Raw genomic sequence first — 44,754 nt, forward strand, 5'->3', positions numbered from 1 at the left:
AAGAGACAGCCTCGAAGACGCCCATAACCTCGAAGAAATCGGCTGCTCCCTCGACACCGACGGCGGCCCCGGCATGCTCTACGACAGCGCATTCACCGACCCCGGTGACCGCCCCGTCCCCGTCTCAGCCGGCTCCTACGCCAACGCCGCCCGCGCCGACGGCAAGGTCGACATCTTCATGTGGGACGGCAAAACCCGCCCCGACTCCCTCTTCCCCGATACCTCCGGAAGCAAGAAGGTCTAGCCGTGGCAGGATTCTTCTCCAAACTCCTCAAACGCAACGAGAACGAAGTAGAACCAGCCACTCCACCCTCGGGCGACCCCTTCGACATGGACTGGGGGAGCGGCCAACCCACCGACGCCGTGGTCTACCAGCTCACCAGCGTCCTCATGCGCTACCCCACCGAAGAAACCCGCGCCCTGCTACCGGAGCTCACCGCGCTCGCTCACGAGACCGGCAACGACTACCTGGTGCGCGGAGTCGCCCGCGTGAGCAGCTGGTACGAAACAAGCGAGCTAGATGCCATGCAGGCCGAATACGTGCAGGAATACGACCTGTCACGCCGGCACGCCTTCCACCTGTCCTACTGGACCGAAGGTGATACCCGCCGCCGCGGCGAGGCCCTAGCCCGCTTCAAGCAGATGTACCGAGACTCCGGCATGGTCACCACCCTGCACGGGGAACTACCCGACTACCTGCCCATGGTGCTGGAGTTCACCGCCCTGGTGGACGCCCGCGCCGGCCGCGCTGCCCTGCAGGCCTACCGCCCCTCCCTGGAGCTGCTACGCCTGGCCCTACGGGACGACAACCTGCCCTACTACGAGCTCATCGAAGCGGTCTGCCAGACCCTGCCCGGAGTTTCCCCCGAAACCCAGGCAGACGTGCAGAAACTCGTCACAGCAGGCCCACCCGCTGAAGCCGTCGGCCTAGCCCTGGCTCCCGGCGACCCCCGCCTACTACCCCTGCTGCTGCCCCACGAACAGACACCCGGCGCCACCGTCGGCGCCGACCACAAGAACGGAGCCCACCTGTGACCACCACAGTCAACGCCCTCGACTTCTTCCTCTGGGGCATCTTCCCCTACATCACCCTCGCCATCGTCATCGGCGGTACCATCTGGCGCTACAAGACCGACCAGTTCGGCTGGACCACCCGCTCCTCCCAGATATACGAATCTCGCCTGCTACGCATTGCCTCGCCCATGTTCCACTACGGCATCCTGGTCGTGCTCGTAGGCCACATCGTAGGCCTCGTCATCCCCAAATCCTGGACCGACGCCGTTGGCATCTCGGAGCACTTCTACCACCTCAACGCCCTGGTACTGGGCTCTATCGCAGCGGTCGCCACCCTCATTGGCCTCTTCGCCATGATCTACCGCCGCCGCACCTCTGCCACCGTATTCCGCGCCACCACCTGGAACGACAAGATGATGTACGTGGCCCTCACCAGTGCCATCGTCCTCGGCTCGGTAGCAACCCTCTTCAACGCCATGGAAATTGAAGGGCACCACAACTACCGCGAAACCGTCTCGGTCTGGTTCCGTTCCCTCTTCTACTTCCAGCCCAACATCGAGGCCATGGCGAGCGCCACCACCTCCTTCCATATCCACGTTATCGTGGCCATGATTCTCTTCTGCCTCTGGCCCTTCACCCGCCTGGTCCACGCCTTCACCGCACCCCTGCACTACATCTTCCGGCCCTACATCGTCTACCGCTCGCGGGGCAAGCGTAACCACGCCCGCGGCTGGTCGCCGGTAGGCACCGCAGACTCCGTGAATAAGGACGCCCGCACGGTCGAGCGCCAGCACCACCACTAAGGAAAATACCATGTCTACTACGGCTGTTGCTGCGAAAGATCCGCAGCTTGCTGGCCAGTTCAAGTACGTCATTATGGCGGCCCTGGCCTCCATGATTGGCTTCTGGGGCTGGACCATGATTGGCCCCCTGGCTAAGTACTACACCGAAACCTACGTCCTGACCGAGGGGCAGCGCTCCCTGCTAATTGCTACCCCGGTGATTGTTGGGTCCCTGGCCCGTATTCCGGTGGGTGCGCTGACTGACCGCTTCGGTGGCCGCATCATGTTCACCATCATGCTGACCCTGACCGGTTCAATGGTGCTCATTACCGGCCTGGTGGGGCAGATGGGTAACTTCTCCCTGCTCCTGCTGGCAGCTTTCTTCCTAGGTATCGGTGGTTCTATCTTCGCGGTGGGCATCCCCTTCGCCGCGGCCTGGTTTGAACCCCACCGCAAGGGCCTAGCCACCGGTATTTTCGGCATGGGCATGGTCGGTACCGCCTGCGCTGCCTTCTTCAACCCCCGCATGCTGGCTGCCTTCGGCTACTTTCCCACCCACGTCATTATGAGCTGCGTAGCCCTGACCTACGCCGTCATCGTCTGGCTTTTCATCCGTGACTCACCCGTTATGAAGGCCCGCACCCCCGAGCCGGTTCTACCCAAGATTCTGGCTGTGTCTAAAAAGCTGGTTACCTGGCAGCTCTGCTTCATCTACGCTGTGGTCTTCGGTGCCTTCGTAGCTTTCTCGAACTTCCTCTCTACCTATATGCAGAACATCTACGGCTACGAGGCCGTTGCCGGCGGTACTTTTGCGGCCATGTTCGCGGCCTGCGCCGTGCTGGCCCGCCCCTTCGGCGGGGTCGCAGCCGATAAGTTCGGCGGCAAGCTCACCACTCTCATCGTTTTCGTTGCTATGACCGTGCTGGCCATCTGCATCGCCTTTGAGCCTGAGAGCACCGCCGTGAATACCCTGATTCACGTGGTCATGGCCCTCTTTGTGGGCTTCGGTACCGGCACCATCTACGGCTGGCTGGGCAAGGTCGTTCGCCCGCAGGACACCGGCACCGTATCGGGCCTGGTCTCAGCAGCCGGTGGTCTAGGCGGCTACTTCCCACCCCTGATTATGGGCGCTGCCTACACCGCCTTCGGCAACTACTTCTGGGGCGTTCTGGCCCTGGGCGCCACCTGCGTCATCTCTATCCTGGTCTCTCTCTGGATGGCCTCAGATAAGAAGGCCGCCCGCCCCGCCTAATCTCATATTCCCTCAGTTATGGGGGAGAGATGCACTCCGAGGACGCCCGCGCCCCGCTTTCCTGCCTACGGGCAGGGGCGGGGCGCGGTGGCGTCCGCCTCCTGATGCTGCCTGCCTTGAAGCGCGAAAGCCGCTCATCTGGTGCTCTAGGTGTAAGGTGTGGCACAATAAGGGTTGATAAAACTAAAATGCCGTTACAACTGATGCGGGAGAGACCGTACACACCCGAGGTTGAGGGACCACGGGCACCGGCGCCGAAGGAGCAAACCCTCCCCGGGAAACTCTCAGGCAAATGTACCGCTCAGTTAGGCAACTCTGGAGAGGGGCGTTAAACCCCCACCGAAGGGGCAAAATTCGCGCTCGCTACCAAGCGTGATGGGTAGCTGCGAACCAAAACTCTCAGGTTTTAACAGAGCGGGGAGGGCACCACCACAGGGCACCCCTGTGGGCAGGTTTACCCTCTACCCCTGGAGAGTTTCATGTCATTCATCGACCGTCACCTTGGCCCCCGTTCAAACGACCAAGAAACCATGCTCTCGGTGCTGGGCTACGACAGCCTCGGCGCCCTCATCAACGAGGTCATCCCTTCCAATATTCGCCTAGAGGGCGACCTCAACCTGCCCGCCCCCCTGTCGGAGCTTGAGGCCCAGAACAAGATTGCCTCCTACGCCGCCCAGAACCAGGTCAAGCACCAGATGATCGGTGCAGGATACTACGACGCCATCACCCCGGCCGTAATCCGCCGCAACATCCTCGAAAACCCGGGCTGGTACACCTCCTATACCCCCTACCAGCCCGAAATCTCCCAGGGCCGCCTCGAAGCTCTGCTGAACTTCCAGAACACCGTGATGGAGCTGACCGGCCTACCCATCGCCAACGCCTCCCTGCTCGATGAGGCAACCGCTGTTGCCGAGGCCGCCGTCATGATGCACCGCGCCAACCGCAAGGTCAAGAACGGCTTCTTCGCTCTCGACGCCCGTGCCCTGCCCCAGACCCTCTCGGTTGTCCGCGGCCGTGCCGAAGCCCTGGGCATTCCCTTCGTAATTACCGACTTCGCTGACGGCCTGCCCGAAGGCGACCTTTACGGTGTCATTATCTCCAACCCCGGTCACGACGGTGAAGTACGCGATATCGAACCGCTCATCAAGGCCGCCAAGGACCGCGGCGCCCTGGTCACCGTCATCGCCGACCTGCTGGCCCAGACCCTGCTGACCGCCCCCGGCCACCAGGGTGCCGACATCGCTGTTGGCTCATCCCAGCGATTTGGCCTGCCCTTCTGGTACGGCGGCCCCCATGCGGCCTTCATGACCGTCTCTAAGGGCATGGAACGCAACCTGCCCGGCCGCCTGGTCGGTGTCTCAAAGGACGCCTTCGGAAAGCCCGCCTACCGCCTGGCCCTACAGACCCGCGAGCAGCACATCCGCCGCGAAAAGGCCACCTCTAATATCTGTACCGCCCAGGCCCTGCTAGCTATCGCTGCCGGTGCCTACGCGGTCTACCACGGCCCCGAAGGCCTGCGCGCCATCGCCAACAGCCTGCACGACAAGGCCTCCCGCATTGCCGCTGCCGGTACCGCAGCCGGCCTGAAGCTGGTCCACGAGACCTTCTTCGACACCGTCGCTTTTGAAGCTGAGGGCCGCGCCGACGAGCTGGTCGTCAAGGCCCTGGAAGCTGGCATCAACATCCGCCGCCTCTCAGCCGACCGTATCTCTATCTCGGTAGGCGAATCCCACACCGAGCAGGTACTCGAAGACCTGGTTACTGCCCTGGGTGGGGAACTGGGGGAGACCGATGCCTACGAGCTGCCTGAGGCCCTGCTGCGTACTGACGACTACATGACCCACCCGGTCTTCCACCTCTACCGCTCTGAGACCTCCATGATGCGCTACCTGTGCTCCCTCTCAGACAAGGACCTGGCCCTGGACCGCACCATGATTCCCCTGGGGTCCTGCACCATGAAGCTGAACGCAGCAGCCGAGATGGAACCTATCTCCTGGCCCGAGTTCGCCTCTATCCACCCCAACGTGCCTGCCGATCAGGCTACCGGTTGGAAGGCTCTGATTGACGAGCTCTCTGCCTGGCTGGTTGAAATCACCGGCTACGACGCCATCTCCCTACAGCCCAACTCCGGTGCGTCCGGTGAATACGCGGGCCTGCGCGCTATCCGCGCCTACCACGAGGCCAACGGCGACACCCAGCGCACCGTCGTCCTAATCCCCATGAGCGCCCACGGCACCAACGCCGCCTCTGCCGCCCTGGCGGGTCTGTCCGTTGCCGGTGTTGCAACCGCCCCCGACGGCTCCATCGACGTCGAAGACCTCAAGGCCAAGATCGAAAAGTACGGCGACACCATCGCCGGCATCATGATTACCTACCCCTCCACTCACGGTGTCTTCGAGGAGCAGGTCGTTGAGGTCTGCCAGCTGGTGCATGACGCCGGTGGCCAGGTCTACGTGGACGGCGCCAACCTCAACGCCCAGATGGGCCTGGCCCAGCCCGGCAAGTTCGGTGGCGACGTCTCCCACCTGAACCTGCACAAGACCTTCGCCATCCCCCACGGTGGTGGCGGCCCCGGCGTCGGCCCCGTCGCTGTTGGCGCCCACCTGGAGAAGTACCTGCCCGGCAACGGCTTTGAAGCGGACGCGGACGGCCAGCTGGCAGATGTACCCCTGCCCATCTCCCAGGCCATGTTCGGCTCAGCCGGCGTGCTGCCCATCTCCTGGATGTACATCGCCATGACCGGTGCTGAGGGCCTGCGCGCTTCTTCGGAGACCGCCATCCTCTCGGCCAACTACATCGCCAAGAAGCTGGGTTCCCTCTACCCCGTGCTGTACACGGGTGAAACCGGCCTGGTGGCCCACGAGTGCATCCTGGATCTGCGCGAGCTGACCGCGGCGTCCGGAATCACCGCCGAGGACGTCTGCAAGCGCCTCATGGACTACGGCTTCCACGCCCCCACCCTGGCCTTCCCCGTGCCCGGCACCCTCATGGTCGAGCCCACCGAGTCAGAGTCCCTGGCTGAGCTGGACCGCTTCATCGAGGCAATGACCAACATCCACGCTGAAATTCAGGAAGTCATCGACGGCAAGGTCAGCGCCGAGGAATCCGTCCTCCGCAACGCCCCGCACACCGCCGAGGTCGTCACCGCCGACGAGTGGATCCGCCCCTACCCCCGCTCCCAGGCAGCCTACCCCGTACACGAGCTGCGCCTGAACAAGTACTTCACCCCCGTGGGCCGTATCGACGGAGCAGGCGGCGACCGCAACTTTGTCTGCGAATGCCCGCCCATGGAAGCCTTCGACCTCGAAGTCCACAGCGCCTAAGGCAAGAAAGGTCTAACCCCTATGTCACCCCAGAAAACTGCCCTCTACCAGGTCCACGCAGACCTGGGCGCCGCCTTCACCGACTTCGGCGGCTGGGACATGCCTCTCAAGTACACCAACGATGTTGAAGAGCACAAGGCCGTGCGCTCAGCTGCCGGTCTCTTCGACCTCTCCCACATGGGCGAATTCCGCGTCACCGGCCCCGACGCCGGCGCCTTCCTGGACTACGCCCTGCTCTCCAACATGTCGATTCTCAAGGTGGGCAAGGCCAAGTACTCCCTGCTTCTGGCCGAGGACGGCGGCGTCATCGACGACCTGATTACCTACCGCCTGGGCGAGGAAGAGTTCCTGGTCATTCCCAACGCCGCTAACGTGGCAGCCGACTACGAGGCCATGAGCGCCCGCACAGCAGGCTTCGACGTGCAGCTGGTGAACGAGACCGCCCAGATCTCCCTGGTTGCGGTACAGGGCCCTGCCTCAGAGGCTATCCTGCTCGACATGGACCCCTCCGACGCTGAAATCATTACCTCCATGGGCTACTATGCAGCTGCCCCCATCCGCTTCGGCGATATTGAGGCCCTGCTAGCCCGTACCGGCTACACCGGTGAGGACGGCTTCGAAATCTATGTCGCTAACGAGGACGCCGCCAAGCTCTGGGCCCTGGCAGCCGAGCGCGGGGAGAAGCATGGGGCTATTCCCGCAGGCCTCGCGGCCCGCGACTCCCTTCGCCTTGAAGCCGGCATGCCCCTCTACGGCCATGAACTGGGCCGCGACATTACCCCCTTCGAGTCGGGTATGGGCAAGCTGGTCGAGATTGCTCTGACCAAGAAGGCCGCCAACTTCGTGGGTAAGGACGCCCTGGTTCAGCTCTCTGAGCAGACCCCGGCTCGCTCCCTGGTCGGCCTCAAGGCCCAGGGCAAGCGCCCCGGCCGGGCAGGCTCCAAGCTGGTAGACGAGAATGGCACCGAGATTGGTGAGATTACCTCGGGTATTCCTTCACCCACCCTGGGCTACCCCGTTGCCATGGCCCTACTGGCCACCGAGCACGCTACCGTAGGTGCGACCGTTAACGTCGATATCCGTGGTAAGGTTACCCCCTTCGACATCGTCGAGCTGCCCTTCTACAAGCGCGAGAAGTAAGCCGCTCAGCGCGCCCCTTTTTAGAACCCTGTGCTACTGCCACCCCGTCACAACCGGCCTTGGACCGGTTGGTAGCACAGGGTTCTTTCTGACCTAGGACCCCTTGACACCCCGCAGGAGCATCACCGATGGACCTCAACGACGCCCCCGATTACCTTTCTGAACCACCCCACTCAGAAGCGCAAACCAAAGCAGAAGCCCTGGACTACGACATCTCCGTCTTCGAGATGTTCTCCATCGGTATCGGCCCCTCCAGCTCCCACACCGTGGGCCCTATGCGGGCCACCAACCGGTTCATCGCCGAACTGATTGACGCCGGCACACTCAAGGACGTCACCCGGGTCCACATCGACCTCTACGGCTCTCTAGCCGCCACCGGCGCCGGGCACGGCACCATGAGCGCAGCCATTAAGGGGCTGGCTGGCTTCGTGCCCGAGACCATCGATATCGCCGCGGCCGAGACCCTCATGGACCGCAACCAGGTGGACGGCACCCTGCCCCTGGCCGGTTACCCCTCAGCTACCTTTGAGTCCGGCGCCCCCGGCCCTGAGGCAACCAAGGTGGGCGGGCCCGTCCTGACCTACAAGGAAGCCGATATCACCCTGCGTCCGCTCACGGTGCTGCCCCGCCACACCAACGGTATTAAGGTCACCGCCTACGCGGGGGAGAGCCTGCTGCTGGAGCGCACCTACTTCTCTATCGGTGGCGGCTTCATCGTTGAAGAACACGAAGAATCTTCAGGTTCCACCGGGCTCTCCAAAGCCCCCTACCCCTTTGGGTCGGGCGAAGAGCTGCTGGACATGGCCAACAGTGCGGGGCTTTCCATCGCCCAGCTCAAGATGGAAAATGAAAAGACCGAGCGGAGCGAGAGCGAAGTGCGCGCCGGAATCCTGCATATTCGGCAGGTCATGAAGGAATGTATCGGCTCCTCCCTGGAACGCATGGGCTACCTGCCTGGCCCCCTCAAGGTGCGCTGCCGTGCTGGCCAGTGGCACCGCGACCTGCTGGCCGAAGACCCCAAGAAATCCTCCGAGTTCGCCATTGACTGGGTCAACCTCATCGCCCTAGCCGTTAACGAAGAAAACGCCTTTGGCGGGCGGATCGTCACCGCCCCCACCAACGGGGCATCCGGCATTATCCCGGCCGTGCTGCACTATGCCCTCAACTACGTGCCCTCGGTGCGCCACCGCGGCCAAAAGGTCATCGATGACGCCGTCGTTGACTTCTTCCTAGCCGCCGCCTCCATCGGGGCCCTCTACAAGAAACGGGCCTCCATCTCTGGTGCTGAGGTGGGCTGCCAGGGTGAGGTGGGCACCGCTTCGTCCATGGCAGCAGCCGGTCTTGCCCAGGTCATGGGCGGTACCAACGAGCAGGTAGAAAACGCCGCCGAAATCGCCATGGAGCACAACCTTGGCCTGACCTGCGACCCCGTCGGTGGCCTGGTGCAGATTCCCTGTATTGAGCGCAACGCTATGGCGGCCTCCAACGCTGTTACCGCCGCCAAGATGGCCCTGCGCGGGGACGGCCAGCACCGGGTCTCCCTGGACCAGGTCATTGAAACCATGCGCCAGACCGGCGAAGATATGTCGCACCGCTACAAGGAAACCTCCATGGGTGGTCTGGCTGTCAACGTGGTGGAGTGCTAGCCGGAGTTTGCAAAAGCCGCAGAGATTGGGTATAGACAGCGCAAATGTTTTGCTGTAGCATGAATATTTGCGCTTCCCTAATCTTCTGTGCCTTCATATAGCGGTGGGCAGGTTGTAACAGGTTTTAAGTACGCCCCAGTACCCCGAACATCAATCTAGCCACTATCCCAGCACGGCACAGGTGCTATAACAGGCTAGTTTGCCTTTTCAACGGGTTCTTGAGTGTACCGCCCCTGGTGGGGGAGCGGGTACGAACAGACATGTCTGTGGAAGGATCCAATCTTGGTCGCCTCGAGCACCTCTAATACTGAAGCCGCTAACGGCGTAGGTTCGCAGCGCCGAATCTCATTCGCAAAAATTGCTGAGCCCCTGCAGGTTCCCAACCTGCTCGCGCTCCAGCTCGACAGCTTTGATCAGCTCGTCGGTAACGAACGCTGGGCAGCTAAAGCAGCTGTAGCAGCAGAAACCGGCGATACCTCCGTCAGCCAGACCTCAGGTCTTGCCGACATCTTCGAAGAAATCTCCCCGATCGAAGACTTCCAGGGCACCATGTCCCTGTCCTTCTCCGATCCCGAATTCGCCGACCCCAAGTACACCATGGAAGAGTGCAAGGATCGCGACGCGACCTACGCAGCTCCCCTGTACGTTAAGGCCGAATTCATGAACAATAACACGGGCGAAATCAAGCAGCAGACCGTGTTCATGGGTGACTTCCCCCTGATGACCGAATCTGGCACCTTCGTGATTAACGGCTCCGAGCGCGTCGTTGTTTCCCAGCTGGTTCGTTCACCCGGCGCCTACTTCGAAAAGACCGCCGACCGCACCTCCGATAAGGACATCTACACCGCGAAGATTATCCCTTCCCGCGGTGCCTGGTTCGAACTCGAAATCGACAAGCGCGACCAGGTCGGCGTCCGTCTGGACCGCCGCCGCAAGCAGTCCGTCACCACCCTGCTCAAGGCCCTGGGCTGGAGCGAAGCCAAGATTCTGGCTGAATTCGGTGAATTCGACTCCATCCGCGCCACCCTCGAGAAGGACACCGTTCAGACTCGCGAAGAGGCCCTGCTTGATATCTACCGCAAGCTGCGCCCGGGCGAACCCCCCACGGTTGATGCTGCCCAGAACCTGCTGGACAACATGTACTTCACCCCCCGCCGCTACGACCTGGCAAAGGTCGGCCGCTACAAGGTGAACCGCAAGCTGGGTATCGACACCCCCGTCAACGACCCCTCAGCTTCCGTGCTATCCCAGGACGACATCGCAGCGATGATCCGCTACCTGGTCACCCTGCACTCTGGTGGCACCAGCATCAAGGGCGTCCGCGACGGCCAGGAAGTCGACATCCTCGTCGACGTTGACGACATCGACCACTTCGGCAACCGCCGCATCCGCGCCGTGGGCGAACTGATCGAAAACCAGATCCGCACCGGTCTGTCCCGTATGGAGCGCGTCGTCCGCGAGCGTATGACCACCCAGGACGTTGAGGCTATCACCCCTCAGACCCTGATCAACATCCGCCCGGTCGTTGCCTCCATCAAGGAATTCTTCGGCACCTCCCAGCTCTCCCAGTTCATGGACCAGAACAACCCGCTGGCAGGTCTGACCCACAAGCGTCGCCTCTCCGCGCTGGGCCCCGGCGGTCTCTCCCGTGACCGTGCAGGCATGGAAGTGCGAGACGTGCACCCCTCCCACTACGGCCGTATGTGCCCCATCGAAACCCCTGAAGGCCCCAACATCGGTCTGATCGGCTCGCTGGCAACCTACGCCCGCATCAACCCCTTCGGTTTCATCGAGACCCCCTACCGTATCGTCAAGAACGGCAAGGTCACCGACGAGGTCAAGTACCTCACCGCCGATGACGAAAAGGGCAACACCATCGCTCAGGCCAATGCACCCCTGAACGCAGACATGACCTTCGCTGAAGAGCAGGTTCTCTGCCGTGCAGGTGACGGCTCAGGCGAAGCAGTGCTGGTAGACGCCGGTGAAATTGAGTTCATGGATGTCTCCCCCCGCCAGATGGTGTCTGTGGCAACCGCCCTGATTCCCTACCTGGAACACGACGACGCTAACCGAGCACTGATGGGTGCTAACATGCAGCGTCAGGCTGTGCCCCTGCTCGAATCAGAGGCACCTGTCGTTGGTACCGGTATGGAACGCTACGCGGCTCTTGATTCCGGTGACTCCGTTGTCGCTAAGAAGGCCGGTGTGGTCTCCGAGGTCTCCGCTGACCTGGTTGTCGTCCGCAACGACGATGGCACCACCACCTCCTACCCCATCCTCAAGTTCCAGCGTTCCAACCCCGGTAACTGCTACAACCACCGTGTTGTTGTTAAGGTGGGCGACCGCGTTGAAGAGCGCAGCCTGATTGCTGACGGCCCCTCAACCGACAAGGGTGAACTGGCACTCGGTAAGAACCTGCTCGTGGCCTACATGTCATGGGAAGGCTTCAACTTCGAGGACGGCATCATCCTGTCCCAGCGCATGATCTCTGACGATGTGCTCACCTCAATCCACATTGAAGAGCACGAAATCGATGCCCGCGACACCAAGCTGGGTGCCGAAGAGATCACCCGCGACATCCCCAACGTCTCCGAAGAGGTGCTCTCAGCCCTCGACGAGCGCGGCATCATCCACATCGGTGCCGAGGTTGAGGCCGGCGATATCCTGGTCGGTAAGGTCACCCCCAAGGGTGAAACCGAACTGACCCCCGAAGAGCGCCTGCTGCGCGCCATCTTCGGTGAGAAGTCCCGCGAAGTCCGTGACACCTCACTCAAGGTTCCCCACGGTGAGTCCGGTACCGTTATCGGCGTCCGTATCTTCGACCGCGAAAACGACGACGAAGACCTGCCCAGCGGCGTCAACCAGCTGGTCCGCGTCTACGTTGCCCAGAAGCGCAAGATCACCGTCGGCGATAAGCTGGCAGGCCGCCACGGTAACAAGGGTGTTATTACCAAGATCCTCCCCATCGAGGACATGCCCTTCATGGAAGACGGCACCCCCGTCGACATCATCCTCAACCCGCTGGGCGTTCCCGGTCGTATGAACATCGGTCAGGTACTCGAAGTTCACACCGGCTGGCTGGCCAAGCAGGGCTGGAAGATCGAAGGCAACCCCGCCTGGCTCGACAAGCTCCACAACTTCCCCAAGGAAACCGGCCCCACCAACGTCGCAACCCCCGTGTTCGACGGTGCCGGTGAAGAGGAACTGTTCGAGCTGCTGGACCACGCTAACCCCAACCGCGACGGCGACCGCCTGATCAACCGCTCAGGTAAGGCCCGCCTGCTCGATGGCCGCTCCGGCGAGCCCTTCCCCGAGCCGGTATCCGTTGGCTACCAGTACATCCTGAAGCTGCACCACCTTGTCGACGACAAGATTCACGCACGCTCCACTGGCCCCTACTCCATGATTACCCAGCAGCCCCTGGGCGGTAAGGCCCAGTTTGGTGGCCAGCGCTTCGGTGAAATGGAAGTGTGGGCACTGGAAGCATACGGTGCCGCCTACACCCTGCAGGAAATCCTGACCGTCAAGTCTGACGACGTTCACGGCCGCGTGAAGGTCTACGAAGCCATCGTTAAGGGCGAGAACATCCCCGAACCCGGTGTGCCCGAGTCCTTCAAGGTCTTGATCAAGGAAATGCAGTCCCTCTGCCTGAACGTTGAGGTTCTCTCAACCGACGGTAAGACCATCGAAATGCGCGATGTAGAAGACGAAGGCTTCCGAGCAGCAGATGACTTGGGCATTGACCTGTCCCACGCAGAGCCCAGCTCTGTCGAAGAGGTCTAAGACCCTCCCATCTGTTCGAACAAGACTTCAAAACACTAGGAAAGAGATAAGGACCAAATGTCCAACGAATCTTCACTTGGTTTGATGCGTATTGGCCTGGCGACCTCCCAGAATATCCTGGACTGGTCGTACGGCGAGGTTAAGAAGCCCGAAACCATCAACTACCGAACCCTGAAGCCCGAGAAGGAAGGCCTCTTCGACGAGCGCATCTTCGGCCCTACCCGCGACTGGGAATGCTACTGCGGTAAGTACAAGCGCGTACGCTTCAAGGGCATCATCTGTGAGCGCTGTGGCGTAGAGGTAACCCGTGCCAAGGTGCGCCGCGAGCGCATGGGCCACATCGAGCTGGCAGCTCCCGTGACCCACATCTGGTACTTCAAGGGCGTGCCCTCACGCCTGGGCTACCTGCTTGACCTGGCCCCCAAGGACCTGGAAAAGATTATCTACTTCGCCGCCTACATGATTACCCATGTGGACGAAGAAGCCCGCCATGAGGACCTGCCCAACCTACAGGCCGCCCACGACCGTGACAAGAAGGTTCTGCAGGACCAGCTCGCAGCCGACATCAACCTGATCGCCCGCGAAACCGAAGAGGAACTTGCCAAGATTGAGGCTGACGGTGGCAAGGCCGCCGAAAAGCGCAAGCTGCGTGACGCAGCCGAGCGCCAGATGGCGTCCGTCCGCAAGAACGCAGAACGCGAAATCGAGCAGCTCGACCGCATCTGGGACCGCTTCAAGAACCTCAAGGTCGCTGACCTTGAAGGCGACGAAGCCCTCTACCGCGGCATGGTCGACAAGTACGGCATGTACTTCGAAGGCTCCATGGGTGCAGAAGCTATCAAGAAGCGTCTTGAGAACTTCGACATGGAAGCTGAAGCAGAATCCCTCAAGGACATCATCCAGACCGGCAAGGGCCAGAAGAAGACCCGCGCCCTCAAGCGTCTGAAGGTTGTCAACGCCTTCCTGACCACCGACAACTCACCGCTCGGTATGGTACTGGACTACGTTCCCGTCATCCCGCCGGAACTGCGCCCCATGGTGCAGCTCGACGGTGGCCGCTTCGCGACCTCCGACTTGAACGACCTCTACCGTCGCGTCATCAACCGCAACAACCGCCTCAAGCGTCTGCTGGAACTCGGTGCCCCCGAGATCATCGTGAACAACGAAAAGCGTATGCTGCAGGAAGCTGTTGACTCCCTGTTCGACAACGGCCGTCGTGGCCGCCCCGTTACCGGCCCCGGTAACCGCCCCCTGAAGTCACTCTCTGACATGCTCAAGGGTAAGCAGGGTCGCTTCCGTCAGAACCTGCTCGGTAAGCGCGTTGACTACTCGGGTCGTTCCGTTATCGTCGGTGGCCCCACCCTGCAGATGCACCAGTGTGGTCTGCCCAAGCAGATGGCTCTGGAGCTCTTCAAGCCCTTCGTTATGAAGCGCCTGGTGGACCTCAACCACGCCCAGAACATCAAGTCTGCTAAGCGCATGGTCGAGCGTTTCCGCCCCCAGGTCTGGGACGTCCTCGAAGAGATCATCACCGAGCACCCCGTGCTGCTGAACCGCGCACCCACCCTGCACCGCCTGGGTATTCAGGCCTTCGAACCCCAGCTGGTCGAAGGTAAGGCTATCCAGCTGCACCCGCTCGTCTGTTCAGCATTCAACGCTGACTTCGACGGCGACCAGATGGCAGTCCACCTGCCCCTGTCACCCGAGGCTCAGGCCGAGGCCCGCATCCTCATGCTGTCCTCCAACAACATCCTGAAGCCCTCAGACGGCCGCCCCGTTGCAGTACCTGACCAGGACATGATCATCGGTCTCTTCCACCTGACCACCGCCCGTGACGGTGAGAAGAACGAAGGCCGCCTCTTCTCGTCCTACGCAGAAGCCATCATGGCTATGGACCGCCACGAGATTGAGCTCTACACTAAGGTCAAGATTGTGCTGGACGACTTCGTACCCTACGAGGGCTGGGAAGCCCCCGAAGGCTACGAGCCCGGTCAGCCCGTCCTGGTAGAAACCACCGTCGGTCAGGTTATCTTCAACGAGACCCTGCCCGCAGACTACCCCTGGTACACCGGCGTTGCCGATAAGAAGTCCCTGGGTGCCCTCATCAACGACCTTGCTGAGAAGTACCCCATGCACGTGGTAGCCAAGACCCTTGACGCGCTCAAGAACACCGGCTTCTACTACGCTTCACGCTCAGGTGTGACCGTTGCGGTCTCCGATATCGCAGCACCCCCCACCAAGCCCGCCATTATGGAAGGCTACGAGGAGCAGGCAGCCAACATCGAATCCCAGTTCGCCATGGGTCTGATCGACGACGTCGAACGCCGTACCGAACTGATCGATATTTGGACCAAGGCAACCGACGAGGTCGCCGAGGCCATGAAGGAAAACCTGGCTGAGAAGAACACCACCATTAACCGCATGGTCACCTCAGGTGCACGTGGTAACTGGATGCAGGTTCGTCAGATTGCAGGTATCCGTGGTCTGGTGTCCAACACCAAGGGTGAGATTATGCCCCGCCCGATTAAGTCTTCCTACCGTGAAGGCCTGTCGGTTCTGGAGTACTTCATCGCAACCCACGGTGCTCGTAAGGGTCTGGCAGATACCGCGCTGCGTACCGCAAACTCCGGTTACCTGACCCGTCGTCTGGTCGACGTTTCTCAGGACGTCATCGTGCGCGAGCACGACTGTGGCACCCGCCGCGGCCTGACCCTGCCCCTGATTGAGAAGGACGCCGCTGGAAACGTCTTCCTGCACGAGAACGTCGAGTCTTCAATCCACGGCCGCGCTCTGGCTGTTGACGTTGTGGCTGAAGACGGCACTGTCCTGGCTGCTGCTGGCGCTGACGTCTCAGATATTGTCATTGACGACCTGTTCAAGGCCGGTATCGAAGAGGTTCGCGTCCGCTCCGTCCTGACCTGTGAGTCAGCAGTTGGTGTCTGTGCCCTCTGCTACGGCCGTTCCATGGCTTCAGGTAACCTGGTCGACATTGGTGAGGCCGTCGGTATTATCGCGGCTCAGTCCATTGGTGAGCCCGGTACCCAGCTGACCATGCGTACCTTCCACACCGGTGGTGTCGCATCGGCTGACGATATTACCCAGGGTCTGCCCCGTATTCAGGAACTCTTCGAGGCCCGCACCCCCAAGGGTGTTGCCCCGATTTCTGAGGTCACCGGTCGCGTCACCATCGAGGACACCGACAAGTCCCTGAAGGTTGTTGTCACCCCCGATAACGGCGACGACCCGGTTGCTTACCCCGTCCTGCGTCGTGCCCGCCTGGAAGTTGCCGAAGGTGACCACATCACCGTTGGCACCCAGCTGGTTGCCGGTGCCGTTGACCCCAAGGAGATCCTGCGTATTCGCGGTCCCCGTGAGGCTCAGAAGCACCTGGTAGACGAGGTTCAGGGCGTCTACCGCTCCCAGGGTGTAGGCATCCACGATAAGCACGTTGAGGTTATCGTCCGCCAGATGCTGCGCCGTATCACCGTCATTGACTCCGGCGAGACCAACCTGCTCCCCGGTGAGCTGGTTGAGAACATCGCCTTCCAGAACGCTAACCGTGCGGCTCTGGCCGAGGGTAAGCGTCCTGCATCAGGCCGCCCCGAGATGATGGGTATCACTAAGGCGTCACTGGCTACCGAGTCCTGGTTATCTGCCGCGTCCTTCCAGGAAACCACTCGCGTCCTGACTCAGGCTGCAATGGAAGGCAAGGAAGATCCACTGGTCGGTCTCAAGGAGAACGTCATCATCGGTAAGCTCATCCCCGCTGGTACTGGCCTTGCCATGTACAACGACATCGAGGTTGAGCCCACCGACGAGGCTCGTGAGGCCCTGTTTGCTCAGACCGCAACTCCCTACAACGATTTCAGCTACGCCGAGACCAACGAGGGTGCTATCAGCCCCGAGTTCCAGGCAATTCCGCTGGATGACTACGAGTTCGGTAAGTAAACCGGCTGCCATTTTCCTGGCATAGGTAAGGCCCTTCCCCGCGTATCTGCGGGGAGGGCCTTCCTCGTATGTGGGTTCCGGACCTGCGCCGGGTTGCTTAGGTGAGCTGGTTTCCCTGGGCTTCGAGAAGCTGTTCGAAGTGGGTCAGGAGTTCTGCCCGATTGGGGCTGAGACCGGTGATGAGCTCGAAGGCGTCGGATGCCTGGCCGACTGCCATGAGCCCGCCGGGAAGTACCCGGCAGCCTATAGAACGAGCCTTCTGTATGAGCGGGGTGTTTTGGGGCAGGTAGATGACGTCAAAGACCCAGAGGCTCGAATGGAGATAGTCCAGGGGCAGGGGAGTGCCGGGGTGGTGGTGCATGCCGATGGGAGTGGCGTTGACTAGGCCTGTTGAGGCGGCAAGGGCTTCGGCAAGTTCTGCTTCGGTGACGGCGCGGACGGTCGCACCCGGGTAGAGTGCGGCCAGCTTCTGGGCTTTAGCGGAGGACCTCTCAATATCGACATCAAATAGATTGAGCGTTCTAGTTCCTAAGTTCAGTAGGGCATCTGCAGCGGCGGAGCCCGCTCCACCGACACCCAGCTGGGTGACGGTTGCCAGGTCCTCAGGGGCCGGGGCCAGCCCCTGGGCTAGGGCAGAAGCAAAGCCACTCACGTCGGTGTTGTGCCCGATGAGCTTACCTTCCCGCGCTACCACCGTATTGACAGCCCCCAGCCGGGCTGCGGCGTCCGACACCTCATCGAGGTGCTCCAGAACAGCCTGCTTGTAGGGGAAGGTGATATTGAAAGCGTTGAAACCAAAGTCAAACCCCCAGTGCAGTAGATCTCCCACGGGCAGTACACCGGCTGCTCGTGCCCCGGGGCCCAGAGCATCAAGATCAACGGGGCGGTAGAGATAGCGCACACCTGCCCGGTCTGCTGCGAACTCGTGTAGGGGCGGAGTAAGAGAGGCCGTGATACCGCTACCTAGTAGGCCGACCAGGTAAGACTCGTTGGGGGTGCTCACTCGTGCTGTCCTTTTCGTGGGGTTAAAGTTCTTCCGTTCTACCACGAATCGCGGGGCAAGCCCAGCTAGCTGGAAGAGGCCCCGGTCGGTAGGCTTAGGGGGCACACACGGGCGGGCTCCACCTGCCTATCTTTTCGCATATCTTGAGGGTTGAATGAAACTATCACGACATGTAGGGGTCAAGCTCGGCGTCTTTGGGGCTGCCCTATCGCTAGCTGCCGGGGCCTAGCTGATTCCGTCCCAGGCCGACGTTGAACTGACACCGGCGGGCGTCAACGCCCAGAGCCTGGCCCAGCTGGTGAACTCCACCCAGCCCACCGCTGCTAACCCCTATCTGGTCGGGGCGGGCGTTGCTGATATTACCGGTGAGGTCGCCGAGGTGGCCTTCGTGGGCTACGGTACCGATACCCAGAGGGGCTCGGGTATTCATACCCGCCAGTACGCCCGCGCCTTCGTGGTCATTGACCCTGCTAGCGGCTCCCGCAACCTAATTGTGGTACTCGATGCTCTAAGCGCCTGGAACAGCATTCGCGCTGAACTAGTGAACCGTATTCAGGCTGAGCTCGGCCCAGAGTTCACCGAAGCGAACATTATGATTACAGCCTCCCACAGCCACGCCACCCCCGGCGGCGTGAGCAAGGACGTGCTCTACAACCTGGCAACCCTGGGCTTCAACGAACCTACCTTCAACAACCAGGTCAACGGGTCTATGCAGGCTATCCGCGAGGCCCTGGCCGACCTGGCCCCCGGCAACGTGACGGTCTCCAGCAGCCAGCTCACCGGTGTTGGCGTCAACCGCTCGGCGGTAGCCCTGGAGCAAGACCCCGCTAACCTCACCGACGAACTCATCAACGGGGTTGACCCCACCAGTACCACCTTCCGTTTTGAGCACGACGGGGTGACCCGCGCCGTCCTGAACTGGTTCGCCATTCACCCCACTTCTCTGACCAACCAGAATACCCTGGTCTCCTCAGATAACAAGGGCTATGCCCAGTACCTGCTCGAAACCGTAGACCACGGGGTCAATCTGAACACGGGGGCTGAAGATGACGCTTTCATCGCGGCCTTTGCTAACAGCAACACCGGTGACGTCTCGCCCAACACCATGCTGCAGCCGGGCATGGGCCCCACCAACGACATGTTCACCAACCTTGAGATTCAGGGAACCAAGCAGGTGGACGCCGTCCGCACCCAGCTGGCAAGCGCGGGTACCCCGGTGGGGCAGGGCCTGGACTCCCGCATCACCTATGTGGACTTCTCCAAAGTGCAGGTGGACGCCCGGTGGACGGGCACCGGCTACGCGGGCTCTACCTGTAACGCTTCGTTGGGTGCCCCCTTTGCCGCCGGTAGTGTGGAGGACGGCCCCGGCGCAGCCGGCTTCAATGAGGGGGCTAACGCCAATAAGGTCTGGAGCGACTTCAACTGGCTGGCCTACAGCTCATTTGCCAGCCTGAGTGCCTGCCAGTACCCCAAGGCCAACCTGCTGGCCGTCCACGAGAAGGTGCAGCAGAAGTTGCCGGTGCAGGTCATGCGCTTCGGTAACTACTACCTGCTGGGTATGCCCGGTGAGCACAACGGCGCGGTCGGCGTGCAGTACCGCCAGGATATGGCCGCCCTGCTGGGCGTTGACGAGTCGCAGATTATCGTGCAGGGCTACACCAACGCCTACAGTCACTATGTGACGACCCCGCAGGAATACGTTTCGCAGCAGTACGAGGGCGGGGCCACCGTCTTCGGTATCAATACCATGGGGGCCTTCCGCCAGACCCTCAACACCGTTGCGACCTCCCTGCGAGATGGCACCGAGCTGCCCCTGGGCGATAAGCCCACCGTGCGCACCCCCATGAAGAGCGCTGTGGGCAAGGTCTGGTACGACCTGCCCGGCGCTGGCCACTACTACGGTAAGGTGCTCACCCAGCCTGCCAATACAGCCAGGGGTGCAACCGTCAGCGCCGTCTTTGTGGGTGCCCACCCCAACAATGACCAGCAGCTCAATTCCAGCTACCTTGAAGTTCAGCGTCTAGAGGGTAACCAGTGGGTGACCGTCGCCGGCGATAACGACCCAGCCACCCGCTTCCATTGGAAGCGTCACCTGGCGGCCCAGTCCCGCGTAACCATCGAATGGCAGATCCCTGCCGATGCGTTTCCCGGCACCTACCGGATTCTCTACCACGGGGATTCCAAGAACGGGGTCGGCACCATCACCCCCTTCACCGGAGCAACCCAGAACTTCACCGTCAGCTAGGCGGGCAGGTTCCTTCAGGACGCGGAGGCCGGCGTCCTTGCTCTTTTTAAAGCCTTAAGTGCCTGACATCACCCCGATTAAAGGGCTTAAAGCTGCCCCCAGAGCACACAGGGGGTAGATTAAGCCTTTCTAACCAGCTAGAGTAGTACCTGGAGTACTTAGCAGTAGTATCTATTGCCCGCACAGACACGTTCTGAGCAGTACATAAGAACCAATGGCAGAATGGACACCGTCCTTTGGCCTTGTTCGCCCGGGCCCCGGCCCGAACAGCGATCTTGAGGCCTAAATGCCATTTTTTGTTGTGTCTGGGCTCCTGCTAAGTCATAAAGATTTTCTTTTGCGCTTATCCCAAGTGACAGAAGGCAAGTAAACCGGTAGCCCCTAACGGGGCCGCCGATACCAAACGGAGAACAAGTGCCTACAATTCAGCAGTTGGTCCGTAAGGGCCGTGCACCCAAGGTCGTAAAGACCAAGGCGCCCGCACTTAAGGGCAACCCCATGAAGCGTGGCGTATGCACCCGTGTATACACCACCACCCCGAAGAAGCCGAACTCAGCACTGCGTAAGGTCGCACGTGTTAAGCTCAACGGCGGCGTCGAGGTTACCGCATACATCCCCGGTGAGGGCCACAACCTTCAGGAACACTCCATCGTGCTCGTTCGCGGCGGTCGTGTGAAGGACCTCCCCGGTGTTCGTTACAAGATTGTACGTGGCGCACTGGATACCCAGGGCGTTAAGGGCCGCGGTCAGGCTCGTTCACGCTACGGCGCAAAGAAGGAGAAGAAGTAATGCCTCGTAAGGGTCCCGCTCCTAAGCGTCCCCTCGTAAACGATCCTGTTTACGGCTCACCGCTGGTTACCCAGCTCATCAACAAGGTTCTGCTGGATGGCAAGAAGTCAACCGCTGAGCGCATCGTCTACGGTGCACTCGAAGGCGTTGCTCAGAAGACCGGTGCAGACCCCGTAGTAACCCTCAAGAAGGCAATGGACAACGTCAAGCCTTCACTCGAGGTTCGCTCACGCCGCGTCGGCGGCGCGACCTACCAGGTCCCCGTCGAGGTTCGTGCAGGCCGCGCAACCGCTCTGGCTCTGCGCTGGCTCGTTGGCTTCTCAAAGCTCCGCCGCGAGAAGACCATGACCGAGCGTCTCATGAACGAGATTCTGGATGCGTCCAACGGTCTTGGTGCCGCTGTGAAGCGTCGCGAAGACACTCACAAGATGGCCGAGTCCAACAAGGCCTTCGCACACTACCGCTGGTAATTTCTTCGTAGCCTGCCGTTATTACACAAGTACATAGCGGCAGGCTTTCGGAGTTTCTCACAAGGGAGAACAAAGTGGCACTAGACGTGCTTACCGACCTGAATAAGGTCCGCAACATCGGTATTATGGCGCACATCGACGCCGGTAAGACCACCACCACCGAACGCATCCTCTTCTACACCGGTATCAACCACAAGATTGGTGAGACCCACGACGGTGCTTCAACCATGGACTGGATGGCTCAGGAACAGGAACGCGGTATCACCATTACCTCCGCGGCAACCACCTGCTTCTGGAAGAACAACCAGATCAACATCATCGACACCCCCGGCCACGTTGACTTCACCGTTGAAGTTGAGCGTTCACTGCGCGTCCTCGACGGCGCTGTTGCAGTGTTCGACGGCAAGGAAGGCGTTGAGCCCCAGTCTGAAACCGTTTGGCGCCAGGCTGACAAGTACGAAGTTCCCCGTATCTGCTTCGTCAACAAGATGGACAAGCTGGGTGCAGACTTCTACTTCACCGTAGACACCATCGTCAAGCGCCTCGGCGCTAAGCCTCTCGTTATGCAGCTGCCCATCGGCGCTGAAAACGACTTCATCGGCGTCGTTGACCTGCTCACCATGCAGGCCTACGTCTGGCCCGGCGATGCCAAGGGCGACGTTACCATGGGTGCTTCCTACGAAATCCAGGAAATCCCCGCTGACCTGCAGGAAAAGGCAGAGCAGTACCGTGCTGAGCTCGTTGAAAACGTTGCTGAAGCTTCCGAAGAACTCATGGAAAAGTACCTCGAAGAGGGCGAACTGACCATCGAGGAAATCAAGGCAGGCGTCCGCGCCCTGACCGTTGCTAACGAAGCCTACCCCGTCTTCTGTGGCTCAGCATTCAAGAACCGCGGCGTACAGCCCATGCTCGACGCAGTTCTCGACTACCTGCCCTCACCGCTGGACGTCCCCGCGATGATTGGCCACCTGCCCTCTGACGAAGAGGTCGAAGTAACCCGCAAGCCCTCAGCTGACGAGCCCTTCGCAGCTCTGGCCTTCAAGGTTGCAGCTCACCCCTTCTACGGCCAGCTGACCTACATCCGCGTTTACTCCGGTAAGGCAGAACAGGGCCAGCAGGTTCTGAACGCCACCAAGAGTAAGAAGGAACGTATCGGCAAGCTCTTCCAGATGCACTCCAACAAGGAGAACCCTGTTGAAGAGATTCAGGCAGGTCACATCTACGCAGCAATCGGCCTGAAGGACACCACCACCGGTGACACCCTCTGCGACGTTGCTAACCCTGTAGTTCTGGAATCCATGACCTTCCCCGCCCCCGTGATCTTCGTGGCTATCGAGCCCAAGACCAAGGGTGACCAGGAGAAGATGTCAACCGCTATCCAGAAGCTGTCTGCTGAAGACCCCACCTTCACCGTTTCACTCAACGAAGAAACCGGCCAGACCGAAATCGGCGGCATGGGCGAGCTCCACCTCGACATCATCGTTGATCGTATGAAGCGCGAATTCAAGGTTGAGGCTAACGTTGGTAAGCCCCAGGTTGCTTACCGCGAAACCATCACCAAGAAGGTCGAGAAGGTCGACTACACCCACAAGAAGCAGACCGGTGGTTCCGGTCAGTTCGCGAAGGTTCAGGTCTCCTTCGAACCCATCGCCCTCGATGCTGAAGAGCTCTACGAGTTCGACAACGTCGTCACCGGTGGTCGTGTTCCCCGCGAATACATCCCCTCCGTTGACGCCGGTATCCAGGACGCAATGCAGCTCGGTATCCTCGCTGGCTACCCCGTTGTTGGTGTCAAGGCAACCCTGATTGACGGTGCTTACCACGATGTTGACTCGTCAGAAATGGCGTTCAAGATTGCTGGCTCAATGGTCTTCAAGGAAGGCGCCCGCCGCGCCGCTCCCGTTTTGCTGGAGCCCCTGATGGCTGTTGAAGTACGTACCCCCGAGGACTACATGGGCGACGTTATCGGCGACCTGAACTCACGTCGTGGTCAGATCCAGTCCATGGAAGATGCAGCAGGCGTCAAGATTGTTCACGCTCTTGTTCCGCTGTCAGAAATGTTCGGTTACATCGGTGACCTCCGTTCAAAGACCCAGGGTCGTGCAGTCTTCTCTATGGAGTTCGACAGCTACGCTGAGGTTCCCAAGAACGTTGCTGATGAAATCATCCAGAAGAGCCGCGGTGAGTAATACTTGCCCGGGGGCGGCTCACCCCGTGTGAGCTGCACCGCTTTTCAAAAAACCTAGTAAATGAACCCGCATTCGGGTTTCGCCCCACCGGCCTTATCCGCTATTGTGGTAGCTATACCGCCTTTTACGGCGGAGTGCGCCGGTGTGAAACCCGAGTGCAGGTTCTCAAATCTTCTCTATAGGAGGAATACTCTTGGCTAAGGCTAAGTTCGAGCGCTCCAAGCCTCACGTAAACGTCGGTACCATCGGTCACGTTGACCACGGTAAGACCACCCTGACCGCTGCAATCTCCAAGGTTCTGGCTGACAAGTTCCCCGACCTGAACGAGCAGCGCGACTTCGGTATGATCGACTCCGCTCCTGAAGAGCGCCAGCGCGGTATTACCATCAACATTGCTCACATCGAGTACCAGACCGAGAAGCGTCACTACGCACACGTTGACGCCCCCGGTCACGCTGACTACGTCAAGAACATGATTACCGGTGCTGCTCAGATGGACGGCGCAATCCTTGTTGTTGCTGCCACCGACGGCCCTATGGCTCAGACCCGCGAGCACGTTCTGCTGGCTCGCCAGGTTGGCGTTCCCACCCTGCTCGTTGCTCTGAACAAGTCAGACATGGTTGAGGACGAGGAACTGCTCGATCTCGTTGAAATGGAAGTTCGCGAACTGCTCTCCTCACAGGAGTTCGACGGTGACAACGCTCCCGTTGTTCGCGTTTCCGCTCTGAAGGCTCTCGAAGGCGACCCCGAGTGGGTTGCTAAGGTTGAAGAGCTCATGGACGAAGTTGACAACTACATTCCCGACCCCGTTCGTGAGAAGGACAAGCCCTTCCTCATGCCCATCGAAGACGTCTTCACCATCACCGGTCGCGGTACCGTTGTTACCGGTCGCGCCGAGCGCGGTACCCTGAAGATCAACTCCGAAGTTGAGATCGTTGGTATCCGCCCCATCCAGAAGACCACCGTTACCGGTATCGAGATGTTCCACAAGCAGCTCGACGAAGCATGGGCAGGCGAGAACTGTGGTCTGCTGCTTCGCGGTCTGAAGCGCGACGACGTAGAGCGTGGTCAGGTTGTTGTTGAGCCCGGCTCAATCACCCCCCACACCCAGTTCGAGGCTAACGTTTACATCCTTTCCAAGGATGAAGGCGGCCGCCACAACCCCTTCTACTCGAACTACCGCCCCCAGTTCTACTTCCGCACCACCGACGTTACCGGTGTTATCACCCTTCCCGAGGGCACCGAAATGGTTATGCCCGGCGACAACACTGAGATGACCGTTGAGCTCATCCAGGAAATCGCAATGGAAGAGGGCCTCGGCTTCGCAATCCGCGAAGGTGGCCGCACCGTTGGTTCAGGTCGCGTTACCAAGATTATCAAGTAAGTTTCTTACTTCCCGATCTGAACTCCTGCTAGCGTCCAGCTAGCGTAGGGCGATAGAGGGTTGGCCCCCGCAGAGCAATTTGCGGGGGCCAACCCCTTTTTTACCTTCACATAAAAAGATGGGGCCGGTAGCTGAGCTACCGGCCCCTGAGTCTTACCTCGGTGAGGGGAGAGACTAACGCGCTGTCTTAGCGGAGCGGCTCTCACGTACCTTCTTTGTAACTGTCAAAACAAGAACGAGTGCCAACAGGCTGTAGAGAGCTATAACAATTGGGCCTGTAACGAGTACCGAGTAGTCACCGTTTGAGGCTGTTAGAGCGTCTCGTAGACTCGTTTCAGCGAGAGGCCCTAGGACCATCCCGATAATGAGTGGCGCAAGCGGGTAGTCGTTCATGCGCATGACAAAACCTACGATGCCTACGAGAAGCACTAAGACTAGATCGAAGATGGAGTTCGAAACAGCATAGATACCGAGCCCACAGAAGACGGTAATGCCTGCGTAGAGGTAGTGGTGGGGGATGAGGAGTAGCTTAGCCCAGAGCATTGCGAAAGGTAGATTGATGAGGAGCAGAACAATCATCGCGATGAAGAAGCTAGCCAACAGCGCCCATACAAGTTCAGGTGCCCGTTCAAAGAGCAAGGGTCCAGGCTGAAGACCGTATTGCCTAAACGCCCCCAGCATGATTGCTGCGGTTGCTGAAATGGGAAGACCGAGGGCTAGCAGGGCTCCCATTGCCATGCCGGTGGTGGAGTTACCAGCGGCTTCGGGAGCAGCTAGACCCCGAATAGCACCTTTTCCAAACTGGGGGTCCTTCCGCCGGGCGTCCGGCCGTCGTTCTGTGCCGTAAGCCAGGAAGGTTGGGATATCTGCACCGCCTGCAGGGATGACGCCAAAAGGTAGACCAATTGCGGTTCCGCGAACCCAGGCAGGTGCTGCTTCTTTGAGCTCAGCCTTAGACAGCCAGGGGCTTCCCTTAGGTCGGATCATTCGACCGGCGGCGTGGTGGCGAGCGACCACCGCCTGATGAATCACTTCACCCAGCGCCAGAACGGCAACAGTCACGGTAACCAAAGAGATTCCATCAAAAAGATGGGTTGACCCCATAGTGAAACGGGGGACGCCAGTTACTCCGTCGATGCCGATCACAGCAATACCAAGCCCCATTAGAAGAGAAAGCAGACCTCGGATAGCGGAGTCGGTGACGACCGATGACGTGGCAATAAAAGCAAACAGGGCTAGGGCAAAGTATTCAGCCGGCCCAAAGTTGGTAGAAAAGTCAGCCAAGAGGGGCGCAGCGAAAACCACCACGATGGACGAGACAAACCCTCCGATAAAAGCACCAATAGCCGCGACTGCAAGTGCCTGGGCAGCCCGTCCGTTCTTTGCCATGCGGTGGCCTTCAAAGGTGGAAGCGATAGCCGAGGCCTGACCCGGGGTATTCATGAGGATACCCATGGTGGAATCTCCGAAAAGTCCACCAAAGTAGACGCCGGAGAACATGATGAAGGCAGCTGTGGGCTCAAGAGCAAACGTAACGGGTAAGAGTAGCGCTACAGCCATTGACGAACCCAGCCCGGGCATGACGCCCACGGCAGTTCCAAGGAGGCAGCCTAAAACCACCCAGAATAAATTTTGTAAGGTGAGGGCGTTGGCAAAGCCCTCAGCGAGCATAGTGAGAGCTTCCACTAGAAGCTACCTCCTAAAATGCCAGAGGGCAGCGAAAGCCCAAGAATCATATCGAACATAATGTAGGCGAATGAGCTGACGGTTAGACCCACAACCAAAGAGAAGATTGGTCTCGTGGCTCCGAAACCTCGGGCTACGCACCAAAAGAGTAGACCCGCACCGATGACCCACCCGGTGTGGGGCAGGGTGAGCGCGAAAAACAGAAACCCTAGGGTAACCCAGGCCAGCGAACGGTGGTCTAGAGCCTTAGTTGGTTCGGCCGCAGAGACCATGATGGGGGCAGTATAGGCGAGTTCTACCTGATCTGTCTGGGCGGCGGTGTGCTGTCGGTAGCGGGCAGCGCGTCTGAAGATATCCGCTATATCGAGTATCGTGAGGGCTACCAGGCCAATGGTGATGAGAAGCGGGAAGAAACGGGGACCGGGAAAGGCTACCGAGTCGGGAACCTGCATGGTGAGCATGCCGTAGCTGAGATAAGCGGCAAGAGCCAGGAGCAAAGCCGGCATAAGCAACTCGCGCCCAACATTGACGGGAGTGATGGTTTCGGGGAGAGCTGGTGCACTCATAGTCCTAGCTCCTGGTACAGAGTTTCAATACGTGCTTTTTCGTCTGCTAGAAAATCAGTTAGTTCATCGCCCATCATGAGATTCTCGTTCCAGTTGTAGCGGGCTATAGCCGCGTCCCATTCGGGGGTATCAACGGTTTCTTGAATGATATTTTCTAGTTCAGCTTTTTCTCCGTCTGTGATACCGCCAGGTGCTGCGATGAGGCGCCAGTTAGTCATGGTGACGTTGTAGCCCTGCTCAACGGTGGTCGGGATATCAACACCGTCTATCCTGCTCGGTGCTACGAGGGCTAGGGCTCGCAGGCGGCCTGATTCGATTTGGTCAATTGAATCGGAGTAGCCGGACGCTGAAGCAGCGACGGTGCCGTTGAGAAGGGCAGCAGTAGCTTCGCCTCCGCCGTCAGAGTTGACGTAGATCATGTCACTGACGGGGATGCCGGCACTCATGGCCATCTCGGTAGCAACGAGACGGTCAAAGGAGCCGCCACCGGTCCAGGGGACGCTCGTGGGGTCGGCCTTCCACGCCGTCATCAGCTCTTCAAGGGAGGTGTAGGGGGAATCAGCCGGGACAACGATAACATCGAGTTCTTCAATGGTGACGGCAAGCGGGGTGATGTCTTCGTAGGTTGTGTCGCTGTCGAACTGGATAGTGGCAGCAAGCTGGCCGGTTCCACCCACCATGAGCGTTGTGGGATCCTCGGTCATTGCCCCCAGGTCGTTGAGGGCGATTGTTCCGCCCGCTCCGGGCATGTTGATGACCTGGGTGTTGTTGACGATTCCGTTTGCTCGTTGGGCTTGCTGTATTTCTCGTGCGAGGGTATCCCAGCCGCCACCGGCTGCTGCCGGGGCGACAAGCGTGAGAGAGGACGTCAGGTCGGCGCCGTCGTCGGCTGAAAGGACGGACGCGACCGATGCCGTGCCGATGGTGGCTGCGGCAAAGAGAGCTCCAATAATACGAAGCGCTGTGGATTGTGGTTTTGTGAAGCGGATGCCCTGTGTAGCGGGCGATACCGTATCCTGTGGTGGGTGCGTAGGTTTCATGTAGTCTCCATCTAGTGTGTGTGAGCCAGATTATAGGAAACTAAGTGACCTCCGCTACTTGATAGGTTGAATATATCTCTCCTTGAGATAGCAAGAATGGCACTCAATAGAGGGGTGTGTGTTGACCGATGTTTGGGTATGGTGCTGAATCTGTCTGTCAGCGAAGGCGAAATGTGGGGCTGGGCACTTCACGCAGAAAAATCTTGCGGGGAAGCCTGGACTCTGGCAAGATGGATAACGTTGTTCAAGTGCTTACCGCGTGAAAGTAGCCCTGATTCCTTCTCGAATCGGGTGAAGGTGAGTCCAAATATGACCCGATCGATCAGTTCGAGGGAAAAGTGCGCTTCTTTTTGCCCTAGCAAAAAAGCGACACGCCCGAGTTCGGGGGTCGGTGCCTCGGTAGGGTGAGGAACCCGGCAAATGTCGGATTCAGCCTACGCAGAGGTGGCGCGAAAGAGACGAAGAATCATCTCTTTACCTCAAGCGCCAGATAAAGGAGCAACCGCTCCGTTACAGGGAAGTAGACAAGAAAGAGAGTCCGACAGATGGCGGGACAGAAAATCCGCATCCGTCTGAAGTCATACGACCACGAGGTCATTGATTCTTCAGCTCGGAAAATCGTTGAGACAGTTACGCGTGCAGGTGCGACGGTAGTAGGCCCCGTGCCGCTGCCCACCGAAAAGAACGTTTACTGTGTTATCCGTTCGCCTCACAAGTACAAGGACAGCCGCGAGCACTTCGAAATGCGCACGCACAAGCGTCTGATCGACGTCGTTGATCCGACCCCCAAGGCTGTTGATGCCCTCATGCGTCTTGACCTTCCGGCAGACGTAAACATCGAAATCAAGCTGTAGAGGATCGCATCTAAATGACTAACAAGTTCGAGCGCCAGGTTAAGGGCCTGCTGGGCACCAAGCTTGGCATGACCCAGGTCTGGGACGAAAACGGCAAGTTCGTGCCCGTTACTGTCGTCAAGGCCGATTCCAACGTTATTACCCAGCTGCGCAACGCTGAGACCGATGGCTACGAAGCTATCCAGATCGGTTTCGGTGCAATCGAAGCTCGCAAGGTAACCAAGCCCCTCGCCGGTCACTTCGAGAAGGCAGGCGTAACTCCTCGCCGTCACCTCGTTGAACTGCGTACCTCAGACGCCGCTGAATACTCACTCGGTCAGGAACTGACCGTTGAGCTCTTCGAAGCAGGCCAGAAGGTCGACGTAGTTGGCAAGACCAAGGGTAAGGGCTTCGCCGGTGTTATGAAGCGTCACGGCTTCGCAGGTGTAGGTGCATCACACGGTGCCCACAAGAACCACCGTAAGCCCGGCTCAATCGGTGGCGCATCATACCCCGCACGCGTTTTCAAGGGTATGCGCATGGCAGGCCGTATGGGCGCTGCACGCCACACCACCATGAACCTCACTATTCAGGGTGTAGACGCCGAAAACAACGTTCTTCTGATCAAGGGTGCTATCCCCGGTCCTAAGGGCGGCGTTGTTCTGGTTCGCACCGCTGTGAAGGGAGCCTAATAAACCATGGCTGTCAAGACCGTAAAGGTAGACCTGCCCGCTGACATCTTCGACGCTCAGGCCTCTATTCCCCTGCTTCACCAGGTAGTAGTAGCCCAGCTCGCAGCAGCACGCCAGGGTACCCACAAGACCAAGAACCGCGGCGAAGTTTCCGGCGCAGGTCGCAAGCCTTTCAAGCAGAAGGGCACCGGCCGCGCACGTCAGGGCTCAATCCGTGCACCCCACATGACCGGTGGTGGCATCGTACACGGCCCGACCCCGCGTAGCTACGCACAGCGTACCCCCAAGAAGATGATTGCAGCTGCACTGCGCGGCGCTCTCTCAGATCGCGCTCGCCACGATCGCGTTCATGTTGTCGAAGCTCTGGTAGAAGGCACCAAGCCCTCCACCAAGGCAGCAAAGGCAGCAATCGCAGAGATCACCAGCCGTAAGAACGCACTGGTTGTCATCGACCGCAAGGACGACCTGGTAGCACTGTCAGCACGCAACCTTGAGAACGTTCACGTCATCTACGCAGATCAGCTGAACACCTACGATGTTCTGATCTCAGACGACGTCATCTTCACCAAGGATGCCTACGACGTATTCGTCGCAGTTGCTTCCAAGGCTAAGAAAGAGGCTGCTAAGTAATGTCTGTTACCACCTCAACTTTCAAGGATCCCCGCGACGTAATCATCGCTCCCGTCGTGTCGGAAAAGAGCTACGGTCAGCTCGACGAAGGTAAGTATACCTTCCTCGTAGACCCCCGCTCCAACAAGCTGGAAATCAAGCAGGCCATCGAGACCATCTTCGATGTCAAGGTTGCTTCCATCAACACCGCTAACCGTCAGGGCAAGCGCAAGCGCACCCGTTTCGGTTGGGGTGCTCGTAAGAACACCAAGCGTGCGATTGTAACCCTCAAAGAAGGTTCAATCGACCTCTTCGGCGGTCCGGCTGCATAAGCACCGGAGACCACTTTAGCGAAGGAAAGAAATATCTAAATGGGTATTCGTAAGCACAAGCCGACGACCCCGGGTCGCCGCGGCTCGAGCGTCTCAGATTTCGCAGAAATCACCCGCTCAACCCCGGAAAAGTCCCTGGTTCGTCCGCTCCCCAAGAAGGGCGGCCGTAACAACACCGGTCGCATCACTACCCGTCACAAGGGTGGTGGCCACAAGCGCCAGTACCGTCTGATCGACTTCCGTCGTCACGACAAGGACGGCGTCGACGCACGCGTTGCACACATCGAGTACGATCCCAACCGTACCGCCCGCATCGCTCTGCTCCACTACGTTGATGGCACCAAGCGTTACATCATCGCCCCCAACAAGCTTGCTCAGGGCGACATCGTAGAGTCAGGTCCCTCTGCCGACATCAAGCCCGGCAACAACCTGCCCCTGCGCAACATTCCCGTTGGTACCGTGATTCACGCTGTTGAGCTCCGCCCCGGTGGCGGCGCTAAGATGGGCCGCTCCGCTGGCGCATCCATCCAGCTGGTCGCTAAGGAAGGCAAATACGCCCAGCTGCGCCTGCCCTCCGGCGAAATCCGCAACGTGGACGTCCGCTGCCGCGCAACCGTCGGTTCCGTCGGTAACGCCGAGCAGTCCAACATCAACTGGGGTAAAGCCGGCCGTAACCGCTGGAAGGGCATCCGCCCGACCGTCCGCGGTGTCGTCATGAACCCCGTTGACCACCCCCACGGTGGTGGTGAAGGTAAGACCTCAGGTGGCCGTCACCCGGTTAACCCCAACGGTAAGCCCGAGGGTCGTACCCGTCGCCCCAACAAGGAAAGCGACAAGCTCATTGTTCGTCGCCGTCGTACTGGCAAGAAGCGCTAAGGAGCCTGAAACATGCCTCGTAGTTTGAAGAAGGGCCCTTTCGTTGATCAGCACCTTTTCGTAAAGGTTGCAGCTCAGAACGAGAAGGGCACCAAGAACGTTATCAAGACTTGGTCCCGCCGCTCGATGATTATCCCCGACATGCTCGGTCACACCATCGCAGTGCACGACGGACGCAAGCACGTACCCGTGTTCATCACTGAGTCCATGGTTGGTCACAAGCTCGGCGAGTTTGCGCCCACCCGTACTTTCCGTGGCCACGTTAAGGACGACCGCAAGGGTAAGCGTCGCTAAGCTACGGTTCACCCCGTACCTTAGAAACGTTTTCCTTTCGGCAATAGACGAAAGAGAGATAGGCAATGGAAGCCAAGGCAACTGCGTCTTACGTACGCGTTACGCCTATGAAGGCACGCCGCGTCATCAACCTTATCCGTGGTAAGCAGGCGGAAGAGGCTCTGGCGATTCTGAAGTTCGCTCCTCAGGGCGCTTCAGAACCGGTATACAAGATCGTTGCATCAGCTGTTGCAAACGCTCGCCAGAAGGCTGCCCAGCAGGGCGTCCCCTTCAAGGAAGAAGAGCTGTTCATCAGCGAAGCATACGCGAACGAAGGTCCCACCATGAAGCGATTCCAGCCTCGTGCCCAGGGCCGTGCGTTCCGCATCAACAAGCGCACCAGCCACATCACCGTGGTAGTCGCTACCCCGGAGAAGGAGGAGGGCCGCTAAATGGGTCAGAAAATTAACCCCAACGGTTTCCGACTTGGCATCACCACCAACCACGTCTCAAAGTGGTTCGCTGACTCCAACAAGGAAGGCGAACGCTACGCAGACTTCGTTCGTGAAGATGTAAAGATCCGTGAACTCCTGTCCAAGGGCATGGAGCGCGCAGGCATCGCCAAGGTCGAAATCGAGCGTACCCGTGACCGCGTCCGTGTGGACATCCACACCGCACGTCCCGGTATTGTTATCGGCCGCCGCGGCACCGAAGCTGACCGCATCCGCGGTGAGCTCGAGAAGCTGACCGGCAAGCAGATTCAGCTGAACATCCTTGAGGTTGCTAACCCCGATCTGTCAGCTCAGCTGGTTGCACAGGGCATCGCAGAACAGCTCGCTTCACGCGTTGCTTTCCGCCGCGCCATGAAGAAGGCAATCCAGTCCGCACAGCGTGCAGGCGCAAAGGGTATCCGTATCCAGTGCTCCGGCCGTCTGGGTGGCGCTGAAATGTCACGTTCCGAGTTCTACCGCGAAGGCCGTGTGCCCCTGCACACCCTGCGCGCGAACATCGACTACGGCTTCTTCGAAGCAAAGACCACCTTCGGCCGCATCGGCGTCAAGGTTTGGATTTACAAGGGTGACCTCACCGACAACGAGCTTGCTGCACAGCAGGCCGCTGGTAACCGTCGTGGCAACGGCCGCGGTGGCGACCGTCGTCGCGCAGGTGGCCGTGGTCCCCGCCGTGAACGTCGTTCCGACAACACTTCAGCACCCGCTGAGGCTAAGACTGCAGAAAACGGTGAGGCATAAATGCTAATTCCCCGTCGAGTAAAGTACCGCAAGCAGCATCACCCCAAGCGTTCAGGTATGGCTAAGGGTGGCACCGAGGTAGCGTTCGGCGAGTGGGGCATCCAGGCCCTGACTCCCGCATACGTCACCAACCGCCAGATTGAAGCTGCACGTATTGCAATGACCCGTCACATCAAGCGTGGCGGTAAGGTTTGGATTAACATTTATCCCGACCGTCCGCTGACCAAGAAGCCTGCTGAAACCCGTATGGGTTCCGGTAAGGGTTCACCCGAATGGTGGGTCGCAAACGTCAAGCCCGGTCGAGTCATGTTTGAACTCTCCGGCGTATCCGAAGAAGTGGCTCGTGAAGCTATGCGCCTCGCAATCCACAAGCTCCCGATGAAGGCACGCGTTGTGCGTCGCGAAGGTGGTGAATAGAAATGGCAGTTGGATCAAAGGATCTGAGCATCGACAAGCTGGCAGAGCTCTCCAATGAGAATCTGGTAGAGAAGCTGCGTGAGTCGAAGGAGGAGCTGTTCAACCTCCGTTTCCAGGCAGCCACCGGTCAGCTTGAAAATCCCGGTCGTATCCGCTCGGTCAAGCGCGACATTGCACGTATTTACACCGTGCTGCGTGAACGCGAGCTCGGTATTCGTCCCGCAACCGAAGGTTAAATCACATGAGTGAAGTAAAGACTGAAGAGCGCGGCTACCGCAAGACTCGCCGCGGCTACGTAGTGTCCGACAAGATGGACAAGACCGTAGTCGTCGAGGTCGAGGACCGCGTAAAGCACGCCCTGTACGGCAAGGTTATGCGCCGTAGCTCCAAGATCAAGGCACACGACGAGCAGAACACTGCTGGTATCGGTGACCTCGTTCTCCTGGCCGAGACTCGTCCGCTCTCCGCTTCAAAGCGCTGGCGCATCGTCGAGATCCTCGAAAAGGCTAAGTAAACCCTAGGTTTTCTTAGAAGAATAAGATAAAAGGCTCCTGTTTTCCCGTTATGGGAAGGCAGGAGCCTTTTGCTATATCTACTGCTGACTACCTTATGACTAGACCCTTAGGGACCAGGCATAGCTCAGTAAACAGGGCAGACGAAAATCTGTGCCAAGGGTGCGTATCCCATCAACCTGCATACCGTTATGAGCTGCCGGGGAATCTAGGAGGGCGACCTTCCCGAGAGTCTCAGCAAGAGATTCCCGACCGGCGAGCTTGTAAAGGGCTTCAGAACGGGTCCAGAGCGTCAAGAAAGTGGGCACAAAACAATCTGTCTCAAGGGCTAGATATAAATGAGCTTGATCTGCTGGGTGAAAATAGCGAATGAGCCTGAGAGCCTTTTCCTGGATGAGGGGAGAAACCTCCAGCGACTCGCAATCAATTCCTAGGCTATATTCGCTCGGTCCTAGCAGAACAGCGAGGACGCTGCCCGTATGGCTCACGGAGAGCGAGCACGAGGGCTGAACCGGCTTGCCGGTGGACGTAGTCTGCCAACGGATGCTTTCTACGCTTTGTTCCGTATATGAAGCAATAGCCCTTTTAGCCAGCCACCGCTGTAAGAGCCACTGCTGCCCTAAAAATCGCTGGGTAAAATTCTGGGCCTGCTGAAGCTCATGGGGTTCTAACTGCCCCAGATAGTCGGCAGGGGAAAGTAGCTCCTTGAGCGGATCAGCGTCATAGAGAAAAAGTTCTAGCTGGTTTTCTTGGTGAAATAATAGCGGTTCTATGGGCATGACGAAGTAAGTGCCACGGTGGGGGAGAGGACCTGCTGACAGGCTGAGAGGATGGTCTGCATTTTTGCCTCAGTTTCAGCAAGCTCTAAAGCAGGCTCAGAGCCCTGCACGATTCCAGCTCCAGCCCAGAGGTCAATGTCAGATCCGCTGATATGAGCCGAACGGAGGATTAAAGACCATCGTCCTTGACCGGCTCCATCCATCCACCCCACAAGCCCTGCAAAATAATGACGAGTGCTTCGCTCAAGGCGGGCTATATGGGGCAGAGCAATGGCTGGGGGAGTGCCCCCCACCGCTGGGGTGGGGTGTATCTGTAAAGCCAGCTGCAGAGGAGTGTAGTCAGAAGGTACCTGGGCGCTAATGGGCGTTCCCAGATGGTACATGGAATCTGTTTCAGTGACTTCTGGAGGGCAGATGGTATCTAGGCGAAGCCCCGGTAGGTTCTGGAGGCGCTGACGGATGTGCTCAACAACGAAGGAATGTTCGTGCAGGTCTTTGAGAGAGTTGAGAAGCACCTGCTGGGCTTCTTTGATATTTGTGCAGGTTTGTTTGTTTCGGGACCCTGCCAGCGGGTGAGTATAAAAGTGCTGGTCGCGCACATCTGCAATGACTTCGGGGCTAGCTCCTACCCACTGCTGATGATCTGAGGTCCTCAGGCAGAAGGTATCTGCTAGGGGGTTAGCCTGGTGAAGCGCGTGGGCTAGATCGAGACCCTGTAAGAGCTGATTCCCTGCTACCCTATAGCGCTGGTGCCTTCCAAGAACAATTTTGTGCAGTTCACCCTGATCTAGGATACTGATCGCGCTTTCTACAGCTGACAGGTAGTGGCTTTCTTCTGCCCGGTTGAAGGAAGAATCTGCTACTAACCTTGGAGGCTCCGAAGACTGAGGTTCTGCATCGTCTGGGCTGAAGAAGCTGCCTTTACCTGCCAGGTGAGCGGGGTCTTGAGCCTGTGGCTTGGGGGCTGCAAGCAGGTAGGCGGCTTCTTGCGGGTTGAAGGGTATGATTCCACAGACTATTTTGTCTTGGACAGCCCCGCTCTCGTTGGGGGCAAGCGCCTCCCGGATAAAGGATTTAGCCTGAGCGGAGCGTACCGGCTCCTGGCAGATAGCTGAGCTGGTGACTCGATAGAGTTTCTGCTGGGTAATGAAATCAAATGAAGCTAAGCGGTTCATCGCTGGGTTGCCCCTCCATCGACGGTTAGCTCTGCCAGATTGATGTGCCGGGCAGCAGGTGATAAGAGAAAGGCAACGGGGTGGGCGATATCGGCAGGTTCTGCAACCCGGCCCAGGGGAATTCCAGCCCTGTAAAGTTTTGGATCGCCGGCGATACTTTCTGTCCTCTGATCTTCTCCTCCCCACATGGCGTGGACCATGGGCGTAAGGGTGGTGCCGGGGTTGACGACGTTGGTGCGAACACGCCACGGTGCTAGTTCTAAGCCGAGTGACCTGGTGAAATGTGAGGCAAAGGCTTTGGATGCCCCGTAGGCTGCCATGTGGGCCCGCGGCCCGTTAGCAGCGTTTGAGGCTACTGTGACAATGGCGCGGTCTACCTGCTCTGGGCCCTGTGCCTGAGCCACCATAGCTTGTGCTACCGCCTGGTAGAGATGGACCATTGCGGTGACATTGACTGCTAGTAGAGAATCGAACTCTTGCAGATTAAGGTCTATAACCGGCCCGTGGGCAAGAACGCCGGCTAAATGGGCCAGCCCGGTGATGTCGTAGTCCTGTGCTACTGAGGCAACGAAGGTCTTAAGAGCCTCATGGTCGGTGAGGTTGAGGGGTGCAGGGATAACTCTTGAGGGCCAGTTTTTAGCTGGGCTCTGGTCTTGATTGAGGTTATCGGGTGTATCGCTGGCAATGATGGAGTAGCGAGAGAAGTCGGGCATTTGGAGCAGCAGATCGCGGAGGGCGGTTCCGATTCCTCCTGCGGCGCCGGTGATGATGATAGCTTTTGGTCGTGTCATGAAAGTTCTAGAAGCTGGTCGGTGGTAGTGACGTAGCCACAGCGGCTGGCGATGTAGGTGAGGGCTGCGCGGTGGTAGGCGGCATCGAAATCTGCCTGGGCATCTGCAATAAAAAAGACTTGGAAGCCCTTCATGAAGGCTGTGAGCGCGGTTGTTTGGCAGCCGATGTGCGAGTAGATACCGCTAATCCAGAGCTGAGTTTTCCCGGCTGCTCGGAGTCGTTCTTCTAGATCCGTGCGGTAAAAGGCGCAGTAGCGCCACTTGGTAAGGACGGTATCTGCTTCGGTTGGGGCAAGTTCAGGAATGATGAGGGCATCGTCCGCTTGGGTTAGACCGGGCCCCCAGAAGTCGGTGAGAAGGGCTCTGTCACCGGCAGTTTGCTGGGGTGGTTGCGCTGTGTAAATTACCGGTTGCTGGTGCTGATGAGCGCTGTGAATAAGTCGGGCTGTATTGGAAATAGCGGTGTGGATAGCTGATTCGGGTGCCCGGTTGAAGGCCTGTACAAAGTAGTTTTGCATATCGTGCACGAGCAGGGCAGCGCGCTCTCTGTCGGGGACCCAGCGGACGGTGTTTGGGGGAAGATTCTGGGAGCTGAGAGTATAGCAATCGATGGTGGGGAGCATGATCGTCCTTCAATGAGATAGGGCGTATAGAGGAAAAGATGACGCTCTTTTTCTGTTTATGGGCAGTTTTATCAATAAAGGCAGAAAAACTTTGCGTAATCAACATCTTTAAAGATAAGGTTAGCCTATCCTTGAAGACAAGTCATGACTCCCTGAACCCGAAAGATAGTTCCGTGCCCCTCACCCGACGACACCTCATCGCTACCGCTAGTTTCTCTGCCTTAGCGCTGTTGACTGCCTGCACAGAATCATCCACCGAATCTACGAACCAAACAGATTCTGGGGCAAGCCGCACGGTAACAGACATCGAGGGCAATGAGGTAGCCCTGCCTGAAAATCCTCAAAGAATCGTCACTCTCTCTGAACCTACCCTTGACGCGGTGCTTGCTTTGGGGCTTACCCCGGTCGGTGCAGTTGCCGGACGCGGGCAAAGCGGCGCCCCCAATTATTTAGGTGATAAGGCGGCAGGAATAGAAATCGTCGGCACCGTTTCAGAACTCAACTATGAAGCCATCGGTGCTCTATCTCCCGATTTAATTTTGGCTGATGGTACCAGTATCAATAACCGCCCTGACGTCCTTGAAATCTTGCGGAATATTGCCCCGGTTGTCTTCTGCGGTTACGCTAGCGGGCTCTGGGAAACAAATTTCACCCATGTCGCCCAGGCAGTAGGTAAGACAGGCGAAGCAGAAACCTACCTGCAGGACTACACCGCTTATGTTGAGGCCACAGCGCAGGAGCTTAGCCAGAAATATAGCTCTGCAACCTTTTCCATCGTTCGTTGGCAGGGGAGTGGGCCTTCTTTGATTCTTAAGGAACTCCCCGCTGGGCAGGCTCTTGAAAGCCTGGGGCTACAGCGCCCCGAAAGCCAGGACAGAATGGGACGAGGGCATTCAGAACCAGTTTCTTTAGAAAACTTAGCCAACATAGATGGGGACTACATGTTCTTGGGAACCTTGGGCGGAGCTAGCCAGTCCGACCCCTCCGCCGAAGGGTCGGCGGACGTCCAGGGCGCTCAAGAGGCGCTGGCGAGGGCTGAAGAAACCTCTGGATTTACAGATTTGAAAGCCTACCAGGACGGGCACATCATGCTGGTCGATGGTTCGCTGTGGACCTCCACCGGTGGCCCCTTGCTCATGCGAGGAATCATCGAAGACGTGAAAACACATTTGCTCTAATCGATTTTGAGAAAACATACACCATGAAAACACCACAAAGCTTGAGCTCATCCCAGAACCTGCTAACTGTGACCCGGCTTGCCCTGGCGGCAAGTGTGGCTGCTACGGGTCTCGTCCTTCAACCAGCCCTGGCTCCCGCTACCTTCTTGGAGGGCAGTAGCCTAGCCTTTGCCCAAGAAACTAGCGCTACTAAGCAGGTAACCGTCAGCCAGGTGCTTAACGACGATGGAACGGTGACGGTCACCGGAAGCGGTTGGACCTCAACCGCTACAGATCGGGGAGCTGTGGTTGCCTTCAAATGGGATGGGGGAGTTATATTTAACCATGAGCTTCCAGCCCACCCCTTGACGGGGCAGCCGCTTACCGATGCCCGCTTTGCAAACGTCAACTTTTATACGGTAGCAGCGCCCGATGGCACCTTTAGCGTCAAGGTCAAACTGCCAGACTCTACAACGGCACAGGTGCGGGACACCGACTGGCAGGCAGGAAGCTCCCATACGCTTCAAGCCCTGGCAGGTTCACTGGCAGAAGGTGATTCCGCTGGTTCAGTAGCTGCCTCTTTTACGGTGCCCGCTACAAGTGCTGAGGACACCTCAACCTGGCCTTCGGTGACAGCAGGATCAGCCCAGGTACTTATTTCGCCTGTAACCACGGGCGAAAACGCCACTATTCGACTCATTGGTCAGGGCTGGACTAAAGAGGACGGCACCAGCGCTTCAACGGTATCTATCAAACTGGAATATCTCGATGCAGAGGGAAACGTGCGTCAGTATGAACGCACCGATGGGGCGATCTCAGCCTATCTGCAGTCCGTAGGGCGGGCAGCAGACCCTACAAGCTGGGGTCTGCTGATTCCCAATGCAGAGCGTGCCCACGCTGATCAGGGGCTGCTGGCTATTCAGGAAGACGGTAGCTTCGATATTGAACTTGGACTGCCTGAAGAGGTACAGAAGGGCTCGGCTGGGGATTATCTGGCCGTATTTATACAGTCGGGTCGAAACGCTGATGCTGATGTGACTCGTTCTGTGCGGTCAGAGCCCATTCCTGTCAACGGGGTAGCCGGTTCTCTCCCGACCGATGACGATCATCAGACCGTCTGCACCACGGATTTAGCAAGCCCCACCTTTGAAATCGTTACCCCCACAGTTGAACTTGGCGGAAAGCTGCGTGTCGTGGGTGAGGGCTGGTGCAATACCGAGAACCAGCGGGCCACTACTGTTGCCGTGAAAATAGATGAGGGCGGAATAAGTAGGCTTGATTCGTCACTCCACTCAAATCGTACAATCTGGGCTATTTTGCACCCGGACCCCGCCACCGGCCGCATTGACGCCACCATTGATTTGCCCGATGGAACGACAGCAAGTTCTTCCCCCGCTCTGGCAGAAGGCAGTCATTCGCTACGTGTGCTTTCTGGCTCTCTGGCTGCAGGGGACCGCGCCGTTACTTTAGGCGGCGCCGGAAAACTGGACTTCGTCATCGGTCAGTATTCTCCTAACGCTATTCCAGATACGCTCTCAAACGAAGACCTCTCAGCTGCCTCTCAGGGGCAGCTGACGGCCCAGCTTTCGGGGAGAAACATGAGCGTGACCGTGCCCGGGGCAGAAGCGGGGCAATGGGTCATGATTAACCCCTATATCGGTGGGTCTGTTCGTAGTAACTGGGGATCCGGCTGGGTTCAGCTAGATGCTCAGAAGTCTGTGAGCTACCTGTTGCCTGAAGATCTGGCAGCAGGTGACTACCAGATTGTTGCCCAAAGCGGTGAACAAGGAAACTTTGGTGCTCTGCTGGGGTGGGCACCCCTGACCGTTGCTGAAACTCAGCAAGAGATAGTGCCTTCAGCGGTTACTCCGCTTAGCCAGTCCCAGGTCAGCGGAGGAACAGGTAGCCCCGCAGCTTTCACTGTTTCATCATTGGCTGGCCAAGGTCTTGTCTATTCCGCTGTAGCCAGCTCAGCCGGAGCAACTGTTGCAAGCAGCACCCCGGTTAGCCAGCTGACCTCCATTCCGTCTCAAGTCCTGCGGGCCCCAGCCCGTAGCCAGAGTGCGAGTAGCACAGCAGCCAGCGCTGCATCAGAGCCTGGTAGTTCATCACCAGCTGCCGGCGGTACCAGCGATCAGCAAGAAACAAACGATAGTTCCCTTGCTCAAGAAGATAATCAGGCTACGACCGAGACTTCATCGGTGCTTGACCCCAACAACCTCTTGCTATGCGTTGCTGCAGTAGTTGTGCTGGGTGCCCTTGCCTTTACCCGCCAGAAGAAAAAGTCATAAGGAAGAAGCATGTCTGTTTTCCCTACAATTAGAGTCTTTTGTGCTGCGCTTAGCCTAGGGGCAGCCGCCTTGCTAGGATCTGCAGCTTTAACAGATGTCAATGCTCTGCCCCCGGGTGGAGCTGCAACAGCCAATACTCCCGGCACCAGTTCTAGTGTTTCGTCCACAACCCTTCAGGCCGGAGATACACTCACCTTCTCAGTCTCAGGCTTCCCGGCAGGCGAACAGCTCTATATCAAGGTTGATGACGGCGAAGCCTGCCCCTCGGACGCTGCCCAGGGTGCCTGCGTCGTCCACCAGCAAAAAATTTCAAGTAACGGTACTGCTTCTGGATCCTTCGTCCTCTCAAAGGAATTGGGCGAGGGAGCTCATACCCTACGTTTCTTGGCCACAGAAATTATGTACGACGCAAACGGGAATTACCAGGGATCTAAGGGCTACACCAACAGGTCACCTGAATTCACCATCGCGGGTGTAAACGAGTCTTCGAGCGGCGGCACCACCGTTAACGTCGACCCGAGCGTTATCAACAGCATCGAAGAAAACGTAGCCCAAGCTGAAACAAACCCCCAGAATCAGGGTGCCACTAACCAGGGCGCAACTGATAGCCAGAACCAGGGAACCGCTAACTCCTCAACCGGGTCTAGCTCAGGTAGCGCCAGCAGTGAGACCGCAGCAGATGGAACCACCATCTACCTAGATGCCGATGGCAATCCTATTAGCCAAGAAGAATATGAAGCCCTGCTAGCGCAAGAAACCCGCTCAGCTTCAGCAACGGCTAGCCAGCGGGCAAGCACATCAGCAAGTGCAAGCTTCACAGCCTCTGCCCAGGCACAAGCCAGTGCAAGCCAGGGCACCGAAGAAGAAATTCAAGCAAGTAGCACTAACCAGAGCACCTTCCCCTGGTTCGGCGTCCTTGTCTTTGGGGCTTCTGTTATCGTGGCTGCCGTCGTCCTGCTGCGTCGTAAAAAAACTTCCGAGAAATAAGCTCTCCCGCTACCTCTTTATGACTACCTCACCTGTGCGCTCGCCTCTGCGAGAAAAAGCTCTAGTCTCTCAGCGCTACCTGGTGCTGACGGTCTGCGCGATTTTGCTGGGTCTGTCTCTCATGCTGTCGCTAAGATTTGGTTCTAATTCCTTGGAGAGCCAGGATATCTGGGCAGCTCTTTCAGGGGATAGCTCTAGCCCCGCCTACACCATCGTCTGGGAACAGAGAATACCCCGTACCCTCCTTGCTCTGGTGTGTGGTGCGGCTCTAGCTGTAGCAGGATCTCTGATGCAAACGCTGACGCGTAATCCGCTGGCTGACCCCGGTCTTTTGGGGGTCAATGCGGGAGCTTCTTTAGCGGTGGTACTTGCCGTGGTGCTGCTGGGGCCCCTACCCATCGTTACTCTCATGGGGGCGGCCTTTATCGGAGCTCTTGTGAGCGTGGGGGCAGTTTTTACCCTGGGCGGGGCGAAAGGCCAGTCTATGTCGCGCTTTATTTTGGCCGGCGTTGCTCTGGCAGCTTCTTTGACCGCTATCACCCAGGCACTGTTGCTTGCCAACCAGACGGCCTATAACGAGTTTCGTTTTTGGGCCGCTGGATCCCTTGAAGGACGAGGCTACGGGGTTCTGCTGCCGACCGCCGTGCTCGTTGGTTTATCTCTTATCTTGGGGTTTTGTCTGATTCCCGCTCTGCGGACGCTAGCGCTGGGGGCAGAAACGGCACTGGCACTGGGAACCTCGGTGCAAAAAATCTATGCTCTTACTTTGCTGACGGTATCTCTCTTAGCAGCTGCAGCTACCGCGGCGATAGGCCCCATTGCTTTTGTTGGTTTAGCTGTTCCTTTTATCCTCCGTTCTCTTCTGGGGAACAGGGTGGGCTGGGTAACCGTAGGGTCCCTGCTGGCTGGGCCCGCCTGGCTTATTGCGAGCGATATTTTGGCCCGCACTATTATGGCGCCTGCTGAAATTCAGGTAGGTATCATCACGACCCTGCTTGGAGGCCCACTCTTCCTGGCGCTGATGTCTCGACGAAAGGTGCGCGAACTATGACCTACCGCATCAGAGTCGTCACCCTCTCAGCCCTGCTTAGCTCCTTACTCCTGGGTATATGGGTGCTGATGCAGGGGGACTACAACCTCACCGTTACAGACGTTTTAGCTGCCCTCAGTGGCTCCGAAACAGGGCTCGGTGGCTACTTCGTTAGGGAGATTCGTGCCCCCCGAATTCTAGCTGCCCTCCTTGTGGGGGCTGCACTAGGGCTATCAGGGGCAATTTTCCAGACCATCACCCGCAACCCTCTCGGATCACCGGACGTCATAGGGTTTACCCACGGGGCAGCTACCGGAGCTCTTTGCGCCATGATTATTTGGGGAACAAGCCCCTGGGGTACCGCCCTTGGCGCTATCGCGGGAGGAGCTGCCACCTCTTGCCTGGTCTACCTGCTGACCCGAACACGAGGCCTAGAAGGCTTCCAACTCATCTTGGTAGGTCTGGGGCTAGGGGCAACCCTGGCTGCCGTAAATTCTCTGCTCGTGGTACAGGCCTCGCTCGCACAAGCCCAAACAGCAGCAGCCTGGCTGGCAGGTTCCCTTAACAGCATGACCTGGGGCAAGGTAACCCTCCTGGCTCTACCGCTTGCTCTAGTGACTCCGCTACTGATCTGGCTTGCCAGACCACTGCGAATCCTAAGCTACGGGGATACCCTAGCCCGGGGTATCGGGGTACCTGTGGCCCGTATCAGGCTTATCAGTCTCATTCTGGGAGTGCTCCTGGTCGCCCTGGCAACAGCACTGACCGGCCCCATCGCCTTCGTCGCTCTTGCAGCTCCCCATATCGCCCGCCACCTGAGCCACCAGGCAGCGGGGAACCTGGGCACAGCAGCCTGCCTGGGGGCCTTCATCACCCTAGCGGCGGACGCTCTGGGGCAGTTTGCCTTCGCGACCTCCCTACAAGTAGGGGTCGTCACCGGAGCCCTCGGCGGCTTTTACCTCATTTTTCTGATTTATAGAGCACGACGCAAGGACAGCCATGAGTAAGCTACACGAAAGTGCGCTAGAAGCTAGAGACCTCCACGTTGCCTACGAGAAGCACCCCGTACTTCATGGCATTAACTGCTCAATTCCCCGCGGGGAACTGACCGTCATTCTGGGCCCTAATGCTTGCGGCAAATCGACTCTTCTCAAGACATTCGCGAGAATTCACCAGCCAACAGCGGGAGAAATATACCTTCAAGGGCAAAAAATCACAGACCTCTCGAACCGGTCAATTGCCCAGACACTAGCCCTGTTGCCCCAGAGCCCTCACGCGCCAGACTCAGTTACCGTTGCGGACGTCGTAGCGTTAGGGCGCTACCCCTACCAGGGCTTTTTAGGAAGAACGCGGGCAGAAGATCACCGTATCTGCCAAGAGGCAATGGAAGCCTGCGGAGTTACAGACCTGAAAGACAGAGTTCTGCAAGAGCTATCTGGAGGCCAGCGGCAACGAGTGTGGATAGCCATGACCCTAGCCCAAGACACCCCTCTTCTCTTGCTTGATGAGCCCACCACCTACCTGGATATCACCCACCAGCTACAGGTACTCGATCTGGCAGCTGAGCTTCACCGGAAGGGGCAGACCCTTCTGCTGGTGATTCACGACCTTAACTTAGCCTTCCGCTACGCCACCCACCTCATCTTGATGAAAGCCGGCAAGATCATGGCAGAAGGCTCGCCCCAAGAGATTGTGACTCCTCAGATCATTGAGCAGGTTTTTGACATCAAGGCCAGCGTCATCACTGACCCCCATAGCCAGACCCCACTCATGATTCCCCACGATACCCGTCAACCCTAGACCCTCACGAAACACCCACCTGCTATGAACCAGACCCACCAACCTCCCAAACGTCCCCGCCCCGACC

Annotated in this window: 38 protein-coding genes, 1 pseudogene and 2 riboswitches; of the genes and pseudogenes, 31 read left to right on the plus strand and 8 right to left on the minus strand. The window is 58.6% G+C overall.

Annotated features, from left to right (window positions below; genetic code table 11):
- From narY to E4U03_RS07165, 9 genes and pseudogenes are all read left to right on the plus strand, one after another.
- Nucleotides 1-244, plus strand: a pseudogene (gene narY, locus E4U03_RS12840) (nitrate reductase subunit beta); the annotation flags it as partial.
- A 2-nt stretch (nucleotides 245-246) separates the two neighbouring features.
- Nucleotides 247-1,035, plus strand: a complete 789-nt coding sequence (gene narJ / locus E4U03_RS07130) for a nitrate reductase molybdenum cofactor assembly chaperone (RefSeq protein ID WP_135012853.1) — start codon at nucleotides 247-249, stop codon at nucleotides 1,033-1,035.
- Nucleotides 1,032-1,817, plus strand: coding sequence for a respiratory nitrate reductase subunit gamma (gene narI / locus E4U03_RS07135; protein ID WP_135012855.1), 786 nt, complete (start codon nucleotides 1,032-1,034; stop codon nucleotides 1,815-1,817). The genes narJ and narI overlap by 4 nt, the downstream gene beginning before the upstream one ends.
- A gap of 10 nt (nucleotides 1,818-1,827) precedes the next feature.
- Nucleotides 1,828-3,048 carry an MFS transporter gene (locus tag E4U03_RS07140; protein ID WP_135012857.1) on the plus strand — a complete coding sequence of 407 codons (1,221 nt, stop codon included), beginning with the start codon at nucleotides 1,828-1,830 and terminating at the stop codon, nucleotides 3,046-3,048.
- Nucleotides 3,049-3,244: 196 nt separating this feature from the next.
- Nucleotides 3,245-3,358, plus strand: a riboswitch (glycine riboswitch).
- A riboswitch (glycine riboswitch) is annotated at nucleotides 3,359-3,471 on the plus strand.
- Nucleotides 3,472-3,527: 56 nt separating this feature from the next.
- Nucleotides 3,528-6,371, plus strand: a complete 2,844-nt coding sequence (gene gcvP, locus E4U03_RS07145) for an aminomethyl-transferring glycine dehydrogenase (RefSeq protein ID WP_135012859.1) — start codon at nucleotides 3,528-3,530, stop codon at nucleotides 6,369-6,371.
- Between the two features lie 21 nt (nucleotides 6,372-6,392).
- Nucleotides 6,393-7,511, plus strand: coding sequence for a glycine cleavage system aminomethyltransferase GcvT (gcvT, locus tag E4U03_RS07150; RefSeq protein WP_135012861.1), 1,119 nt, complete (start codon nucleotides 6,393-6,395; stop codon nucleotides 7,509-7,511).
- Between the two features lie 128 nt (nucleotides 7,512-7,639).
- A complete protein-coding gene (locus E4U03_RS07155) occupies nucleotides 7,640-9,157 on the plus strand; it encodes an L-serine ammonia-lyase (protein WP_135012862.1) in 1,518 nt (505 codons plus the stop codon).
- A gap of 282 nt (nucleotides 9,158-9,439) precedes the next feature.
- A complete protein-coding gene (locus E4U03_RS07160) occupies nucleotides 9,440-12,940 on the plus strand; it encodes a DNA-directed RNA polymerase subunit beta (protein WP_135012864.1) in 3,501 nt (1,166 codons plus the stop codon).
- A gap of 57 nt (nucleotides 12,941-12,997) precedes the next feature.
- Entirely contained in the window at nucleotides 12,998-16,888 is a 3,891-nt protein-coding gene (locus E4U03_RS07165) for a DNA-directed RNA polymerase subunit beta' (RefSeq protein WP_135012872.1), read from the plus strand.
- Nucleotides 16,889-16,985: 97 nt separating this feature from the next.
- Here E4U03_RS07165 and E4U03_RS07170 read toward each other — a convergent pair whose 3' ends face one another.
- On the minus strand, nucleotides 16,986-17,891 hold the full coding sequence (locus E4U03_RS07170) for a shikimate dehydrogenase (RefSeq protein ID WP_135012874.1): 906 nt from the start codon (nucleotides 17,889-17,891) through the stop codon (nucleotides 16,986-16,988).
- 298 nt (nucleotides 17,892-18,189) lie between these two features.
- Between E4U03_RS07170 and E4U03_RS07175 the strand changes: the two genes are divergently transcribed.
- From E4U03_RS07175 to tuf, 5 genes are all read left to right on the plus strand, one after another.
- Nucleotides 18,190-20,136, plus strand: a complete 1,947-nt coding sequence (locus E4U03_RS07175) for a neutral/alkaline non-lysosomal ceramidase N-terminal domain-containing protein (protein WP_135012876.1) — start codon at nucleotides 18,190-18,192, stop codon at nucleotides 20,134-20,136.
- Nucleotides 20,137-20,550: 414 nt separating this feature from the next.
- Complete coding sequence (gene rpsL, locus E4U03_RS07180) at nucleotides 20,551-20,925, plus strand: 30S ribosomal protein S12 (RefSeq protein WP_083090707.1); 375 nt, start codon at nucleotides 20,551-20,553, stop codon at nucleotides 20,923-20,925.
- The gene (gene rpsG, locus E4U03_RS07185; RefSeq protein ID WP_135012878.1) at nucleotides 20,925-21,395 is read left to right on the plus strand and encodes a 30S ribosomal protein S7; all 471 of its coding nucleotides are present in this window, start codon (nucleotides 20,925-20,927) and stop codon (nucleotides 21,393-21,395) included. The genes rpsL and rpsG overlap by 1 nt, the downstream gene beginning before the upstream one ends.
- Nucleotides 21,396-21,469: 74 nt before the next feature.
- Nucleotides 21,470-23,584, plus strand: a complete 2,115-nt coding sequence (fusA, locus tag E4U03_RS07190; RefSeq protein WP_135012880.1) for an elongation factor G — start codon at nucleotides 21,470-21,472, stop codon at nucleotides 23,582-23,584.
- Nucleotides 23,585-23,777: 193 nt separating this feature from the next.
- A complete protein-coding gene (gene tuf / locus E4U03_RS07195; RefSeq protein WP_135012881.1) occupies nucleotides 23,778-24,968 on the plus strand; it encodes an elongation factor Tu in 1,191 nt (396 codons plus the stop codon).
- Between the two features lie 174 nt (nucleotides 24,969-25,142).
- Here tuf and E4U03_RS07200 read toward each other — a convergent pair whose 3' ends face one another.
- Genes E4U03_RS07200 through E4U03_RS07210 form a run of 3 tightly spaced genes read right to left on the minus strand, consistent with a single transcriptional unit; the run spans nucleotide 25,143 to nucleotide 28,260 of the window.
- Nucleotides 25,143-26,639, minus strand: coding sequence for a tripartite tricarboxylate transporter permease (locus E4U03_RS07200; RefSeq protein ID WP_228066005.1), 1,497 nt, complete (start codon nucleotides 26,637-26,639; stop codon nucleotides 25,143-25,145).
- A 14-nt stretch (nucleotides 26,640-26,653) separates the two neighbouring features.
- Nucleotides 26,654-27,220 (minus strand): tripartite tricarboxylate transporter TctB family protein, encoded by a 567-nt coding sequence (locus tag E4U03_RS07205; protein ID WP_135012883.1) that lies wholly within the window; start codon nucleotides 27,218-27,220, stop codon nucleotides 26,654-26,656.
- Entirely contained in the window at nucleotides 27,217-28,260 is a 1,044-nt protein-coding gene (locus E4U03_RS07210) for a Bug family tripartite tricarboxylate transporter substrate binding protein (RefSeq protein WP_135012884.1), read from the minus strand. Before E4U03_RS07210 ends, E4U03_RS07205 begins: the two co-directional genes overlap by 4 nt.
- Nucleotides 28,261-28,805: 545 nt before the next feature.
- On the opposite strand from E4U03_RS07210, the gene rpsJ reads away from it, so the two are divergent.
- The 11 genes from rpsJ to rpsQ all read left to right on the plus strand — a co-directional run bounded on the left by rpsJ (nucleotide 28,806) and on the right by rpsQ (nucleotide 34,056).
- Nucleotides 28,806-29,114 carry a 30S ribosomal protein S10 gene (rpsJ, locus tag E4U03_RS07215; RefSeq protein ID WP_068169589.1) on the plus strand — a complete coding sequence of 103 codons (309 nt, stop codon included), beginning with the start codon at nucleotides 28,806-28,808 and terminating at the stop codon, nucleotides 29,112-29,114.
- Between the two features lie 14 nt (nucleotides 29,115-29,128).
- Complete coding sequence (gene rplC, locus E4U03_RS07220) at nucleotides 29,129-29,785, plus strand: 50S ribosomal protein L3 (RefSeq protein WP_135012885.1); 657 nt, start codon at nucleotides 29,129-29,131, stop codon at nucleotides 29,783-29,785.
- Nucleotides 29,786-29,791: 6 nt separating this feature from the next.
- Nucleotides 29,792-30,415: a 50S ribosomal protein L4 gene (gene rplD / locus E4U03_RS07225; RefSeq protein ID WP_135012886.1), complete on the plus strand. Its 624-nt coding sequence runs from the start codon at nucleotides 29,792-29,794 to the stop codon at nucleotides 30,413-30,415.
- The gene (gene rplW / locus E4U03_RS07230; protein WP_135012887.1) at nucleotides 30,415-30,726 is read left to right on the plus strand and encodes a 50S ribosomal protein L23; all 312 of its coding nucleotides are present in this window, start codon (nucleotides 30,415-30,417) and stop codon (nucleotides 30,724-30,726) included. The genes rplD and rplW overlap by 1 nt, the downstream gene beginning before the upstream one ends.
- Before the next feature lie 39 nt (nucleotides 30,727-30,765).
- On the plus strand, nucleotides 30,766-31,602 hold the full coding sequence (gene rplB, locus E4U03_RS07235) for a 50S ribosomal protein L2 (RefSeq protein WP_135012888.1): 837 nt from the start codon (nucleotides 30,766-30,768) through the stop codon (nucleotides 31,600-31,602).
- A 12-nt stretch (nucleotides 31,603-31,614) separates the two neighbouring features.
- Complete coding sequence (gene rpsS, locus E4U03_RS07240; RefSeq protein ID WP_083090719.1) at nucleotides 31,615-31,896, plus strand: 30S ribosomal protein S19; 282 nt, start codon at nucleotides 31,615-31,617, stop codon at nucleotides 31,894-31,896.
- Between the two features lie 65 nt (nucleotides 31,897-31,961).
- The gene (gene rplV / locus E4U03_RS07245; RefSeq protein ID WP_083090720.1) at nucleotides 31,962-32,327 is read left to right on the plus strand and encodes a 50S ribosomal protein L22; all 366 of its coding nucleotides are present in this window, start codon (nucleotides 31,962-31,964) and stop codon (nucleotides 32,325-32,327) included.
- On the plus strand, nucleotides 32,328-33,125 hold the full coding sequence (gene rpsC, locus E4U03_RS07250) for a 30S ribosomal protein S3 (protein ID WP_135012889.1): 798 nt from the start codon (nucleotides 32,328-32,330) through the stop codon (nucleotides 33,123-33,125).
- Nucleotides 33,126-33,542: a 50S ribosomal protein L16 gene (gene rplP / locus E4U03_RS07255; RefSeq protein WP_135012890.1), complete on the plus strand. Its 417-nt coding sequence runs from the start codon at nucleotides 33,126-33,128 to the stop codon at nucleotides 33,540-33,542.
- A gap of 2 nt (nucleotides 33,543-33,544) precedes the next feature.
- Entirely contained in the window at nucleotides 33,545-33,778 is a 234-nt protein-coding gene (gene rpmC / locus E4U03_RS07260) for a 50S ribosomal protein L29 (protein WP_083090723.1), read from the plus strand.
- Nucleotides 33,779-33,783: 5 nt separating this feature from the next.
- Nucleotides 33,784-34,056: a 30S ribosomal protein S17 gene (gene rpsQ, locus E4U03_RS07265; protein WP_083090724.1), complete on the plus strand. Its 273-nt coding sequence runs from the start codon at nucleotides 33,784-33,786 to the stop codon at nucleotides 34,054-34,056.
- Between the two features lie 99 nt (nucleotides 34,057-34,155).
- On the opposite strand, the gene E4U03_RS07270 is transcribed toward rpsQ, so the two are convergent.
- The 4 genes from E4U03_RS07270 to E4U03_RS07285 are packed head-to-tail and all read right to left on the minus strand — an operon-like array spanning nucleotide 34,156 to nucleotide 37,422.
- The gene (locus E4U03_RS07270; protein ID WP_135012891.1) at nucleotides 34,156-34,833 is read right to left on the minus strand and encodes a 4'-phosphopantetheinyl transferase family protein; all 678 of its coding nucleotides are present in this window, start codon (nucleotides 34,831-34,833) and stop codon (nucleotides 34,156-34,158) included.
- The gene (locus E4U03_RS07275) at nucleotides 34,824-36,008 is read right to left on the minus strand and encodes an isochorismate synthase (RefSeq protein WP_135012892.1); all 1,185 of its coding nucleotides are present in this window, start codon (nucleotides 36,006-36,008) and stop codon (nucleotides 34,824-34,826) included. Before E4U03_RS07275 ends, E4U03_RS07270 begins: the two co-directional genes overlap by 10 nt.
- Nucleotides 36,005-36,799 carry an SDR family NAD(P)-dependent oxidoreductase gene (locus tag E4U03_RS07280; RefSeq protein WP_135012893.1) on the minus strand — a complete coding sequence of 265 codons (795 nt, stop codon included), beginning with the start codon at nucleotides 36,797-36,799 and terminating at the stop codon, nucleotides 36,005-36,007. Before E4U03_RS07280 ends, E4U03_RS07275 begins: the two co-directional genes overlap by 4 nt.
- Nucleotides 36,796-37,422 (minus strand): isochorismatase family protein, encoded by a 627-nt coding sequence (locus E4U03_RS07285; RefSeq protein ID WP_135012894.1) that lies wholly within the window; start codon nucleotides 37,420-37,422, stop codon nucleotides 36,796-36,798. The genes E4U03_RS07280 and E4U03_RS07285 overlap by 4 nt, the downstream gene beginning before the upstream one ends.
- A gap of 173 nt (nucleotides 37,423-37,595) precedes the next feature.
- Here E4U03_RS07285 and E4U03_RS07290 point away from each other — a divergent pair, with 173 nt between their 5' ends.
- The 6 genes from E4U03_RS07290 to E4U03_RS07315 all read left to right on the plus strand — a co-directional run bounded on the left by E4U03_RS07290 (nucleotide 37,596) and on the right by E4U03_RS07315 (nucleotide 44,687).
- Nucleotides 37,596-38,600, plus strand: coding sequence for an ABC transporter substrate-binding protein (locus E4U03_RS07290; RefSeq protein WP_245207690.1), 1,005 nt, complete (start codon nucleotides 37,596-37,598; stop codon nucleotides 38,598-38,600).
- Between the two features lie 23 nt (nucleotides 38,601-38,623).
- Complete coding sequence (locus E4U03_RS07295) at nucleotides 38,624-40,870, plus strand: hypothetical protein (RefSeq protein ID WP_135012896.1); 2,247 nt, start codon at nucleotides 38,624-38,626, stop codon at nucleotides 40,868-40,870.
- A gap of 69 nt (nucleotides 40,871-40,939) precedes the next feature.
- A complete protein-coding gene (locus tag E4U03_RS07300) occupies nucleotides 40,940-41,857 on the plus strand; it encodes a plasmid partitioning protein (RefSeq protein ID WP_135012897.1) in 918 nt (305 codons plus the stop codon).
- Between the two features lie 19 nt (nucleotides 41,858-41,876).
- Nucleotides 41,877-42,908, plus strand: coding sequence for a FecCD family ABC transporter permease (locus E4U03_RS07305; RefSeq protein ID WP_135012898.1), 1,032 nt, complete (start codon nucleotides 41,877-41,879; stop codon nucleotides 42,906-42,908).
- On the plus strand, nucleotides 42,905-43,894 hold the full coding sequence (locus tag E4U03_RS07310) for a FecCD family ABC transporter permease (protein WP_135012899.1): 990 nt from the start codon (nucleotides 42,905-42,907) through the stop codon (nucleotides 43,892-43,894). Before E4U03_RS07305 ends, E4U03_RS07310 begins: the two co-directional genes overlap by 4 nt.
- Nucleotides 43,887-44,687 carry an ABC transporter ATP-binding protein gene (locus E4U03_RS07315; RefSeq protein WP_135012900.1) on the plus strand — a complete coding sequence of 267 codons (801 nt, stop codon included), beginning with the start codon at nucleotides 43,887-43,889 and terminating at the stop codon, nucleotides 44,685-44,687. The genes E4U03_RS07310 and E4U03_RS07315 overlap by 8 nt, the downstream gene beginning before the upstream one ends.
- The last annotated feature ends 67 nt before the right edge of the window (nucleotides 44,688-44,754 follow it).

Source organism: Rothia nasimurium (genome assembly GCF_004569295.1).
GTDB classification, from domain to species: Bacteria; Actinomycetota; Actinomycetes; order Actinomycetales; family Micrococcaceae; genus Rothia; species Rothia nasimurium_B.

Excerpts from the sequence above, each read along its gene's own strand:
- E4U03_RS07140 (WP_135012857.1), top strand. The coding sequence starts at position 1,828 with ATGTCTACTACGGCTGTTGCTGCGAAAGATCCGCAGCTTGCTGGCCAG.
- gcvP (WP_135012859.1), top strand. The coding sequence starts at position 3,528 with ATGTCATTCATCGACCGTCACCTTGGCCCCCGTTCAAACGACCAAGAA.
- gcvT (WP_135012861.1), top strand. The coding sequence starts at position 6,393 with ATGTCACCCCAGAAAACTGCCCTCTACCAGGTCCACGCAGACCTGGGC.
- E4U03_RS07155 (WP_135012862.1), top strand. The coding sequence starts at position 7,640 with ATGGACCTCAACGACGCCCCCGATTACCTTTCTGAACCACCCCACTCA.
- E4U03_RS07165 (WP_135012872.1), top strand. The coding sequence starts at position 12,998 with ATGTCCAACGAATCTTCACTTGGTTTGATGCGTATTGGCCTGGCGACC.
- rpsG (WP_135012878.1), top strand. The coding sequence starts at position 20,925 with ATGCCTCGTAAGGGTCCCGCTCCTAAGCGTCCCCTCGTAAACGATCCT.
- E4U03_RS07200 (WP_228066005.1), bottom strand. The coding sequence starts at position 26,639 with ATGCTCGCTGAGGGCTTTGCCAACGCCCTCACCTTACAAAATTTATTC.
- E4U03_RS07205 (WP_135012883.1), bottom strand. The coding sequence starts at position 27,220 with ATGAGTGCACCAGCTCTCCCCGAAACCATCACTCCCGTCAATGTTGGG.
- E4U03_RS07210 (WP_135012884.1), bottom strand. The coding sequence starts at position 28,260 with ATGAAACCTACGCACCCACCACAGGATACGGTATCGCCCGCTACACAG.
- rpsJ (WP_068169589.1), top strand. The coding sequence starts at position 28,806 with ATGGCGGGACAGAAAATCCGCATCCGTCTGAAGTCATACGACCACGAG.
- rplC (WP_135012885.1), top strand. The coding sequence starts at position 29,129 with ATGACTAACAAGTTCGAGCGCCAGGTTAAGGGCCTGCTGGGCACCAAG.
- rplD (WP_135012886.1), top strand. The coding sequence starts at position 29,792 with ATGGCTGTCAAGACCGTAAAGGTAGACCTGCCCGCTGACATCTTCGAC.
- rplW (WP_135012887.1), top strand. The coding sequence starts at position 30,415 with ATGTCTGTTACCACCTCAACTTTCAAGGATCCCCGCGACGTAATCATC.
- rplB (WP_135012888.1), top strand. The coding sequence starts at position 30,766 with ATGGGTATTCGTAAGCACAAGCCGACGACCCCGGGTCGCCGCGGCTCG.
- rpsS (WP_083090719.1), top strand. The coding sequence starts at position 31,615 with ATGCCTCGTAGTTTGAAGAAGGGCCCTTTCGTTGATCAGCACCTTTTC.
- rplV (WP_083090720.1), top strand. The coding sequence starts at position 31,962 with ATGGAAGCCAAGGCAACTGCGTCTTACGTACGCGTTACGCCTATGAAG.
- rpsC (WP_135012889.1), top strand. The coding sequence starts at position 32,328 with ATGGGTCAGAAAATTAACCCCAACGGTTTCCGACTTGGCATCACCACC.
- rplP (WP_135012890.1), top strand. The coding sequence starts at position 33,126 with ATGCTAATTCCCCGTCGAGTAAAGTACCGCAAGCAGCATCACCCCAAG.
- rpmC (WP_083090723.1), top strand. The coding sequence starts at position 33,545 with ATGGCAGTTGGATCAAAGGATCTGAGCATCGACAAGCTGGCAGAGCTC.
- rpsQ (WP_083090724.1), top strand. The coding sequence starts at position 33,784 with ATGAGTGAAGTAAAGACTGAAGAGCGCGGCTACCGCAAGACTCGCCGC.
- E4U03_RS07270 (WP_135012891.1), bottom strand. The coding sequence starts at position 34,833 with ATGCCCATAGAACCGCTATTATTTCACCAAGAAAACCAGCTAGAACTT.
- E4U03_RS07275 (WP_135012892.1), bottom strand. The coding sequence starts at position 36,008 with ATGAACCGCTTAGCTTCATTTGATTTCATTACCCAGCAGAAACTCTAT.
- E4U03_RS07280 (WP_135012893.1), bottom strand. The coding sequence starts at position 36,799 with ATGACACGACCAAAAGCTATCATCATCACCGGCGCCGCAGGAGGAATC.
- E4U03_RS07285 (WP_135012894.1), bottom strand. The coding sequence starts at position 37,422 with ATGCTCCCCACCATCGATTGCTATACTCTCAGCTCCCAGAATCTTCCC.
- E4U03_RS07295 (WP_135012896.1), top strand. The coding sequence starts at position 38,624 with ATGAAAACACCACAAAGCTTGAGCTCATCCCAGAACCTGCTAACTGTG.
- E4U03_RS07305 (WP_135012898.1), top strand. The coding sequence starts at position 41,877 with ATGACTACCTCACCTGTGCGCTCGCCTCTGCGAGAAAAAGCTCTAGTC.
- E4U03_RS07310 (WP_135012899.1), top strand. The coding sequence starts at position 42,905 with ATGACCTACCGCATCAGAGTCGTCACCCTCTCAGCCCTGCTTAGCTCC.
- E4U03_RS07315 (WP_135012900.1), top strand. The coding sequence starts at position 43,887 with ATGAGTAAGCTACACGAAAGTGCGCTAGAAGCTAGAGACCTCCACGTT.